The sequence below is a fragment of the Streptomyces sp. NPDC020807 genome (genome assembly GCF_040641575.1).
In the GTDB taxonomy this organism is placed as follows: domain Bacteria; phylum Actinomycetota; class Actinomycetes; order Streptomycetales; family Streptomycetaceae; genus Streptomyces.
On the sequence record NZ_JBFADU010000020.1, the window covers coordinates 65,821 to 123,491 of the forward strand.

Here is a 57,671-nt window from a genome sequence, read left to right on the forward strand (position 1 = left end):
GATGGCGGCCTCGCGCAGCGCTTCCGCGTGGGCCTCGCCGTCGGCCTTGACCTGCTCGGCCTCGGTACGGAGACGCTGGGCGTCCCGGGTGGCGGTGTCCAGGACCTCGGCGGCCTCGGCGCCGATCCGCTCGGCCTCGGCGCGTGCCTCGCCCACGAGGGTGTCGGCCTGCTCGGCGGCGTCGGCGCGGCGCTTGTCGGCGGCCCGGCGGGCCTCGTCGAGGACCTGCTCGGCCTCCGCGGCGATCCGCTCGGCCTCCGCGCGCGCCTCGCCGACCGTCGTCTCGGCGCGCTCGGCGGCCTCCGAACGGATGCGGTTCGCGTCCTCGCGGGCGTCCGCCCGCGTGCGGGCCGCGTCCTGTTCCGCCGAGGCCAGCGAGTCCGTCACCTCGGTGCGTACCCGCTGGGCGTACTCGGCGGTGTCGGAGCGCAGCTTCTCCGACTCGGCGATCGCGTCCGCGACCGTCCGCTCGGCCAGTGCCTTCGCGGCCTCGGACTCCTCCTCGGCGCGCGCCCGGACCCGGGCGGCGTCCTCGGAGGCCCGCTCCCGCTCCTCGTACGCGTCGGTGCGGACCCGGTCCGCCTCCTCCTGTGCCTCGGTACGGGTCCGCTCCGCCGCGTGCTCGGCGGCGCTGCGGAGCCCGGCGATCTCCTCGTCGGCCTGCTCGCGCAGACCGGCGACCGAGTCCCGTACCTCCTGGGCGGCTCGCGAGGCGGTGGCGACCATCTCGGTCGCGCGCGTGTCGGCCTCCTCGACGAGGCGCTGGGCCTCGGCCTGCGCCTCCTCGACCCGCTTGCGGGCGGCGGCGAGGAGCTCCTCGGACTGCTCGCGGGCGAGCTCGCGCTCCCGGCCGGCCTCGGAACGCGCCGATTCGAGGGTCGACTCGGCCTCGCGACGGCGCCGGTTCGCCTCCTCCTGCGCGGCGGCGAGCGCCTCCGCGGCCTCGGCGGCCACGCGCTCGGCCGCGGCGGCGGCCTCCGCGCGCACCCGGTCGGCGGTCTCCTGCGCCTCCGTCCTGAGGCGCTCGGCCTCCTCGGAGGCCTCGGTGCGGAGGCGTACGGACGCGGTCTCGGCCTCGGTACGGGTCGTCGACGCGTCGGCGGCGGCCTCGGCGCGCAGCCGCTCGGCCTCCTGCTCGGCCTGCTCGCCGAGGTTGCGGATGCGCTCGGCGGCCTCGGTCCGCAGCCGGTCCGTCTCGTCGGCGGCCTCCCGCCGCATCAGCTCGCTCTCGGCGCGGGCGTCGGTCAGCTCCTCGCCGGCCGCCGCGACCTTCGCCTCGGCCTCGGCGTGCAGGCGGGCCAGCTCCTCGGCGGCCTCCGCCCTGCGGGCCTCGGCGGCGCGCTCGGCGTCGGCGCGCAGCCCGGCGGCGGCCTGCTCGGCCGCCTCCTTGACGGCCTCGGCCTGCTCCTCGGCCTCGGCGCGCAGCCGCTCGGCCTCGGCCCGGGTCCGCTCCAGGGTCTCCTCGGCCTGGGCGCGGAGCGTCTGGGCGCGCTCCACGGCCTCCGACTTGACCCGCTCGCTCTCCGCGCCGGCCTTGGTCCGCAGCTCGTCGGCGTCCGTCCGGGCCTTGGTGAGGAGCTCCTCGGCGGTCTTCGCCGCCTCCTCGATCTGCTGGAGGGCCTCGCGGCGGGCCTCGCCCCGGATCCGCTCGCCCTCGGCGACGGCCTCGGCGCGCAGCTGCTCGGCCTCGCCGCGCAGGCGGCGGGCCTCCTCCTGGAGCTCGACCGTCTTGGCCCGGTACTCCTTGGTGTCGTCCTTCGCCGAACCGAGCAGCTCGTCGGCCTGCTCCTCGGCGCGCGTCCGCAGCCGGTCCATCTCGGTCTCGGCCTCGCGGCGGATCCGCTCGGCCTCCTCGGAGGCCTTGCGGGTGGTCTCGCGGGCGTCCTCGGACGCCTTGGTGAGGATCTCCTCGGCGCTGCGGGCGGCCTTGGCGAGCGCGGCGGCGGAATCCTCGGCGACGGCCGTACGGGCCTTCTCGGAGGCCTCCGTGACCAGCTTCTCGGCCTCGGCGGTCGCCTCGCGGAGCTTCTCCTCGGCCTCGGCCTTGAGCGCCTCGGCCTCCTTGGTGGCCTCGCCGACGAGCCGGGCGATCTCGGTCTTGGCCGTACGGGTGCGCTGCTCGTTGACGGACTCGGCGGAGGAGATCTGCTTGGCGGCGGCCTCCTTCGCCTCCGACAGGGTCTTCTCGGCCTCGGCGCGGGCGACGCGGAGCTTCTCCTCGGCCTCCTGGACGCGCTGCTCGGCGGCGCGGGAGAGCTCGGTGGCCTGGCGGCGGGCCTGGTCGGTCTCGGCGGTGGTGGTCGAGCGGAGCTGCTCGGCGTGGGTGGTGGCCTCCTGCGCCTGGCTCGACGCGGCGCTCAGGAGCCGCTCGGCGTCCTTGCGGGCGCGCTGGAGGATCGCCTCGGCCTCGGCGCGGGCGGACTCGGCCTCGGTGCCGACGCGGCGGCTGGTCTCCTCGGCGAGCCGGGTGGCCTCGGCGCGGGCCGCGGCGAGCGCCTGCTCGGCCTCGGCGCGGGACTCCTCCATGAGGCGGCGGGCCTGGGACTCCGTACGGGCGCGGAGCTGCTCGGCCCAGGCCACGTTCTCGTTGACGTGGGCCTCGACGGTCTGGCGGCGCTCGTTGAGCTCCTGGTCCAGCTGCTGACGGCGCTGGACGGCCTCGGTGTGGAGCTCGGCCTGGAGGCGGGCCTGGTGCTCGGCGTGCTCCTGGAGGATGCGCTGCGTCTGGGCGCGCGCGTCGCGCAGCTCACGCTCGGCGTCCTGGCGGAGCTGCTCGGCCTGCGCCTGCGCGTTCCGCAGCATCTGCTCGGCCTGGTAGCCGATGTCCGCGCTGTCGTACGCGGGCCTGGACGCGATCGTGCGGCGCGCCTCGTGGAGTTTGGCGCGCAAGACCTCGACCTGGTAACCGAGGTCCTCGGCGTGCTGGACGGCCTTCTCGCGTTCGGTCTTCAGCCGGTCCATCTCGGCTTCGAACCGGGCGAGATGGTCGTCTTCAGCTCGGTGGCTCTCCTGGCGTTCGTAGCCCCGCACTGCGCGGTCCATCCTTCCCCAAGCTCTACGAGCAGGGGGTACCCCGTCCCTGTTCGCAACAACGAGCACCGCCCTCACGGACGAGGACGGACCCCCGGGGAATCGTGGCAGATCGGACGACCCCGACATCCCGACTTCGATGCCGCACGAGCGGCCCCGACCGGCCCCGGCCCGGAGCCGCCCACTCTACCGGGCCGGGAATAGGGAGGTCAGTGCTCGGCTGAGGAGTGGTCAGCGGAGGCGGGCGCCGAGGTGACCAGTTCCGTGAGGACGCCGTGGCAGTCCTTGGGGTGCAGGAAGGTGATGCGGGAGCCCATGGAGCCGATGCGCGGCTCGTCGTAGAGGACCCGGACGCCCTTGCCGCGGATGGCCTCGGCGTCCCCGTCGACGTCCTCCGTGCCGAAGGCGATGTGGTGGACGCCCTCGCCGTTCTTCGCCAGCCACTTGCCGACCGCGGAGTCCTCGCGGGTCGGCTCCAGGAGCTGGAGGTAGGAGGCGCCGCCGTCGGAGGTCCCGTTGATCCTGAGCATGGCCTCGCGGACGCCCTGCTCCTCGTTGACCTCGGAGTGGTAGACCTCGAACCCGTACGTCGCCCGGTAGAACTCGACAGTCTTGTCGAGGTCGTGACAGGCGATTCCGATGTGATCGATACGCGTCAGCATGGCCCTAGTGCAGCGTGCGGGGAGGCGGTTACGCAACGTGTGTGCGATCACACCGGCAGGCCGGTGACCACGTGGCGCGCCCCTCAGTACATTGGCGGTAAACCCTCGTTCACCTCTCATCCCAAGGGGCCGTGCCTCATGTCTGGAACGACCGGTACCACCTCAGTGATCGTCGCGGGCGCCCGCACGCCCATGGGTCGCCTTCTCGGCTCGCTCAAGTCCTTCTCCGGCGCCGACCTGGGCGGATTCGCCATCAAGGCCGCGCTCGACCGGGCCGGCATCGGCGGCGACCAGGTCCAGTACGTGATCATGGGCCAGGTGCTCCAGGCGGGTGCCGGGCAGATCCCCGCCCGCCAGGCCGCCGTCAAGGCCGGCATCCCGATGAACGTCCCGGCGCTCACCGTCAACAAGGTGTGCCTCTCCGGTCTCGACGCCATCGCGCTCGCCGACCAGCTGATCCGCGCCGGCGAGTTCGACATCGTCGTGGCCGGTGGCCAGGAGTCCATGACCAACGCCCCGCACCTGCTGCCGAAGTCCCGCGAGGGCTTCAAGTACGGCGCGATCGAGATGCTCGACCACATGGCGTACGACGGCCTCACCGACGCCTTCGAGTCCATCGCGATGGGCGAGTCCACCGAGAAGCACAACACCCGCCTGGGCATCCAGCGCCCGGAGCAGGACGAGATCGCCGCGCTGTCGCACCAGCGCGCCGCCGCCGCGCAGAAGAACGGCATCTTCGAGGCCGAGATCACCCCGGTCGAGATCCCGCAGCGCAAGGGCGAGCCGGTGATCTTCGCCAAGGACGAGGGCATCCGCGCCGAGACGACGGTCGAGTCCCTCGGCAAGCTCCGCCCGGCCTTCGCCAAGGACGGCACCATCACCGCCGGCACCTCCTCGCAGATCTCCGACGGCGCCGCCGCCGTCGTCGTGATGAGCAAGGCCAAGGCGCAGGAGCTCGGCCTGGAGTGGATCGCCGAGATCGGCGCCCACGGCAACGTGGCGGGCCCGGACAACTCGCTCCAGTCGCAGCCGTCCAACGCGATCCTGCACGCCCTCAAGAAGGACGGCCTGACCGTCGAGGACCTCGACCTCATCGAGATCAACGAGGCCTTCGCCGCCGTCTCCGTGCAGTCAATGAAGGACCTCGGCGTGACCCCCGAGAAGGTGAACGTCAACGGCGGCGCCATCGCCCTCGGCCACCCGATCGGCATGTCCGGCGCCCGCGTCGTCCTCCACCTCGCCCTGGAGCTCAAGCGCCGCGGTGGCGGCGTCGGCGCGGCGGCCCTCTGCGGCGGCGGCGGCCAGGGCGACGCGCTGATCGTGCGCGTGCCCGGCAACGGCACCTCCGGCAAGTAAGCACGGCAGCACCCGAGTACCGACCCAAGGAGCAGCGAAAGATGGTGGACGTCCCCGCACTCGTCGCCCAGGCGCGCGAGGGCAGGCCGAGGGCCGTGGCCCGGCTGATCTCGCTCGTGGAGGGGGCGTCCCCGCAGCTGCGCGAGGTGATGGCGGCGCTCGCGCCGCTGACCGGCAACGCCTACGTGGTGGGCCTGACCGGCTCGCCGGGCGTCGGCAAGTCCACGTCGACCTCCGCGCTCGTGACCGCCTACCGGCGGGCGGGCAAGCGGGTCGGCGTGCTCGCCGTCGACCCGTCCTCGCCGTTCAGCGGCGGCGCGCTGCTCGGTGACCGGGTCCGGATGTCGGAGCACGCCTCCGACCCGGGCGTCTACATCCGGTCCATGGCCACCCGCGGCCACCTGGGCGGCCTCGCCTGGTCCGCCCCGCAGGCCATCCGCGTCCTCGACGCGGCCGGCTGCGAGGTGATCCTCGTGGAGACCGTCGGTGTCGGGCAGTCCGAGGTGGAGATCGCCTCCCAGGCCGACACCTCGGTCGTCCTGCTCGCGCCGGGCATGGGCGACGGCATCCAGGCCGCGAAGGCGGGCATCCTGGAGATCGGCGACCTGTACGTGGTGAACAAGGCCGACCGGGACGGCGCGGACGCCACCGCCCGCGAGCTCAACCACATGCTGGGCCTCGGCGAGGCGCGCTCCGCGGGCGACTGGCGGCCGCCGATCGTCAAGACGGTCGCGGCGCGCGGCGAGGGCGTCGACGAGGTCGTGGAGGCCCTGGAGAAGCACCGGGCCTGGATGGAGGAGCACGGGGTCCTGGCGGAGCGCCGCCGGTCCCGTGCCGCCCGCGAGGTCGAGACGATCACGATCACGGCCCTGCGCGAGCGGATCGGCGTCCTCCACGGCGACCGGCGGCTCGACGCGCTGGCCGAGCGGATCGTGGCCGGTGCGCTCGACCCGTACGCCGCCTCGGACGAACTCATCGCGAGCCTGACGGGCAACTGAGGGCCGAGGGCCCGGAGACGTACGAGAAGGGCCTCCCCGGTCGTCCGGGGAGGCCCTTCCTCGTGTCTGCCGTGCGCGGGCGCGACGGGGGCTACGGCTTGCCGCGCAGGCCGCGCAGCTGCTCCGCGACCGGCTTGAGCGACTGGTGGAGGCCGTCGAGGGCCTCGCCGCTCAGCTGGTCGATGAAGTGCCGGCGGACCGACTCGACGTGGTGCGGGGCGACCTTGCGCATGGTCTCCATGCCCGCGTCGGTGAGGACGGTGTAGAGCCCGCGCCGGTCGGACTCGCAGTTCTCGCGCCGGACCAGTCCGGCGTTCTCCATGCGGGTGATCTGGTGGGAGAGCCGGCTCTTCGACTGGAGGGTGGCCGTCGCGAGGTCGCTCATCCGCAGCCGGCGGTCCGGCGCCTCCGAGAGGTTCACGAGGATCTCGTAGTCGTTCATCGTCAGGCCGAAGGGCTGGAGGTCCCGTTCCATCTGGTACGTCAGCATGCGCTGCACGTCCAGGAACGTGCGCCAGGCGCACTGCTCGCCGTCGCTGAGCCACGGGGTGGCCGTCTCGGCCTTCTCGGTCTCCATGAGTCGATTCTACCTAAGAAGTTGAATAGTGGACGAAGTCTGGGAGCGCGCGTTCGAGGACGTCACCCTCCGCAGACTACCGCTCACAAACCGAAGCGACGCTGGAGGTCGCCCAGCTGGCCGGGAAGGCGCGGTACCGACCCCTGGACCGCCTGGCCGGAACCGTGCGGTGCGTGCTGACCCGGCACGCCCGCCTGCGCCGGAGGCCCGCCGACCGACCGCTCCGGCATCAGCAGCTCCGTCGACTGGAGCAGGACCGTGCCGGCGCCGACGAACTCGAACTGGTGCTCCTCGCCGGAGGTGCCGCCGATCCCCGTCAGGGCCCGGACGCCACCCATGACACCCGTCATGTACCCGTGGTCGTAATGGTGACAGGGGGAGGGGCAGTCCGCCCAGCCGACCAGCGCCTGCGGGTCCACCCGCAGCGGCGGCTCCATGAAGACCACGGGACCGTTCGAGGCGGCCACGAACTTGCCCGTGCCGATCAGCGTCACGAACCCCGGCACGATCGACTGCTTCAGCGCCAGCGTCGGCTGGTACGCGAGCAGGTTGCCCGAGCGGATCGTCAGGTTGCCCTCGTCCAGGTCGTACGAGTTCACGTCGAAGGCCCGGTCGGCGAGCAGCATCTTCCCGCTGCCCTCCGCGACCACCCAGTCGCTCGCGTGCAGCGGCGAGTGGAAGGCCGTCCTGACCAGCCGGTCGAGCCGCCCGTGCCCGATGCCGTTGAACTCGATCCGCCCGTAGTAGGCGATCATCTTCCCCTTCTGCAGGAACCACTGGGAGCCCTTGAGCTCCACGCAGAAGGTGTACGGGTTCACGTTGTCGTCCGACGGAAGCGTCGTCGGGTCGTGGATCACCGGGGTGCTCACAGCTTCTCCTCCGAGGCCTGGACGTACACCGTGCCGCTGCCGCTCAGCTCCAGCTGGAAGGCCTCGCCGGAGCCGCGCCCCACCATGTCGCGCCAGCCGAGCGCGGTGGACAGCTTGTTCCGCACGTCGCCGTGGTGGGCCACGTACGCCTGCGGATCGACGTGGACCGGGCGGCCGGGGCTGATCGGCAGCTCGACGACCCCGCCGTGCGCCATGACCGCGACGGAGCCGTGGCCCTTGAGGGTCGTGGTGAAGAGGCCCTGCCCGGTCACCTGGCCGCGGACCATGCCCATGACCCCGCCCTGCGAGCCCATGAACATCGTCCCCTGCTCCAGGGTGCCGTCGAAGGCGAGGAGCCGGTCGGCCTCCACGTACAGGGTGTCGCCGGTCAGGGCGATCACCTGGATGTGGTGGCCGCCGTGCCCGAACATCACCGTGCCGTTGCCCTCGACCGTCATCAGCGGCGTCGCCTCGCCGGCCACGCGGCGGCCGATCATCGACATCAGGCCGCCCTGGCCGCCCGTCATGTTCGGCGTGAAAGTGACGTCACCGCGGTACGCGAGCATCGCGCCCCGCTGGCTGAACATCCGCTGCCCGGGGATGACGGTCGCCTCGACCATCTTCGAGTTGATCTCGCGGAACGGCATCAGACGTCACCCCCGACCGTGTTCCGCTCGCTCGGCTGGACGTACACGAGGCCGTCCCCCTCGAAGCGGATCTGGAACGCCTCGCCGCCGCCCTCGCCCATGAGCGTGCGGAAGGTCACACCCGACTGGAAGTGCTGCTGGAGGTTGCCCTGGTGCGCGATGTACGCCCCCGGGTCGACCTGGAGCGGGTACTGCGGGGTCACCCGCAGCACCACCGCCGGGCCGTCGGACATGATCGCCGCCTGGCCCGTGCCCTCGACCGTCGTCGTGAAGAGGCCGTTGCCGGTGGCGCCGCCGCGCATCCCCGTGAAGGTGGTGCCGGTGCGCAGCCCGGCGTCGGTGCAGAGCAGGTTGCTCGCCTCGACCCAGAGCTTGTCGCCGTGCAGGGAGACGAGGTTGATCTCGGAGGCGCGGTCGGCGAACCAGCAGGTTCCCTGCCCCCGGACCTCCATCACCTCCATCTGCTCGCCGGTGAGCCTGCGGGTCACCATGCCCCGCAGGCCCTCACCGCCCCCGCTCATCTTCTTGAACGCCATCTGGCCGTCGTAGGCGACCATCGAGCCGTTCTTCGCCTTGACGGCGTCGCCGGACATGGAGACGGCGAGCACTTTGCTTCCTTGGAGTCGGAACGTAGCCACCCCAGGAAGGTACTGGCCCCCCGCCTAAAGAGACAGCAAAGTCGGCGTGCACAATGGACGGGCCCCTCCTTGTGCATCCGTTCACAAGATCGAACGAAGGTGAACCCCTCCGTGGACCTCAAGACCGCTTCCTCGCTCCACCGGCTCCGGCTCGTCTCGGCCCCGGAGGCCGTCTCCTTCCTGCTGCTGCTCGTCTGCTCCGTGCTCAAGCGCACGACGGACTTCAACGCGGTCCCGGTCATGGGCGCGGTCCACGGCATCCTCTTCGTCCTGTACGTGCTCTTCTGGCTGGACGCCTGGAACCGCACCAAGTGGAGCTTCGGCACCGCCGCCCTCTACTTCGTCCTCTCGGTGCTGCCCTTCGGCGGCTTCTACGCCGAGCGGAAGCTGAAGGCCGAGGCCGCGGCGGCCGTCGCCGCCTCGCGCGACGCCGCGAAGGACTCCGTCAGGATCTGAGGGAACCCCCGAACCCCCGGTTCCGCGGATGTCGCGGGCCGGGGGTTTCTTGATCGCCGATGGTTGAGCGACTGCTCAAAATCGGCTAACTTCGCTTCCGGGCGCCGTTGAGCGATCGCTCAACATGCCCGGTCCGACCTGGTCGCCGCCGGTCCCGGTGTCTCCGCGGGGGAGCGCCACCGCGCCGGCGGCGGCCGGTCGTCAGTCGCGCGGGGGCGTGAGGGGGTACGGGCATGCGCGAGGAGCTGACGGGTCGTAAGTCCGCTGCGCAGGAAGCCCGCAGTCAGGAGACCCGCGACAAGTTGCTTGACGGGGCGCTGCGCACGCTCGTCGAGCAGGGCATCGGCAAGGCCTCCGCCCGGGCCATCGCGAGCGCCGCGGGCGTCAACCAGGCCCTGGTCTTCTACCACTTCGGCACCGTCGACGAGCTCCTCGTCGCCGCCTGCCGGCGCGGCGCCGAACTGCGCGTCGCCCGCCACCGCGAGCGGCTCGCCGGCGTCACCAGCTTCTCCGAGCTCCTCGCCTTCGGGCGCGCGCTGCACGAGGAGGAGCGGGAGGCCGGCCACGTCGACTTCCTCGGCCAGCTGCTCGCCGGCGCCCAGGCGCACCCCCGGCTCGCCCGGCCCACGGCCGTCGGTCTCGACCTCTGGATCGCCGAGATCGAGCAGGTGATCAGCCGGGTCCTCGACGGGACCCCGCTCGCCGAGTTCACCGACCCCGCCGGGCTCGCCCGCGCGGTCGCCGCCTCCTTCGTCGGGCTCGAACTGTACGAGGGCGTGGACCCCGGCGGGGCCGAGGCCGCCTTCGCCGCGCTCGAACAGCTCGGCGCCCTCATGGGCGCCGTCGAGGAGCTGAACCCGGTCGCCCGGAAGGCCGTCGTGTACACACTGCGTCGTCAGAGTGGTCGCGGTCGGTAAAAACGCTCGCTCGGACGACTCCAGTCGACACGCCGGTGTTTTGCCCTTTTTGTGGGGATATCGACCCGTTCGACGACAGCTGGAGGCACCGTGCGGCCGGGAGGCTACGACTACGACACCTACAGCCGACTCGCCGGTCCCCTCACGGAACCGGACCCGGCGGCCTACACGGTGCAGTACCGAAGTCTGCTCTCGAAGGAGCCGCACCGAATACGAGCGGTCCTCCTGATGAGCCTCGCGCCGGTGCTCTCCGCGCTGCTCCTCGCCTATCTCGTCTGGCCCAGCCACTGGACCGTCCGCGAGGGCGGCGACGCCTGGCTCGTCCACCTCGACACCGTCATGCTCGTGTCGATCGGCCTCATCTGCTTCTTCATGCTGGTGAACGTCGCGTCGATCGCCCACGCCACCATGGTCGCCCGCGACCCCGTACCGGTCCGCGCCGAACCGGGCACCCGCGTCGCGTTCCTCACGACGTACGTCCCCGGCAAGGAACCGCTCTCCATGGTCCGCGGCACCCTCGAAGGCGCCGTGCGGATCCGCCACGACGGGCCGCTCGACGTCTGGCTCCTCGACGAGGGCGACGCCCCCGAGGCGAAGGCCCTCTGCGCCGAACTCGGCGTGCGCCACTTCACCCGCGCCGGCGTCCCCGAGTGGAACCGGAAGAAGGGCGCCCACAAGGCGAAGACGAAGCACGGCAACTACAACGCCTGGCTCGCGATGCACGGAGACGCGTACGACTACTTCGCCTCCGTCGACACCGACCACGTTCCGCTCCCCAACTTCCTGGAGCGGATGCTCGGTTACTTCCGCGACCCGGACATCGCCTTCGTCGTCGGCCCCCAGGTGTACGGCAACTACACCAACATCGTCACCAAGGCCGCCGAGTCGCAGCAGTTCCTCTTCCACGCCCTCATCCAGCGGGCCGGGAACCGCTACCGCGCCCCCATGTTCGTCGGCACGAACAACGTCGTCCGCATCTCCGCCCTGAAGCAGATCGGCGGCCTGTGCGACTCCATCACCGAGGACATGGCCACCGGTTTCGAGCTGCACCGCAGGAAGAACCCGCTCACGGGCCACTTCTGGCGCTCGGTCTACACCCCCGACGTCCTCGCCGTCGGCGAGGGCCCGGCCTCCTGGACCGACTTCTTCACCCAGCAGCTCCGCTGGTCCCGGGGCACGTACGAGACCATCCTCAAGCAGTTCTGGAAGGCGCCCTTCCGCACCCCTCCGGGCCGCTTCCTCAACTACTCGCTGATGCTCGTCTACTACCCCATGACGGCCGTCAACTGGCTGCTCGGCGTGCTGAGCTGCGTCCTCTACCTGTGGCTCGGCGCCTCCGGCACCCAGGTCTCCACCCAGGTCTGGCTCATGATCTACAGCGACGCCGTCGCCCTCCAGATCGGGCTCTACCTCTGGAACCGGCGCCACAACGTCTCGCCCCACGAACCCGAGGGCTCCGGCGGCCTCGCCGGCATGGCGATGTCCGCGCTCTCCGCGCCCATCTACCTCAAGTCCCTCGGCTCGGCGTTCCTCCGCACCCGCGGCCGGTTCGTCGTCACCCCCAAGGGCGGCCAGGCCAGCCCCGACCGGGTCCTCACCTTCCGCATCCACCTCTTCTGGGCGGTGGTCCTCGTCGCCTCGCTCGCGGCCTCCGTCCACTACGGCCACACCCACGCGGCCATGCGCACCTGGGCGTCCCTCGCCCTGGTCGTCACCCTGGCCCCGGTGACCCTCTGGGCCTTCACGGCCGTACGGGACCGCCGTCGTGCGGCGGCCGCCGGGACCGCGCCCCAGTCCACCCCCGTCACGGCGATCACCCCCGTCACGCCGATCACGCCCATCGCGCCGGCCACCCCCGCCCCCACGACGACCGGAGGGAACTGAACCATGGCCTACCGGCCGTCCAAGAAGTTCAAGAAGACCCTGCTCGGCAGCGGGGCGGTCGTCGTCCTCGCGGCGCTCAACGCCCCCGCCGCCGTCTCCTTCGCCGAGGAGAAGTACCACGCCTACAAGATCGCCCAGCCCGAGTACAAGCGGCAGTACGGCTCCTGGGAGGAGGTGAACGTCCCGGAGGAGTACCGGATCAACGCGATCCACGCGGCCCTCCTGCACACCGGAAAGGTGCTGCTCATCGCTGGCTCCGGCAACGACCAGAAGAACTTCGACGCCGGCACCTTCGAGTCCATCCTGTGGGACCCGGTGAAGAACACCTTCAAGAAGATCCCCACCCCCGAGGACTTCTTCTGCTCCGGGCACACCCAACTCCCCGACGGGCGGCTGCTCGTGGCGGGCGGGACCGCGCGGTACGAGGTCCTCGGCGACGAGGTGGACAAGGCCGGCGGCGGCATGCGGGTCAAGAACGAGAGCCCCGACCGGGCCGTCACCCTCAAGAAGGGCACCGTCTTCCGCTCGCCGTCCGGGGTCGAGTACGTCTCCAAGTTCGACGTGACCGTCCCCAAGGCGAAGCGCGAGTTCGAGATCTCGTACTTCAGGAGCGGCCAGATGAAGCCGTGGAAGACGAAGGTCACCGCCGCCGAGTCCCGCGTCTTCGTCGAGGCGCGGAAGGCGGGCCCGCAGGCCCTCACCACCGAGGCCGCGCAGTACGAGGTGGTGGGGCTCAAGGGCGACGACGCCGACAACGTCTACGGCCTCGCGCAGAAGCTCACCACCGAGAAGCAGGACTTCCAGGGCATCAAGGGGGCCTACGAGTTCGACCCCCGCGCCGAGAAGTACGTGCCCGTCGCCCCCATGCGGGACGCCCGCTGGTACCCCACCCTCGTCACCCTCCAGGACGGCAAGGTCCTCGCCGTCTCCGGACTCAACGACGTCGGCGACGTCGTCCCCGGCGACAACGAGTACTACGACCCCGAGACGAAGAAGTGGACCAAGGGGCCCTTCCGCTACTTCCCCACCTACCCCTCACTCTTCCTCACCCAGGGCGGCAAGCTCCTCTACACCGGCTCCAACGCGGGCTACGGCCCCGCCGAGAAGGGCCGCGAACCCGGCCTGTGGGACCTGAAGAAGAACACCTTCACCAAGCTGGGCGGGCTCACCGCCCCCGACCAGCTGGAGACCTCCTCCTCCGTCATGCTGCCGCCCGTCCAGAGCCAGAAGGTGATGGTCCTCGGCGGCGGCGGGGTCGGCGAGTCCCCGAAGTCCACCGCCCGTACGTCGATCGTCGACGTCTCCCAGGACAGCCCCGTCTTCAAGGACGGCCCGGCGCTCCCGCAGGGCACCCGCTACCTCAGCAGCGTCCTGCTGCCCGACGACACCGTCTTCACCAGCGGGGGATCGGAGCAGTACCGGGGCCGCAGCGGCAGCGACATCCTCAAGGCGCAGTTCTACGACCCGAAGACCAACGCCTTCACCGAGGCCGCCGAACCCACCGTCGGCCGCAACTACCACTCCGAGGCACTGCTGCTGCCCGACGGGCGGGTGGCCACCTTCGGCTCCGACCCGCTCTTCGGCGACAAGGACAACACCAAACTCGGCGACTTCGAGCAGCGCGTCGAGGTCTTCACCCCGCCCTACCTCCACAGGGCGGGCGCGGACCGGCCCGCCCTCGGCGAGGGCTCGCCCGAACTCGACCAGAACGGCCGCGCCACCTTCAAGACGAAGGACGCCGGGCGGATCGCGGAGGCCCGGCTCATGCGGCCCAGCGCGGTCACGCACACGACGGACGTCGAACAGCGCTCCGTGAAGCTGGACCTGACGAAGAGCCAGGACGGGATGACGGTCACCGTCGACGTGCCGGAGGACCGGACGCTCGTGCCGCCGGGCTGGTACATGCTCTTCGTGACGGACGCCGACGGCATCCCGTCGGAGGCCAAGTGGATCCAGGTGAAGTGAAGTCCCTCTTCCCGGCTAGGACTTCGCCCGGCGGGCCAGCCCCAGGGCGTAGTCCGGCCACCAGGTCCCGGCCGCCGGGCCGCCCCGGCACTGGCCGTCCGAGTCGCCCGGCCGCTTGATCCACAGATAGGCGTCGACCAGCTCGTCCCCGGTCCGGTCCGTCGGCGGTACGCCGAGGGCCCGGCCCGGCGGATTGCACCAGGCCTCCGCCCGGTCACCCGGGAGGGGGCCGTCGCCGTTCCGGCTGGTGTCCACGGTGAAGTGGGTGCCGCCCAGGAGGCCCGAGAGCGTCGAGCCGAAGCCCCGGACGGCTTCGTTCGTCTGGAAGTTGGAGACGTTCAGCGAGAAGCCGTCCGCGCGGGCGATCCCCGCCCGGCGCAGCGGCTCCACGAGCTTGCCCGGGTCGTTGATCCACGCCGGGTTGCCGGCGTCGAGGTAGACCCGGGTGCGGGGCTGGCGCTTGAGCCGCTCGACCGCCTCGGTCAGCAGCTGGTAGCGCTCGTCGTGGTACTGGGCGGGGGTGCAGCCGTCCACGATGTGCGGCACCGCGTCCGGTTCGAGGACGACGATCGCGGAGGCCTCGCCGATCGCCGAGGCGAAGGCGTCGACCCAGGCACGGTAGGCCTGGCCGTCGTGCGAGCCGCCCGCCGAGTACATCCCGCAGTCGCGGTGCGGGATGTTGTACGCGACGAAGACCGCCGTCCTGCCCTCGGCGGCGGCGCCGCTCACCGCGCGCGTCACCTCCGGGACCGGATCGTCCCCGGCCGGCCAGTCCGCGACCGGCTGCTCGGCGATGCGCCTCAGGATCCGGGCGTCCTCGGTCCGGCCCTGGGCCTCGTACTGGCGGACCTGCTTCGCCGCGTCGCTCTCCGGGTCGACCCAGAAGGGCGAGCCCGCGGAGGGCGCCGGGGCCTCGCCCGAGGAGTGGGGCGGGCCGACCGGGGTCCGCGCGGCGGGCTCGTCGTCGCCGCCGCACCCGCTCAGGAGCAGCGCGGAGACGAGGACGGAGGCGAGCGTGGTGGCGGTGCGGCGGGTACGGCGGGACATCCGGCCCCCATGCGGTTCGCGAGTCGGGTACGGGACGGTAGGCGGCGGCGACATCGTGACATAACGGTCACATCGCGTCCGGCTGCGACACCGCGATGCCCAGCGGAGTCCGCTCGTACAGCACCTGATGGCCGTAGCGCCGGGACGTCAGGAGCCCCGCGTCGCGCAGGACGGAGAGGTGCGCGGAGACGGAGGAGGGAGCCCTGCCGAGGCGGTGCGCGAGCGCGGTCGTCCCCGTCGGCTCCTCCAGCGCGCACAGCACGTCGGCCCGCACGGGCCCGAGCAGCCGCGCCAGGACCTCCGGGGTGCGACCCCCCGCCTCCGACCACAGGCCGCCGATCCCGCGCGCGGGGTAGACGACCGTGGGCTGCCACGGCGGGTCGAAGCCGCTCACGACGTCCGGCCAGGTGAACACCGAGGGCATGAGGACGAGCCCCTGCCCGTCGAGGGGCCGGATGTGGTCCCCGTTGTAGTCGACGGTGAGCGTCGCCGTCCCGGCGTCCCAGGCGAACGACGGGTGCACCTCGCCCAGGAGTCGTTCCAGCCCGCCCTCCGCGAGCCGCCGCGCGTGGTGGGCCACGTCCGCCTCCAGGAGGGCGCGGAGCCGGGGCCAGTCGGGCGCGACGAGCGCCTCCCAGGCGAGCGCGAGCAGGTCGGCGAGCCGCCCCACGGCCCCGGCGGGATCCGCGAGCAGCCGCCGCCCCTCCGGGCTCTCGGCCGCGCCCGGGGTGTCGGCGAGCGCCCGCCGGAAGTCGTCGAGGACGAGGGCCGGGTCCGTCTCCCGTACGGCCTCGATCTCGTCCTCGAAGGACGCGGCGGGCCCGAGGGGCGGCGGATAGAGGAAGTCCGGGCTGTGCCCGCTCCGCGGCATCAGCAGGTGCAGCGGCCGGAGATCGAGCTCCCGGGCGGCGCCCGCGATCCGCCGCATCCACGGCAGGTGGTACGCCTGCTGGCGGGGCCGCGCGAGCACGCGGACGGCGGAGTGGGTCTCCCAGAGCGGCGAGATCGCGAACCGGATCCGCAGCGGATCGGCCTCGCCGAAGTGCAGGTGGTACGGCACGGGACCCCTCAATGACGGCTCTGAAGATTCGGCTGGGGCCGAAAGTCTAGGGCGGCCCCAGCCCCTTCGGCACCCTGCTCGCATGCCCACGAACGACACCGGCACGCCCCCGGCGGCGCCCGCACCCGTCCCCGCCCACGAGCCGACGCCACCGCCCGCCCCCGGATACCGCGCCGTCTTCGCCGTGCGGGAGTTCCGGGTGGTGTTCGTGGCGCACCTGTTCTCGCTGCTCGGGGTGGTCGTCAGCGAGCTCGCGCTCACCGTGCTCGTCTACGAGCTCACCCGCTCGCCGCTGCTCTCCTCGCTCACCTTCGCCCTCGGCTTCCTGCCCTACCTGGTCGGCGGGACCCTGCTCGCGGGAGTCACCGACCGGCTTCCGCCCCGGCGGATCCTCGTCGTCTGCGACCTCTTCTGCGCCGCCTGCGTCGCCGTCATGGTCGCGCCCGTCACGCCCGTCGCCCTGCTCCTCGTCCTGCGGTGCGCCGTCGCCGTCGTCTCGCCCGTCTTCAACGGAACCCGGATGGCGACCCTCGCCGACATCCTGGGGGAGGGGGACCTCTTCGTCCTGGGGCGGTCGCTGCTGCGGATCGTGTCGCAGAGCGCGCTGCTCACCGGGTTCGCCGTCGGCGGCGTGCTCCTCACCGTCGTCCCGCCGCGCGGGGCCCTCGCCGTCACCGCCGTCACGTTCCTCGCCTCCGCACTGCTGCTGCGGTTCGGGACCGTCCGGCGGCCCGCGCGGGCCGCCGGGGAGCGGCAGGGGCTCGCCGGGACCTGGGCCGTGCTGAGGGACCGCCGCGTCCGCGCGCTCATGGTGATGTTCTGGGTGCCGCCGCTCTTCGCCGTCGTCCCCGAGGCCCTCGCCGCCCCGTACGCCGACGAGATCGGCGTCTCCACCGCCGCCCTCGGCCTCCTCATGTGCGCGCTGCCCGTCGGGACCATCGCGGGGGAGCTGTTCGCCGGGTCGTTCCTGTCCGCCGCCACCCGCTCCCGGATCGTCCTGCCGCTCGCCGTCGCCGGCGTCCTCCCGTACCTGCTCTACGCCCCCGCCCCCGGCGTCCCGCTCGCGGCCCTCGCGCTCTTCCTGGCCGGGGCCACCGGCGCGTACACCCTCGGCCTCGACGCCTGGTTCGTCGAGGCCGTCCCCGAGGAGCAGCGGGGGAGGGCCATGACGCTCATGTCGGCGGGGATGATGACCGTCCAGGGCGTCGGCATGGCCGGCGCGGGACTCGCCGCCGAGTTCGCCCCCGCGCACGCCGTCGTCGCGGGGACGGGAGTCGTCGGCACCCTGTGTCTGCTCGCCGCCGCGGCCGGGCTGCGCGCGACCGAAAGGCGAGACAAGGCTGACCGGCATGTGACCTGTCGGTAAGGTCGACGCGTGCCGAAGCCGCTCAGTCTCCCCTTCGACCCCATCGCACGCGCCGACGAACTCTGGCAGAAGCGCTGGGGCCCGGTCCCCTCCATGGCCGCGATCACCTCGATCATGCGCGCCCACCAGATCCTCCTCGCGGAGGTCGACGCGGTCGTCAAGCCGTACGGGCTGACCTTCGCGCGGTACGAGGCGCTGGTGCTGCTGACCTTCTCCAAGGCCGGCGAGCTGCCCATGTCCAAGATCGGCGAGCGGCTCATGGTCCACCCGACCTCCGTGACCAACACGGTCGACCGGCTCGTGAAGTCGGGTCTCGTCGACAAGCGGCCCAACCCCAACGACGGCCGCGGCACCCTCGCCTCCATCACCGAGAAGGGGCGCGAGGTCGTCGAGTCCGCGACCCGCGACCTGATGGAGATGGAGTTCGGGCTCGGGGTGTACGACGCCGAGGAGTGCGCGGAGATCTTCGCCATGCTGCGCCCGCTGCGGGTGGCGGCGGCCGACTTCGACGAGAGCTGACCCCCGCGAAGATCGCCCGGAACGTTCCCTTACGCTCGATGGCATGAAAGAGACTGTGCTGACCCGTTACCGCGTCATGGCCTACGTCACCGCGATCTGGCTCCTCGTCTTCACGGGCGCGATCGTCGCCAAGTACGTGTTCGAGGTCGGCGACACCATGCTGATCTCCCAGATCCACGGTGTGCTCTTCATCGTCTACGTGCTGTTCGCCTTCGACCTGGGCTCCAAGGCGAAGTGGCCCTTCGGCCGGCTGCTGTGGGTGCTGGCCGCCGGCTGCATCCCCTTCGCCTCGTTCTTCGTCGAGCCGAAGGTCACCCGTGAGGCGCGCGCGCTGATCGCGGGCACGGCGGCCCCCGAGCCCGTCAAGGCCTGAGCGGGCCGGTCAAGGCCTGAGCGAACCCCACCCCCGCACGCATGTGCGGGGGTTTGCCATCGACATTTACTAGGACGTCCTAGTAAATTCGAAGCATGGACGCTGACGCCATCGAGGAAGGCCGCCGTCGCTGGCAGGCCCGTTACGACAAGGCCCGCAAGCGGGACGCGGACTTCACCACGCTCTCCGGGGATCCGGTCGAGCCGGTCTACGGGCCCCGGCCCGGCGACACCTACGAGGGGTTCGAGCGCATCGGCTGGCCGGGCGAGTACCCCTTCACCCGAGGGCTCCACCCGACCGGCTACCGCGGCCGGACCTGGACCATCCGCCAGTTCGCCGGCTTCGGCAACGCCGAGCAGACCAACGAGCGCTACAAGATGATCCTGGCCGCCGGCGGCGGCGGCCTCTCCGTCGCCTTCGACATGCCCACCCTCATGGGCCGCGACTCCGACGACCCCCGCGCCCTCGGCGAGGTCGGCCACTGCGGCGTCGCCATCGACTCCGCCGCCGACATGGAGGTCCTCTTCAAGGACATCCCCCTCGGCGACGTGACCACGTCCATGACGATCTCCGGGCCCGCCGTCCCCGTCTTCTGCATGTACCTGGTCGCCGCCGAGCGCCAGGGCGTCGACCCGGGCATCCTCAACGGCACGCTCCAGACGGACATCTTCAAGGAGTACATCGCGCAGAAGGAGTGGCTCTTCGAGCCCGAGCCCCACCTGCGCCTCATCGGCGACCTCATGGAGCACTGCGCGGCGAGCATCCCCGCGTACAAGCCGCTCTCCGTCTCCGGCTACCACATCCGCGAGGCCGGGGCGACGGCCGCGCAGGAGCTCGCGTACACCCTCGCCGACGGCTTCGGCTACGTCGAGCTCGGCCTCAGCCGCGGCCTCGACGTGGACGTCTTCGCCCCCGGCCTCTCCTTCTTCTTCGACGCCCACCTCGACTTCTTCGAGGAGATCGCGAAGTTCCGCGCCGCCCGCCGCATCTGGGCCCGCTGGATGAAGGAGGTCTACGGCGCCAAGACCGACAAGGCGCAGTGGCTCCGCTTCCACACCCAGACCGCCGGTGTCTCCCTCACCGCCCAGCAGCCGTACAACAACGTCGTGCGCACCGCGGTCGAGGCGCTCTCCGCCGTCCTCGGCGGCACCAACTCCCTCCACACCAACGCCCTCGACGAGACCCTCGCGCTCCCCAGCGAGCAGGCCGCCGAGATCGCGCTCCGCACCCAGCAGGTGCTCATGGAGGAGACCGGCGTCGCCAACGTCGCCGACCCGCTGGGCGGCTCCTGGTACGTCGAGCAGCTCACCGACCGCATCGAGGCCGACGCCGAGAAGATCTTCGACCAGATCAAGGAGCGCGGCCGCCGCGCCCACCCGGACGGCCTGCACCCCATCGGGCCGATCACCTCGGGCATCCTGCGCGGCATCGAGGACGGCTGGTTCACCGGCGAGATCGCCGAGTCCGCCTTCGTGTACCAGCGGTCCCTGGAGAAGGGCGACAAGCGGGTCGTCGGCGTCAACGTCCACCACGGCTCCGTCACCGGCGACCTGGAGATCCTCCGCGTCAGCCACGAGGTCGAGTGGGAGCAGGTCCGCGTCCTCGGCGAGCGCAAGGAGCGCCGCGACGACGCCAAGGTCAAGGCGGCCCTCGACGCGATGCTGGCGGCGGCCCGCGACGGCTCGAACATGATCGCGCCGATGCTCGACGCCGTCCGCGCGGAGGCCACGCTCGGCGAGATCTGCGGCGTCCTCCGCGACGAGTGGGGCGTGTACGTGGAGCCCCCGGGCTTCTGATCCCCTCGTGCGACAAGGGGCGGTACGGGAATCCCGTACCGCCCCTTCGCGCTTGCCGCGTCCGCTACTTCGCCGCCGTGCCGACGACCCTCGCCGGGGTGATCCGGACCACGACCCGCACGTCCTCCGGCGGCAGCTCCAGGTACTCCCGGCCGGCGCCCTCGCCCTCGTACTTCTCCGCCAGCGCCACGGCCAGCGCCCGGCCGGTGTCCTCGGTGACCGTCGCCGTGCCGCGTATCTCCGCGTAACGGAACTCGGCGCTCCCGTCGTGGACGGTGAGGCTGACACGGGCGTCGGCCCGGATGTTCTTGATCTTGCGGCGGCCGTCCTGGCTGGAGATCAGGACGTCGTCGCCGTCACGGCCGACCCACACCACCGAGCTCTGCGGGGAGCCGTCGGGCTGGATCGTGGCGAGGACGGCCGGGTTGGGGGCGTCGAGCAGGGCGCGGACCGGGTCAGGGAGAGAAATCGTCACGGTCGCCACCGTAGAGGTCGGCACCCCGTGACCACCTCCGACTTTCGGCCCCGGTCCTCCGCCCCCGGTCCTCAGCCACCGGTCCTCAGCCCTCGGTCCTCCGCCCCCGGGCCCTCGGCCCCCGGCCCTCAGCCCAGCGACGCCACCGCGCCGAGGCCGCCCACCAGCAGGGCCGAGAGCCGGGCCACCCACGCCGCGTCGACCGGCTCCGCGCTCACCAGGGCGCGGTGGACGACCGCGCCCGCGATCACGTCGAAGATCAGGTCGTCCGTGGCGTCCACCGCCAACGGGTCGCGGTCCGACGGCAGCTCGCCGCGCTGCTGCGCCCGGCGGCGGCCGGCGAGGACGAGCCGCTTCTGCCGGTCGACGATCGAGGCGCGTATCCGCTCGCGGAGCGGCTCGTCGCGGGTCGACTCGGCGACCACCGCCATCAGCGCCGTCTTGGTCTCCGGGCGCTGGAGGAGCGCAGCGAACTGGAGGACGACGTGCTCGATGTCGGCCTGGAGGGAACCCAGGTCGGGCAGTTCGAGTTCGTCGAAGAGGACGGCGACGGCGTCCACCACGAGCTCGTTCTTGTTGGCCCAACGGCGGTAGAGGGTCGTCTTCGCCACCCCGGCGCGGGCGGCGACGTCCCCCATCGTGAGCTTGGACCAGCCGAGGTCCACCAGGGCGGCGCGGGTCGCCTCCAGGATGGCGGTGTCGGCCTCGGTGGAGCGTGGCCGTCCGGTGCGGCTGGTGCGGGGGGTGCTGCTACACATGGACGTCGACCATACCCGTCGGTAGGTAGGGCGCCAGAGGTGCGCGATGTGAGGCAGTTCACCGTACGGATCGGGGCCCGGCCCCTCCCGCCCGCTCCCCCCGGAGAGTTACGCTACGACCTGTAGCGAAAGGCAATGAGCGGCCTGAGCGACAACCAATTGAGCCGGGTGGGGACCCGGCGGGCCATCGGGTGGGGATCCGATGACCGCATGCACGACGAAGACGAGGAACCGTGTCGTCCGCGCGTCTCGCAATCACCGGCGGGAGGCGCGCGGACGGCGCGGTTCAGCCATGACGTACGCGGTTCGGCCACCGCGTGACGGTGACGCGCGCGGAAGGGGGAGGATGTAGGCATGCAGCCCCGAAACATGTCCATGAGCGGCGTCGTCGACCTCGCCGCGGTGAAGGCGGCCGGAGAGGCCAAGGCCAAGGCGGAGCAGGCCCGTGCCGAGGCCGCCCGGAAGGGTGGCCCCGCCGCCGTGTCCCCGTCCGCCCTGGTGATCGACGTCGACGAGGCCGGCTTCGAGCGCGATGTCATCCAGCGCTCCGCCGAGGTCCCGGTCGTCCTCGACTTCTGGGCCGAGTGGTGCGAGCCGTGCAAGCAGCTCGGCCCCCTCCTGGAGCGGCTCGCCGTCGAGTACAACGGCCGCGTCCTCCTCGCGAAGATCGACGTCGACGCCAACCAGATGCTGATGCAGCAGTTCGGCATCCAGGGAATTCCGGCCGTTTTCGCGGTGGTCGCCGGTCAGGCGCTGCCGCTCTTCCAGGGCGCGGTCCCCGAGGCCCAGATCCGGGAGACCCTCGACCAGCTGATCCAGATCGGCGAGGAGCGCTTCGGCCTCACGGGCATCCGGGTGGACGCGGACGCCGAGGGCGCCGCCCCGGCCGCGAACCCCGCCGGCCCGTACGACGCGCTGCTCGAAGCGGCCATGGTCGCGCTCGACGCCGGGGACCTCGGCGGCGCCGTCCAGGCGTACAAGAACGTGCTCGCCGACGACCCCGGCCACCCCGAGGCCAAGCTCGGCCTCGCGCAGGCCGAGCTGCTCCAGCGGGTCCAGGGCCTCGACCCGGGTGTCGTCCGCAAGAACGCGGCCGACAACCCTGCCGACGTCCCGGCGCAGATCGCCGCCGCCGATCTCGACCTCGTCGGCGGTCACGTCCAGGACGCCTTCGGCCGGCTCGTCGAGACCGTGCGCCGCACGTTCGGCGAGGACCGGGACGCGGCGCGGCTGCGGCTCCTGGAACTCTTCGAGGTGATCGGCGCCGACGACCCGCGCGTGACGGCGGCCCGGCAGGCCCTCGCCCGGGTGCTCTTCTGATCTGCTCCTGACAGTTCTCAGATGGGCCGAATCGCCTGACGATTTGGCGACACAGCGATACACAGCGGCCGCGCTTTACCAAAACTTGGTAATCGCGGCCGCTGTTACTTGCAGTAAATGAGTGGGCGCCTTTTGCCCGTGTTTTTCACTCCTTCGGCCGACATTCCGGCTCACTTCCCTCCACCCTGTGTGGCCGTCCGGGACCACCCCGCCACGAGCTCGTCACCGACCCGTTACTAGCGAGTAATGAACCCCTTGTGCGAGGGCCCGGAATGGACCACGATCGGCGACGCTCGGTCCGAACCGCACCACCCCGGCAACCAACCGGGTCGCGGCGAGGGTCCCCACCGGGCGTGGCCGGTGCCCCTGGCGCCGGCCGTGGACAGGGGGGTTCCCGATCTCACCGAACGGGGCCTGTCCAATCCGGTCACGCGCAAAGCGTGGCTCATGGTTGTCGCTCGGGAGTGATCGCCGGTGATTCGGACGCGCATGACGCCGCCTGACGCCCCGGCGGTGCCCTTCCCGAGGACGTAGCTCTTCTCCCATCCCGAACGGGCCCAGGCCCGCGCGGATGTGTACGTCCGAGAAGGAGGAATTCTCATGAAGTCCCAGGTTCGTGGCGGGACCAGGTGGAAGCGTTTCGCGGTCGTCATGGTGCCGAGCCTGACCGCGACCGCAGCGGTCGGTGTCGGCCTCGCGCAGGGCGCGCTGGCGGCCTCTTTCGCCATCTCCGGCCAGGAGTTCAAGGTCACCACCGACAAGCTCGTCGGTACCCAGTTCGTCCAGTACGGCAGTGTCGACAGCGGCACCAAGCTGGACGAGAAGACGCCGTTCCACGAGCCGGTCGCGGTCTCCGGTTTCGACACGGCACGCATCACCAACATGTGCCAGTCCGTCGTGACGCCGGTTCCGGGTCTCGGCCCCATCACCCTCCGCCTGGAGGCGGGTGGCAGCGACGCGGCCAAGTCCGGCAACACCGACAAGCAGGTCTACGCGAAGGACCTGTACCTCGACGTCTCGTACCTCGAGGCCGACGCCGAGTTCAAGCAGATCGACATCGGCGTCGCGGCCGGCAGCCTCCCGAAGAAGGAGGGTGGCCAGGGCATCCAGCCCAACACCAAGGCCAACACCGCCGGCTTCGCCCAGCGTGCCGACAACGTCACGCTGACCAAGGTCAAGCAGAAGGCGTGGGCCACCACGGCCGCCACCTTCAAGCTCCCCGACCTGAAGCTGGCCCTGCACCGGGGCACCGACAAGGAGTGCTTCCAGGGCTGATCCGCCCTCGCACTCAGGATGCGGGTCGCTCCGGCGGCCCGCGTCCGCTCCGGGGCCCGTCCCCGCTTCTCTCTTCTCAGCAACACCGCTTCCAGGGAGCTGTTTCCATGAGCGCCGAGATCTCCGCCTCCCACGGAGTCCCCAAGCAGGACAACCGGTTCAAGGTCTGGCGGCAGACCCGACCCTTCTGGGCCGGCCTGCTCACCATCCTCGGTGGTGTGCCGATCGCCTACCTCCCGTACGGAGACCTGCGGCTCGGCAACGTCAGCCTCGCGATGAAGACGACCGCCGGGGCCGGCGCGCTCATCATCGGCGTCCTGCTCATCACGCTCGGCCTGACGATGTGGTACCAGCCCATCGTCCGGGTCTTCGCGGGTGTCGCCACGATCGTGCTCGGTCTGGTGTCCATCCCCGTCTCCAACTTCGGCGGTCTCCTCATCGGCTTCCTGCTCGCGCTCGTCGGCGGCGGCATGTCCATCGCCTGGGCGCCCGCTCCGCCGGTGGATGAGGCGCTCGACGACTCCGGGGCCCGCGACGCCGCCGCCGACGACGACGCGCTCGACGGCATCCCCGAGCAGCCCGAGGCGGAGCACCACGCGACCGAATCGACGATCGACGCCAATGGCGGGAGGAACAGTGCGGGGTGACGAGACGCAGTCTGCGCTCGGGAGGACGGGCCCGCGGCACGCGGCCCCGCGCAAGTCGCTGCTGAACATGATCCAGGGCCCCGCCGGCAAGGCCATGGCGCTCGCCGCCATGCCGACCGCCGTGTTCGTGGGCATGGGCCTCACGCCCAAGGTCGCCCTCGCCGACGAGAAGGACATCCCCTTCGCGCCCGGCCCGTGCGTGACCCGCTCCGACGAGCCGACGCCCGAGGCGACGACGCCGGAGCAGACGGCGAAGCCGACGGAGAGCGCCAAGCCGACGGAGTCCGCCAAGCCGGGCGAGAGCGCGAAGCCGGGCGGGACCGCCCAGCCGACCGCGAGCCCGTCCGCCACCGCGACGGGTGCGCCGACGGCCACCGCCTCCGCGACGGCGAGCCCCGACGCCACCAGCACGACGACGGCCACCCCGACGGCCACCGCCACCGGTGAGGCCACCGCGCAGCGTGCCGGCGGCGCCCAGGAGGCCGCCGAGGAGCCCGCGCCGACGGCGACGCCGACGAGCACCCCTTCGCCGACGAAGTCGACCAACCCGCTCGACCCGCTGGGGGTCGGCGACGCGCTCCGGGACCTCTTCGACGGCCCGGACCCGGAGCCGACGGCCACCACGGCGCCCACGGCCGCGCCGACCACCCAGGCCCCGGCCGACCGCGTCGAGGCGGCGGCGGACGACGAGACGGCCGCGCCCGCCACGGCGGCGCCCAAGCCCACCGCGACGGGCTCCGCGCCCGCCACGACCGCGCCGAAGCCGACCACCGCCCCCTCCACCGACCCCACCGAGTCGGCCACCAAGGACGCCACCGAGTCCGCCACCGAGTCCGCCACCAAGGACGCCATCAAGAAGGCGGCCGCCGAGGCCGGTGCGAAGGTCGAGGAGCTCCCCGAGAGCGCCCAGGGCCTCGACGCCAGGCCGGACGAGTCCATACCCGAGGGCGCCAAGCCGCACTTCCCGTGCCCCGAGCCCGACCCCGAGGCGCTCGCGGCGGCCGAACTGGAGCCCGGCATCCCGCTGCTCCCGGACGACCCGTGGCGCCTGGAGAGCACGCTGCTCACGCTGAACGGCCTCAAGTACCACGGCATCGTCGAGGTGAAGACCGGCAGCGGCAAGATCAAGAAGGTCCTGAAGTTCACCGCGAGCTCGGTCGACATCAAGGACCTGCACCAGATGGTGGTCTACCCCGAGGGCTACACGGGGCACGTCCGCTCCACCAAGGGCTCGACGTCGACCATCCGCGACAACACGGTGACCATGTACACGGAGGAGCTGAAGGGCAACCTCTTCGGCATCATCCCGATCACCTTCGGCCCGGAGTCCCCGCCGCCGCTGGACGTCCCCTTCGCGTTCTTCAGCAACGTGAAGCTCAAGCAGGCCGGTCAGTTCGGCGGCACCCTCAAGGTGCCGGGCCTCCGCCAGACCATCGAGCGCAGCTGACGTCCCCGTACGGCGTCGGAGCCAACGAGGAAGCCCCCGTCCGCACCGGACGGGGGCTTCCTCGTGTGTCACTCACGCGCGCGACGGGGTCAGTCGCGCTCGCCGCCGAGGTGGTGGACGCGGACCATGTTCGTCGTGCCGGGGACGCCGGGGGGCGAGCCGGCCGTGATGACCATGATGTCGCCGGCGTTGAAGCGCTGGAGCTTGAGGAGCTCGGCGTCGACGAGGTCGACCATCGCGTCGGTGTTGTCCACGTGCGGGACGACGAAGGACTCGACGCCCCAGCTCAGGGTGAGCTGGTTGCGGGTGTTCTCGTCCGTCGTGAAGGCGAGGATCGGCTGCTGCACCCGGTAGCGGGACAGGCGGCGGGCCGTGTCGCCGGACTGGGTGAAGGCGACGAGCGCCGTGCCGCCCAGGAAGTCGGCGATCTCGCAGGCCGCGCGGGCGACCGAACCGCCCTGCGTGCGCGGCTTCTTGCCCTGTACGAGGGGCTGGAGGCCCTTGGAGAGGAGCTCCTCCTCGGCCGCGGCGACGATCTTCGACATCGTCTTGACGGTCTCGATCGGGTAGGCGCCGACCGAGGACTCGGCCGAGAGCATGACCGCGTCCGCGCCGTCCAGGATCGCGTTGGCGACGTCGCTCGCCTCGGCGCGGGTCGGACGGGAGTTGGTGATCATCGACTCCATCATCTGGGTGGCGACGATGACCGGCTTCGCGTTGCGGCGGCAGAGCTCCACGAGGCGCTTCTGCACCATCGGGACCTTCTCCAGCGGGTACTCCACGGCGAGGTCGCCGCGGGCCACCATGACGGCGTCGAAGGCGTCGACGACGGCGGCCATGTTCTCGACGGCCTGCGGCTTCTCGACCTTGGCGATGACGGGGACCCGGCGGCCCTCCTCGTCCATCACCTTGTGGACGTCCTTGACGTCGTTGGCGTCGCGGACGAACGACAGGGCGACCATGTCGCAGCCCATGCGGAGCGCGAAGCGGAGGTCGTCGACGTCCTTCTCCGACAGGGCGGGGACGTTGACGGCCGCGCCGGGCAGGTTGATGCCCTTGTGGTCGGAGACGACGCCGCCCTCGACGACGATCGTCTTGACCCGGGGGCCGTCGACCTCGACGACGCGGAGCTCGACGTTGCCGTCGTTGATGAGGACCTGGTCGCCCTTGGAGACGTCGCCGGGCAGACCCTTGTAGGTCGTGCCGCAGATCGACTTGTCGCCGGGGACGTCCTCGGTGGTGATGGTGAACTCGTCACCGCGCACCAGCTCGACGGGACCCTCGGCGAAGGTCTCCAGGCGGATCTTCGGGCCCTGGAGGTCGGCGAGGACGCCGACGGCGTGCCCGGTGTCCGCGGAGACCTGCCGGACGCGGTCGTACCGCTCCTGGTGTTCTGCCTGGGAGCCGTGGCTGAAGTTGAATCGGGCCACGTTCATACCGGCCTCGATGAGAGCCTTCAGCTGCTCATACGAGTCGACGGCGGGGCCCAGCGTGCAGACGATTTTGGAACGGCGCATGAGGCGGATCCTATCGGTTTGTTTCTCTGCGGAATATTCCGACTGGCGGAAAGTACAAATGGGCGTGGGGGTGCTCAATCGTTCACTCGTTCGAGCTCAACCGGCGCGAAATGAGCGCCCCCCGTGGGGTCCTAGTGCGGACCCTGGACCAGCGCGAAGCTCTGCCGCGCGATCTCCAGTTCCTCGTCCGTCGGCACCACGGCCACCGCCACCCGCGCGTAGTTCGGCGAGATGATCCGGGCCTCGTCGGAACGGACCGCGTTGAGGTCCGCGTCGACGGCGAGCCCCAGCTCCTCCAGGCCCGCGATGGCGGCCTCCCGCACCGGGGCCGCGTTCTCGCCGACGCCCGCCGTGAACGCCACCGCGTCCACCCGGCCGAGCACCGCGTAGTACGCGCCGATGTACTTCTTCAGGCGGTGCACGTAGATCTCGAAGGCGAGCGTGGCCGCCGGGTCGCCCTCGTCGACGCGACGGCGGATCTCCCGCATGTCGTTGTCGCCGCACAGCCCGACCAGACCGGACTTCTTGTTCAGGAGGGTGTCGATCTCGTCCGCCGACATCCCCGCCACCCGCTTCAGGTGGAAGGTCACCGCCGGGTCGATGTCGCCCGAGCGGGTGCCCATGACCAGACCCTCCAGCGGGGTCAGGCCCATCGACGTGTCCACGCACCGGCCGCCCGCCACCGCCGAGGCGGAGGCCCCGTTGCCCAGGTGCAGCACGATCACGTTCACCTCCTCCGGCGCCTTGCCGAGCAGCTTCGCCGTCTCGCGCGAGACGTACGCGTGCGAGGTGCCGTGGAAGCCGTACCGGCGGATGCGGTGCTCGTCCGCCGTCGCCACGTCGATCGCGTACCGCGCCGCCGACTCCGGCATCGTCGTGTGGAAGGCCGTGTCGAAGACCGCGACCTGCGGGAGGTCCGGGCGCAGCGCCATCGCCGTGCGGATGCCGGTGAGGTTCGCCGGGTTGTGCAGCGGCGCCACCGGCACGAGCCGCTCGATCTCCGCGAGCACCTCGTCGTCGACGACCGTCGGCGCGGTGAACCGCAGCCCGCCGTGGACGACCCGGTGGCCGATCACGGCCAGCTCGGGGGAGTCCAGGCCGAGGCCGTCCGCCGCCAGTTCCTCCGCGACCGCCTTGAGCGCCGCCGCGTGGTCGGGGATCGGACCGTTCGTCTCGCGCTTCGCGCCGCCACCGCCCTGGAGCGGGGTGTGCACGAGCCGGGAGGTCTCCTCGCCGATCCGCTCGACGAGGCCCTGGGCCAGACGGCTGTCGTCCGCCATGTCGATCAGCTGGTACTTCACCGACGAGGAGCCGGAGTTGAGGACCAGTGCGCGGGTGGGGGTGCTCATGCCGGGATCTCCTGGGCCTGGGACTGGATCGCCGTGATGGCGACCGTGTTGACGATGTCGCTGACGAGGGCACCGCGCGAGAGGTCGTTGACCGGCTTGCGCAGGCCCTGGAGCACCGGCCCGACGGCCACGGCGCCGGCCGAGCGCTGCACGGCCTTGTAGGTGTTGTTGCCGGTGTTGAGGTCGGGGAAGATCAGGACGCTCGCCTGGCCCGCCACCTCGGAGTCCGGCAGCTTCGTCGCCGCGACGGAGGGCTCGACGGCGGCGTCGTACTGGATCGGGCCCTCGATCCGCAGCTCGGGGTGGGCCTCGCGGACCAGCTTCGTCGCCTCGCGGACCTTGTCGACGTCCGCGCCGGAGCCCGAGGTGCCCGTCGAGTACGAGAGCATCGCGATCCGCGGCTCGACGCCGAACTGCGCGGCGGTGGCCGCCGACTGGGCGGCGATGTCCGCGAGCTGCTCCGCGTTCGGGTCCGGGTTGACCGCGCAGTCGCCGTAGACGAGGACCTTGTCGGCGAGGCACATGAAGAAGACCGAGGAGACGATCGAGGCGTCCGGCTTCGTCTTGATGATCTCGAAGGCGGGCCGGATCGTGGCGGCCGTGGAGTGCACGGAGCCCGAGACCATGCCGTCGGCCAGGCCCTCCTGGACCATCAGGGTGCCGAAGTAGTTCACGTCGGAGACCACGTCGTACGCGAGCTCGACGGTCACGCCCTTGTGGGCGCGCAGCTTCGCGTACTTCTCCGCGAACGCGTCGCGCAGCTCCGAGGTCTGCGGGTCGATCAGCTGCGTGTCGGCGAGGTCGACGCTCAGGTCCGCGGCCTTCTTGCGGATCGTCTCGACGTCGCCGAGGAGCGTCAGGTCGCAGACGTCACGGCGGATCAGGACGTCGGCGGCGCGCAGCACGCGGTCCTCGGTGCCCTCGGGGAGCACCACGCGGCGGCGGTCGGCGCGCGCCTGTTCGAGCAGCTCGTGCTCGAACATCATCGGCGTGACCCGGCCGCTGCGGGCGACCGAGACCCGCTTGAGGAGGTCGTTGGTGTCGACGTGCCGCTCGAAGAGCCCGAGCGCCGTCTCCGCCTTGCGGGGCGTGGCCGCGTTGAGCTTCCCTTCGAGGGCGAAGAGCTCGGACGCGGTGGTGAAGCTGTTGTCCGAGACGGAGATGACCGGGGTGCCGGGCGCGAGCCGGGCCGCGAGGGTCAGGATCTCGTTGCTGGGCCGCTCGTTCAGCGTCAGGAGCACGCCGGCGATCGGCGGGGTGCCGGCCGAGTGCGCGGCGAGCGCGCCGACGACCAGGTCCGCGCGGTCCCCGGGGGTGACGACGAGGCAGCCCGGCGTCAGGGCGTTGAGGAAGTTTGGCAGCATCGCGCCGCCGAAGACGAAGTCGAGGGCGTCGCGCGCGAGCCCCGCGTCGTCGCCGAGGACGACCTGCGCGCCGAGCGCGTGGGTGATCTGGGCGACCGTCGGCGCGGCGAGCGCCGGCTCGTCCGGCAGGACGTAACAGGGCACGGGCAGCCGGGCGGAGAGCCGCTCGGCGATGATCTCCCGGTCCTCGGGGGCGGCCCGGTTGACGATCAGCGCGAGGACGTCGCAGCCGAGACCGTCGTACGCCCGGAACGCGTTGCGCGCCTCGGCCCGTACGGACTCCGAGGGCTGGCCCTTGCCGCCGACCACGGGGATGACGGAGGCGCCGAACTCGTTCGCCAGGCGGGCGTTGAGGGCGAGCTCGTCGGGGAGCTGGGTGGCGGCGAAGTCGGTGCCGAGGACGAGGACGACCTCGTACTCGCGGGCGACCGTGTGGAAGCGCTCGACGATCTCGGAGACGAGGGCGTCGGTGCCTCTCTCGGCCTGGAGGTCCGAGGCCTCGTGGTAGTCCATGCCGTAGACCGTCGAGGGGTCCTGCGTGAGCCGGTAGCGGGACCGCAGGAGGTCGAACAGGCGGTCGGGTCCGTCGTGGACCAGCGGGCGGAACACCCCCACGCGGTCCACCTGGCGGGTGAGGAGCTCCATGACTCCCAGCTCGACGACCTGGCGGCCGTCACCGCGGTCGATCCCGGTCACGTACACGCTGCGCGTCACGCCGTGGTCTCCTGTCCAGTCCTGCGGAAACGGGGGTGGTCCTCGCCGTCAACCGAGGGCATCCGAATAGCCCCGACAGGACGGCATTACCCCCTTGACAGTACCCCCGGCGAGGGGTAAATCGCCCGCCGGACGAAGGCCCCGGAGCGGCGGGACCAAAGACCCCCGGAATGTCGCGCAGAGTGACGCGCGGCGGGGCGACGAGCGGCTCCGCCCGGCGGAGCGTGTGAGAATTGCCGTGGCTCATAACGGACCGCGACCGAGCAGGAGTACAGCACGATGCGCATCGGAGTTCTCACGGCAGGCGGCGACTGCCCCGGCCTGAACGCAGTCATCCGGTCGGTCGTGCACCGGGCGCTGACCGGCCACGACGACGAGGTCATCGGCTTCGAGGACGGCTTCAAGGGCCTCCTCGACGGCCACTACCGGCCCCTCGACCTCAACGCCGTCAGCGGCATCCTCGCCCGCGGCGGCACGATCCTCGGCTCGGCCCGCCTGGAGCGCAACCGACTGCGGGAGGCCGCCGAATCGGCCCCCGACCTGGCGAAGAAGTACGGCATCGACGTCCTCATCCCGATCGGCGGCGAGGGGACCCTGACCGCCGCCCGGATGCTCTCCGACGCGGGCATGCCCGTCGTCGGCGTCCCGAAGACGATCGACAACGACATCTCCTCCACGGACCGCACCTTCGGCTTCGACACCGCCGTCGGCGTCGCCACCGAGGCCATGGACCGCCTCAAGACCACCGCCGAGTCCCACCAGCGCGTGATGGTGGTCGAGGTGATGGGCCGCCACGCCGGCTGGATCGCCCTGGAGTCCGGCATGGCCGGCGGCGCGCACGGCATCTGCCTCCCCGAGCGGCCCTTCCAGGTCGACGACCTCGTCAAGATGGTCGAGGAGCGCTTCGCGCGCGGCAAGAAGTTCGCGGTCATCTGCGTCGCCGAGGGCGCGCACCCGGCCGAGGGCTCGATGGAGTACAAGAAGGGCGAGATCGACCAGTTCGGTCACGAGCGCTTCCAGGGCATCGGCAACCAGCTCGCCGTCGAGCTGGAGCGACGCCTCGGCAAGGAGGCCCGCCCGGTCATCCTCGGTCACGTCCAGCGCGGCGGCACGCCGACGGCGTACGACCGTGTGCTCGCGACCCGCTTCGGCTGGCACGCGGTCGAGGCCGCGCACCGGGGTCAGTTCGGACGGATGACGGCGCTGCGGGGCACGGCCGTCGAGATGGTGCCGCTGGCCGATGCCGTGACGCGGCTGAAGACGGTCCCGGAGGACCGCATGCGCGAGGCCGAGTCGGTCTTCTGACCGGACCGACCGACCCGCAGGAAGGGACTTAGGTCCCCACCCGTCCCGGATCCGATCCGGGACCCGGACCCGCCCGAGTGGCCCCGACCTTCCCCCCGTGGAGGGTCGGGGCCACTTCGCGTGTCCGGCGTCACGCCCGGCGCCACGCCCACGCCCGGCGTCACGCCCGGCGTCCCGCCCGGCCGAAATCCACTCTTGAGCGAACGAGCGAGATCAACAAGGCTTGAGGCTTGTCCCGGACATGTCCCACAACGGTCCGGCGGAGGGGAGACGGGCAGATGACGCCGGGGGACCGGGCACCCGACCCGCGCGAGGCGCGGACCGCGGCGGAGTTCCTCGCCTGCCTCCAGGCCCTCAAGGACTGGTCGGGCCTGACCTACCGCGAGCTCGCGAACAGGGCGGAGGCGCACGGGGACGTCCTCCCGCGCTCCACGGTGGCGAACATGCTGGCCCGCACGACGGTCCCGCGCGAGGAACTGCTCGCGTCGTACGTCCGCGCGTGCGGGGCGGACCCGGGGCGGCTGGAGGACTGGCTGACGACCCGGAAGCGCCTGGCGGCACGGGGCGACGACCCGGCGGGCCAGGCCGGCCCGGCTGGCCCGGTCGGCCCGGCGGCCCCGGCGGCCCCGGCGGCCCCAGCGGCCCCGGTCGGTCCGGTCGGCCCGGTGGGCCCGGGACGGGGTGCCCCGTCCGGCGAGGCCGCGGGTCCGGACCTCCGCACGCCGGAGGTCCCGCCCGGCGTCCCGCCGGAGGGTGCCGGGACCTCCGCAGTCCGGCCGGAGGAGGCGCGAGCCCCCGGCGGGGCGTCCGCGGACCCGGAGCCCGCGGGACGGGCCCGGGCCGCCGCGCGGGCGCGGATGCGGCGGGGAGTCGTCGCCGGCGTGGCCCTCGCCGGGCTCGGCTTCGCCGGGGTCAGCTTCGTCGCCGCCCTGCGCGACGGGCACGGTGGCCACCCGCCGCGGGTGCTCACGGCGCCCGCCGCCGGGGACGTCCGCATCCGGGTCGTCGGGCAGGACCTGTGCCTCGGCGAGCGGCGCGGGACGCGGAGCGGACAGATCCACCAACTGCCGTGCCCCGACGCCGGCGTGCCGCTGTACTCCCTGGAGGCGGCGGGCTCCGGTCGGTGGCGCATCGCCTCGGACCACCCCGACTACGGCCCCGGCTGCTCCGGCATCCCCTCCGGCGGCCGGATACCCGGCGCCGCGTACGAGGACTCCGAGTGCGGCGACCCCACCCGGGTCGAGACCTTCGCCCTGGAGCCGTACGGCACTCCCGTCGAGGGCTACCGGATCGTGCCCGCGGGCTCCGCCACGCCCGGCAGCTGCGTCACCGTCGTCGGCGACCGCACGGCGGTCTGGGCCCGCCTGGCCCAGGCGCCGTGCGCGCCCGACGCGGCCGGCCAGCTGTTCAGCTTCGACCGGCGCTGAAGCCGGTCCGAGGGCCGTCAGCCCGCCTCCACCAGGCGGGACCTCAGCGCCTCGACCACCGCCGGGTCCAGGCCCACGTGGCCGGTGACGTACCCGTACACCGATCCGTACCGGTCCCGCAGATCCGCGAGGAACAGCCGCATGATCTCGGCCGGGGCCCGGCCGTAGCCCGGCCAGCGGAGCTCGCGGCCCGGGTGGGAGGCCTTCCAGTCGGCGATCAGCCGCTCCGTCGCCAGCTCCGTCAGGGCGAAGTCGGCGAGGATCTCCTCGTCGGGGACGCCGAGGAGCGCGAGGACGACCGCCGCGAGCAGTCCCGTGCGGTCCTTGCCGGACGCGCAGTGGAAGACGAGCGGCCCGTCGGCCGCCGCGACGACCTCCAGGGCCGTACGGAGTTCCTCCGCGCCGTCCTCCGCGACCTCGGCGAAGCGGTCGGCGAGGTAGCGCCACGGGTCGAGCTCGGGGTCGATCTCCGCCTGGTCGTACGGCCGGTGCTCGATGGACAGGTTGTGCCAGGCGGCCGGTTCGCTCTCCGGCAGACGCCCCTTCGCGGCGATCTCCCACGGGTAGCGCAGGTCGATCACGGTGGTGACGCCGAGCGCGCGGAAGCGGTCGAGGTCCTCGGGTCCGGACGTCGCGAGCTTGGCGAGCGAGTCGGAGCGGTAGAGGGTCTCCCACCGCACGGTCCCGCCGTCGGCGGTCCGATATCCGCCCAGGTCACGGAAGTTGTGGAGTCGTTCGAACGGTATGTGTCGTCTCACGCGGCCAATCTAGGGGGCGGGGAGCGCTACTCGCCCACCGCCGCCCAGAAGTGCCCCGTGATCTCCTCCAGATACGCCCGGCCCTCGTCGCCCGTCGCCCCCGACGCGCCCCAACTGCTCGTCGCCGCCATGCGCGCGTGGTAGTCCGTGTGCAGGCGCTGGAGCGCGGGCTCGACGGTCCGCTTCGGCAGCGGTACGAGCTTGAGCGCGGGCTTCACGTACGCCTGCCATCGCGTCGTCGCCGCGTCGCGCAGCAGCGTCGCGAGGGCCTCGTCGCCGCCGGTCGCCGTGATCAGTTCGCGCGGGCCGAGACCGAGGATCTCGGCGAGCGCGGCGGTCTGGCGCTCGGTGCCGCGCCAGCGGCCCTCGTCCTCCATCCGCCCGTACGCGTGCGCCGCCATGCCCAGGAGCCGCGCCAGGTCCTCCGCGGAGAGCCCGCGGGCCATCCGGTGCTCGCGCAGCGTCGACGCGACGGCGATCAGCTCGGCCGGGGCGCACCACAGGACGCCCGCGAGCGCGCTCAGTTCCTGCGCCGTGGGCAGGGCCCGGCCGCGTTCCCAGGCGACGACCGTCTCGGGCGGGACGAGCATGCCGTACTGGGCGCGCAGACCGTACGCGACATGGTCGGGGGCCATGCCGAGGCCCTCGCGCAGGCGGCGGGCGGCGGGGCCGTCGAAGGGGGGAGAGGGTTGGTGCACGCGGCCACGGTAGGGGCGGCGGGCGACGCCTGGCTACGGTGCCTTCGCCCAACGTGCGAGGTCGTAGGAACGTGCGAACCCCCCGGTAACGACGCGATCGGCGCGATCGGCGCGTTCCTCTCAACGCCCTCCCGGGCGCCCGTCGAGCCAGCGGTACTGGAGCTCGGGCCGCCCCACCTGCCCGTACTGCGGAGCCCGTACCGTCCGGCCCTCGGTCACCAGGTGCTCCAGGTAGCGGCGGGCCGTGATCCGCGAGATCCCGACCACCGCCCCCGCCTCGGCGGCGGTCAGGCCGGCCGGGGTCTCGCGGAGCGCGCGGGTCACCGCCTCCAGGGTCGGGGCGCTGAGCCCCTTCGGGAGGCTGCTCGGGTGCGGGGCCCGCAGGGTGGCGAGGGCCCGGTCCACCTCGTCCTGCCCGGAGGCCTCCCCGGCGGACGCCCGGAACTCCGCGTACCGCACGAGCCGGTCCCGCAGGGTCGCGAAGGCGAAGGGCTTCAGGACGTACTGGACGACCCCGAGCGACACGCCCTCGCGGACGACCGACAGGTCCCGCGCCGAGGTCACGGCGATGACGTCGGCGCCGTGCCCGGCGGCGCGCAGGGCGCGGAGGAGGTGGAGACCGTGGCCGTCGGGCAGGTACAGGTCGAGCAGGATCAGATCGACGGGCGTCCGGTCGAGCACCCGCACGGCGGCGGCCCGCGAGTGGGCGACCCCGACGACGGAGAACCCGTCGACCCGACCGACGTAGAGCGCGTGCGCGTCGGCGGCGACGGGATCGTCCTCGACGACGAGCACGCGCACGCCCCCGCCCCCGCTCACGAGCCCCCCTCGGCGATACGCGCTCCCGCCCCGCGAACCCGCCCCAGGGCGCCCACGCCCGGAGCGGCAACGCCCGGCGCCGACCCTCCCGGCTCCGCCAGGTCCGGCTCCGCCGTGTGCGGCCCGGCCACTCCCGGCACGGCAACGCCCGGGCCGGCCACGCCCGGCGCCGACCCGCCCGGCTCCGCCAGGTCCGGCTCCGCCGTGTGCGGCCCGGCGACTCCCGGCACGGCAACGCCCGGGCCGGCCACGCCCGGCACCGACCCGCCCGGCTCCGCCAGGTCCGGCTCCGCCGTGCGCGGCCCGGCCACTCCCGGCACGGCAACGCCCGGCCCGGCCACTCCCGGCACGGCAACGCCCGGGCCGGCCACTCCTGGCACGGCAACCCCCGGGCCGGCAGTGCCCGGCGCAGCGACGTCCGGGCCGGCAGTGCCCGGCGCCGACGCGCTCGGGTCCGCCGCCTCCGACCCCGCCGCGCCCCATCCCGTCTCCTTCTCCGTCCTGCCCGCCCTCGGCAGCCGCGCCGTGAACTCCGCTCCGCCGTTCTCCGCCTCCGTCACCGTCAGCGTGCCGCCCGCCCGCGTGACCGCCTGGCCGACCAGGGCCAGGCCCAGGCCGCGGCCCGGGCCGCGCGTGGTCCAGCCGCGGCCGAGGACCGCGTCGCGGTCGGCCGGGCGGACGCCGGGGCCGTTGTCGCTCACGCGCAGGAGCAGCGGGTCGCCGCCCGCGATCGTGACCGTCACGCGCGCGTGCGGGGTGCCGCTCACCGCCTCGACGGCGTTGTCGACGAGGTTGCCGAGGACGGTGACCAGGTCACGGGAGGGAAGCGACGCCGGCACCCCGCCGTCGTCGACGCGACTGTCGTCGGTCAGGACGAGCTCCACGCCCCGCTCGTTCGCCTGGGCGGCCTTCCCGAGCAGCAGCGCCGCGAGGACCGGCTCGCCGACCGCGTCGACGACCCGGTCCGTGAGCGCCTGCGCGAGTTCGAGCTCCGCCGTCGCGAACTCCACCGCCTCGGTCACCTTGCCGAGTTCGACGAGCGAGACGACCGTGTGCAGCCGGTTCGCCGCCTCGTGCGCCTGTGAGCGCAGCGCCTCCGTGAATCCGCGCTCGGAGTCCAACTCGCCGGACAATGACTGGAGTTCCGTGCGGTCCCGGAGCGTCACGACCGTGCCGCGGCGTTCCCCGCCCACCACCGGGCGGGTGTTGACGACGAGCACCCGGTCGGCCGTCAGGTGGGTCTCGTCGACGCGCGGCTCCGAGGAGAGCAGCGCGCCGGTCAGCGGGGCGGGGAGGCCGAGCTCGGCGGCCGGTCGGCCGACGACGGCCTCGCCGAGGCCGAGCAGCTCGCGCGCCCCGTCGTTGATGAGGGCGACCCGGCGCTGTCCGTCGAGCATGACGAGCCCCTCGCGCACCGCGTGCAGCGCGGCCTCGTGGTAGTCGTGCAGGCGGCTCAGCTCCGCCGCGTTCATGCCGTGCGTGTGGCGGCGCAGCCGGGCGTTCACGACGTACGTCCCCGCTCCGCCGAGCGCGAGCGCCGCGCCCGCCATGCCGAGGAGCGCGGCCACCTGTCCCCGTACCTGCTCGCTGATCTTCTCGATGGTGATGCCGGCGCTGACGAGCGCGACCACCCGCCCGTCCGCGTCCCGGACGGGCGTCACCGTGCGGACGGAGGGGCCGAGCGTCCCCCGGTACGTCTCCGAGAGCGTCCGGCCCGCCGCCGCCTCCTCGATGTGGCCGAGGTACGTCCGGCCGATCTGTGCCGGATCGGGGTGGGTCCAGCGCGTCCCGTCCGGCGCCATGATCACCACGAAGGCGACGCCCGCGTGCCCGCGCAGCGCCTCCGCGTACGGCTGGAGCGCGCCCGTCGGGTCCGCCGAGGCCGCCGCGGTGACCACGGAGGGGGAGTCGGCGACGGCCGCGGCGGTCGCGGTGGCCTGCCGCCGCGCGTTCTCCTCCGCCTGCGCCCGGTCCGTGACGTACGCGAAGACCGCGCAGCCGGCCACGACGACGGCCACGAGCACGACCTGCATCGCGAAGAGCTGGCCGGCCAGGCTGCGGGGGCGGGGGAGGGCGAGACGCATGCGGGCAAGTCTGCACGGAGTCGGCGCCCCGGAGTTTGCTCGGGGGCGTTGCGTTCCCGAATCGTTCTCTTCCCGCACGGGCCGCCCGTGAACGAAACGCACGCAACCGTGACCCCGGTCACGGGCTGGTGGATAGTCGCGGAGTCCGTGAGGACCGGATGCACCCATCAGCTCGAGGAGGAGCCCGTGGCCGCAGCACGACGGGACCGTACGCACTACCTGTACCTGGCCGTCATCGGCGCCGTACTGCTCGGCATCGCCGTGGGATTCCTGGCGCCGGGCGTCGCCGTCGAGCTGAAGCCGCTGGGTACCGGCTTCGTCAACCTGATCAAGATGATGATCTCGCCGATCATCTTCTGCACGATCGTCCTCGGCGTCGGATCGGTCCGCAAGGCCGCCAAGGTCGGCGCCGTCGGCGGCCTCGCCCTCGGCTACTTCCTCGTGATGTCGACCGTCGCACTCGCGATCGGTCTGCTCGTCGGCAACCTCCTGGAGCCGGGTTCCGGCCTCCACCTCACCAAGGAGATCGCCGAGGCCGGGGCCAAGCAGGCGGCGGGCGGCGGCGAGTCGACCCCGGACTTCCTGCTCGGCATCATCCCGACCACGTTCGTCTCCGCCTTCACCGAGGGCGAGGTCCTGCAGACCCTCCTCGTCGCGCTGCTCTCGGGCTTCGCGCTCCAGGCGATGGGCGCGGCCGGCGAGCCGGTCCTGCGCGGCATCGGCCACGTCCAGCGGCTCGTCTTCCGCATCCTCGGCATGATCATGTGGGCCGCCCCGGTCGGCGCGTTCGGTGCCATCGCCGCCGTCGTCGGCGCGACCGGAGCCGCCGCGCTGAAGTCCCTCGCGGTCATCATGATCGGCTTCTACCTGACCTGCGGACTCTTCGTCTTCGTCGTGCTCGGCACGATCCTGCGCCTGGTCGCCGGGGTCAACATCTGGAGCCTGCTGAAGTACCTCGGGCGCGAGTTCCTGCTGATCCTCTCCACCTCCTCGTCGGAGTCCGCGCTGCCGCGGCTCATCGCGAAGATGGAGCACCTGGGCGTCAGCAAGCCCGTCGTCGGCATCACCGTGCCGACCGGCTACTCCTTCAACCTCGACGGCACCGCGATCTACCTGACGATGGCCTCGCTCTTCGTCGCCGAGGCGATGGGCGACCCGCTCTCCGTCGGCGAGCAGATCTCCCTCCTCGTCTTCATGGTCATCGCCTCGAAGGGGGCGGCGGGCGTCACCGGCGCGGGGCTCGCGACGCTCGCGGGCGGCCTCCAGTCCCACCGTCCCGAACTCGTCGACGGAGTCGGCCTGATCGTCGGCATCGACCGCTTCATGAGCGAGGCCCGCGCCCTGACGAACTTCGCGGGCAACGCGGTCGCCACGGTGCTCGTCGGCACCTGGACGAAGGAGATCGACCGAGCACGTGTCGCGGAGGTCCTCGCCGGGCACGTCCCCTTCGACGAGACGACCCTCGTCGACGACCACGCCCCCGCGGCGGTCCCGGACCCGCGGGCCGACGAGGGCGAGGAGAAGGCGCGCGCCGGCGTCTGACGCACTCCGGGCCCCGGGCCTTGAGCCGGATCCGGGACCCGGTACGGAAGGGCGGTCCCCCGCAGGACCGCCCCGATGTGGAAGGGCGGTCCCCGCAGGGCCGCCCTTCTGTACGTCGCACGGCCGCCCTTCCGTACGTCGCACGGCCGCCCTTCCGTACGTCCCTCCTCGCGCCCGGCGGTACGCGCTCACGCGGACGCGCCGGCCCGCTCCAGCTCCGCCAGCTCGTCCGCCGCGAGCACCAGTTCCGCCGCGCCCGCCGAGTCCCGCGCGCTCTCCGGCCGGCTCGCGCCCGGGATCGGGAGGACGGTCTCCGAGCGGGCGAGCAGCCACGCGAGCGCCACGCGCTGCGGACTGACCCCGTGCGTCCGCGCCACCCGGTGGAAGGCGCCGAACTCCGGGTCCGCCTCCAGGGCCGACGCCCCGTCGAGCGAGCTGCGCGAGATGCCGCCGAGCGGGCTCCAGGGCAGGAACGCCAGCCCCAGTTCGGCGCAGAGCCGCAGCTCGGCCTCGCTGTCCCGGACGGCGGGGGAGTACCGGTTCTGCACCGAGACGAGCCGGTCGCCCAGGACGGTGCGGGCGAGCCGGATCTGCTCCCGGTCCACGTTCGAGACGCCGGCCAGCCTGACCGTGCCGGCGTCCAGCAACTCCCGCACGGCCCCGAGGGATTCGGCGTAGGGCACGCGGGGGTCGGGCTTGTGCAGCTGGTAGAGGCCGATGGCGTCGACGCCGAGCCGCCGGGCGGACGCCTCCGCCGCCCGCCGCAGGTGAGCCGGCCGTCCGTCGACGCTCCAGCCGCCGTCGGCCGTGCGCCCCCGCCCGCCCTTCGTCGCGACGAGCACCCCGTCCGTACCGCCGCCGTACGAGGCGAGGGCGCGCGCCACGAGCAGTTCGCCCTCGCCGGGGCGGCCGCCCGGCGGATGGTAGGAGTCGGCCGTGTCGAGGAGCGTCACGCCGGCGTCGAGGGCCGCGTGGACGGTGGCCACCGCACGGGCCTCGTCGGGATGCCCCTCGACGGAGAGCGGCATCGTGCCGAGCCCCACCGCCCCGACCCGCACGTCCCCGAGCGTCCGGTACCGCATCAGCGCGCCTCCGCGTTCCGCGCGCCCACGGTCTCGGCGACGGCCCGCGCGAGCCACTCGCCCGTGTGGCCGAACGCGTAACCCAGCCGCTCCGCGCGTCCGTTGTCCATCCCGTACGACCGCGCGAAGGAGAACGGCGACACCTCGCCGACCTCCACCTCCCGGAAGGCCACCCGGCCGCCGCCCACCTGCCGCCCGATCTCCGCGCACAGGTCGGCCGTGGTGAGCGGGCCGTGGGAGTTCGCGTTCACCGGGCCGGTGAAGTCGGCCGTCGCGGCCCAGGCCAGGAACGCGGCGATCTCCTCCACGTACACGTAGGTCGCGGGGTGGTTGACCGCCGGCACGGCGATCGGCTCGCCCGCCCCGATCCGGCGCACGTAGTGGTCGAGGCGGCCGGTGAAGTCGTCGGCGCCGCCCAGGACATGGGCGACCCGCACCGACGTCCAGGCGAACGGCGACCCGTCCGCCGCGAACACCGCCTCGGCCTGCCGCTTGCCCTCGCCGTAGTGGGCGTCGCGGAACTCCGGCTCGTCCCAAGGGAGTTCGGTGTCGACGGCGACCGACGCCAGGTCCACGGCGTCCTCCGTCACCGGGGTCGCCGAGTCCTCGTACCCGTACACCTCCACGGTCGACGTCATCACGTACCGGCGGGTCCGTCCCGCGAAGACCCGTCGGGCGACGACCGCCTGGCGCGGGGTGTAGCAGACCTGGTCGACGACGACGTCGAAGGAACGGCCCGCGAGGACGGACTCCAGGGCGCTCTCGTCGTCGCGGTCGGCCGTCAGCCGCTCGATTCCCGCGTCCCCGGGGAAGGCGGCGGGGGAGGAGCCCCGGTTGAGCACGGTGACCCGGTGCCCGGAATCCCGCAGGTTCGCGATCAGCCGCTTTCCGAAATAGCGGTTCCCGCCGATGACCAGAATGTCCATGAATCCCCACTCCCTTTCTTCCGATTCCCAGTGTTACGTTGTCCGTTCGCGTTCTGAAGGGGGAAACATGGGAGTCCGCGCCGTCGAACCGAAGGAACCACGGCATGTGCGCACGGCCGCCGACGAAACCTCGGCGGCCGCTTTCGACCCCATCGACCGGCAGATCCTGGACCTCCTCCAGAGCGACGGCCGCATCAAGCTCAGCGAGCTCGGGCGCCGCGTCCGGCTCAGCCCCGCCGCCGTCACCGAGCGGGTCCGCCGCCTGGAGGCGAGCGGCGCGATCACCGGGTACGGCGCCCACGTCTCTCCGGCGCGCCTCGGCTACGGCATCCAGGCGTTCATCCGCGTGGACCCGCACGGCGGCTACACGCTCAGGCACCCCCGCACCCTCGAACTGACCGCGCGCCCCGAGGTCCTGGAGGTCCACCACGTGGTGGGCGAGGACTGCTGGATCCTCAAGGTCGCCGTCACGGACACCGTCCACCTGGAGGACGTCCTGGAGCAGACCTCGGCGCTCGGCCGGACGACGACCTCGATCGTGCTGTCCTCGCCCGTCGAGCGGAAGCCCCTGCTGCCCTTGCCCTTGCCCTGACGTCGACGTCAACGCGGCCGTTCGTGGAGTGCCTGCGCGCCGGTCACCCGGCGGGGGACTCGTGCCCCGCGTCGATCGCCGTCTACCGCCGCAAGCTCGCGGAGCTCGACGGCCTGATCGACCAGCTCCAGGCGGTACGCGCCCAGGTCGGCGCCCAGCTGCTGCGCGCCGAGGCGGAGCTCCCGCACGGCCCGGAGCCCCGGTGCGAAACCGACGGGAGAGGGGAGTGGGGAACGCGATGACGACCTGTGCGGAGCACGTGGGCGAGGTCACGGACGGGAACTTCGCGGCGGAGGTGCTCGGCGCGGGACCGCCGGTCCTGGTGAAGTTCACGGCCGAGTGGTGCGGACCGTGCCGGCAGCTGAAGCCGGTGCCCGGGGCCGTCGCGGCGGAGGAGGCCGGCCGGCTGCGGATCGTCGAGATCGACGTCGACCGCAACCCGGAGACGACCCTGCGGTACGGGATCCTCGGCCCCCCGACCCTGATGGTCTTCCGGGACGTGCTCTGACAGGAATGCCCCGACTGCAATTGACAGTCGGGGCATTGCGGCGCGTATATTAGAAAATCCATGCCCGTAATGAGGAATGGACATGGATAAGTTCAATAAACGCACTGTATCGCGCCGGGAGTCGAATTGTCAACCGAGGAAATTCGGAACGAACAGCAATTCATCACCGATCTCTACGCCCGCCTCGACGACCTGAGGGACCGTGCCGAGGCCGCCGTCGCCGAAGCCCTGCGCACCCCCGGCGTCGGCAGCAACCAGGGCCGTCTCGAACGGGACGTCGTCGTGGCCGAGCAGTCGGGGCTGCTCGCCGCCTTCGACGCGGGGGAGAGCGGGCTGTGTTTCGGACGGCTCGTCTTCCGCGACGGCCGCGACCACCACATCGGCCGCCTCGGCATCCGCCGGGACGACCCGAACCGTACGCCCCTGGTCGTCGACTGGCGGGCCGAGATCGCCCGCCCCTTCTACCTCGCCACCGGCTACGAGCCCCTGGGCCTCTCCCGGCGGCGGCACATCACCACCCGCGGCCGCGAGGTCACGGCCCTCCACGACGAGGTCCTCGACCTCGCCGACGCCACCCGCACGGGCCACGAGAGCCGCGACGCCGACGAGGTGCTGCTCGCCGCGCTCGACGCCGCCCGCACCGGCCGCATGCACGACATCGTGCAGACCATCCAGGCCGAGCAGGACGCCATCATCCGCTCCCCGCACCAGGGCGTCCTGGTCGTCGAGGGCGGCCCCGGGACCGGGAAGACCGCCGTGGCCCTGCACCGGGCCGCGTACCTCCTCTACGCCCACCGCGAGCAGCTCGCCCGCCGCGCCGTCCTCATCGTCGGCCCCAACCCGGCCTTCCTCGGCTACATCGGCAACGTCCTGCCCTCCCTCGGCGAGACCGGCGTCCTCCTCGCCACCCCCGCCGAGCTCTTCCCCGGCGTCCGCGCCACCGGGACCGACACCCCGCGCGCCGCCGCCGTGAAGGGCGCCGCCACGATGGCCGAGGCCCTCGCCGCCGCCGTACGGGACCGCCAGCGGGTCCCCGAGCGCGGCGAGCCGCTGATCGTCCCGCACGACGACGGCGACCTGGTCATCGACTGGGACATGGCACTCGAAGCCCGCCACAAGGCGCGCGAGACCCGCCTCCCGCACAACCTCGCCCGCCCCTACTTCGTCTTCCGCGTCCTCGACGCGCTCGCCGAGCAGCTCGCCGACCGCATCGGCGCCGACCCCTACGGCGGCCCGAACTTCCTCGGCCCCGACGACATCGCCCTCCTCGCCAAGGGCATCGCCGCCAACCCCGACGTCCACGCGGCGATCGACACCCTCTGGCCTCCCCTGACACCCCAGGAGTTCCTGACCGACTACCTGACCGATCCCACCCACCTGGCCGACGAGGCGGACGCGGCGGCCATCCGGCGCGACGGCGGTGCCTGGACGCCGTCGGACATTCCCCTCCTCGACGAGGCCGCCGAACTCCTCGGCGAGGACGACTCGGCCGCCCGCGCCGCCCAGGAGGCCGAGCGGCAGAAGCAGATCCAGTACGCGCAGGGCGTCCTCGACGTCTCCTTCGCCTCCCGCACCTACGAGTTCGAGGACAAGGAGGAGCTCGACAAGGACGCCTCCGAGGTCCTCTCCGCCCACGACATCATCGACGCCGAGCGGTTCGCCGAACGCCAGGAGGAGGCCGACCACCGCACGGCCGCCGAACGGGCCGCCGCCGACCGCACCTGGGCCTTCGGCCACATCATCGTCGACGAGGCCCAGGAGCTCTCCGCGATGGCCTGGCGGCTCCTCATGCGCCGCAGCCCCACCCGCTCCATGACCCTCGTCGGCGACCCGGCACAGACCGGCGACCCGGCCGGCGTCGGCGCCTGGGAGGCGATCCTCTCCCCGTACGTCGAGGACCGCTGGCAGCACGTCCGCCTCGGCGTCAACTACCGCACGCCCGCCGAGATCATGGCGGTCGCCGCCGAGGCCCGGCGCGCCACCGAACCGGACTTCGAGCCGCCGAGCTCCGTCCGCTCCACGGGCGTGGAGCCCTGGGACCGCACGGTCGAAGACCCGGTGAAGGAGGCCGCCGACGCGGTCGCCGACGCCCTCGCCGGCGAGCTGGGCTCCGGCGGCCGGCTCGCGGTCGTCGCGCCCGGGGCGCTCCTCCCCGCCCTGGTCGCGGCCCTGCCGGACGCGGCCCACGGCCCCGCCCCCGACCTCACCCGGCCGGTGGTCGTCCTCGACCCGCGGCAGGCGAAGGGCCTGGAGTTCGACACCGTCCTCGTCGTCGACCCCGACGGCATCCGGGCCGGCGCCCCGCACGGCGTGAACGACCTGTACGTGGCGCTGACCCGGGCGACTCAGCGGCTCGGGATCGTCAGGCCGGCCTGAGCCACACCGTCGCGAGCGGCGGCAGCGTCATCCGCACGCTCGCGGAGCGCCCGTGCCACGGCACCGACTCGGTCTTCACCGGGTCGGCGCCGACCACGTGCCCGCCGCCGTACCGGGCGTCGTCCGTGTTCAGGACCTCCGCCCAGGCGGCGAAGGTGTCCGGCACGCCGAGCCGGTAGTCGTGCCGGACGACCGGCGAGAAGTTCGAGACGGCGAGCAGCGGGGAGCCGAAGCCGTCGAACCGCAGGAACGCGAAGACGTTGTCCTCGGCGGCGTCCCCGACGACCCACTGGAAGCCGTCCGGGGCGGTGTCCCGCTCCCACAGGGACGGCGTCGCCGCGTAGACCGTGTTCAGGTCCCGTACGAGGTCCTGTACGCCCCGGTGGTCGGCCTCGGCCCCGTACGCCGGGTCGAGCAGCCACCAGTCCGGCCCGTGCTCGGCCGACCACTCCCCGCCCTGGGCGAACTCCTGCCCCATGAAGAGGAGTTGCTTGCCCGGGTGGGCCCACATGAAGCCGAGGTAGGCCCGGTGGTTGGCCCGCTGCTGCCACCAGTCGCCGGGCATCTTCGACACCAGCGACCGCTTGCCGTGGACGACCTCGTCGTGGGAGATCGGCAGGATGTAGTTCTCGCTGTACGCGTAGACCATCGAGAAGGTCATCTCGTGGTGGTGGTACTTGCGGTGCACCGACTCCTTGCCGACGTAGCCGAGGGAGTCGTGCATCCACCCCATGTTCCACTTCATGCCGAACCCGAGCCCGCCGAAGCCGCCCGGGCCGACCTGGTCGGTCGCGCGGGTCACCCCGTCCCAGGCCGTCGACTCCTCGGCGAAGGTCACGATCCCCGGGCAGCGCCGGTACACGGTCGCGTTCATCTCCTGGAGGAAGGCGACCGCGTCCAGGTTCTCCCGGCCGCCGAACTCGTTGGGCAGCCACTCGCCGTGCTCGCGCGAGTAGTCGAGGTAGAGCATCGAGGCGACGGCGTCGACACGGAGGCCGTCGAGGTGGAACTCCTGGCACCAGTAGACCGCGTTGGCGACGAGGAAGTTCCGCACCTCCTTGCGCCCGTAGTCGAACTCCAGGGTCCCCCAGTCCGGGTGGTGCGAGCGGCGCGGGTCCTCGTGCTCGTACAGCGGGCGCCCGTCGAACTCGGCGAGCGCCCAGTCGTCCTTCGGGAAGTGCGCCGGCACCCAGTCCATGAGGACGCCGATCCCCGCCCGGTGCAGGGCGTCGACGAGGTACCGGAAGTCGTCGGGGGTGCCGAGGCGGGCGGTCGGCGCGTAGAAGCCGGTGACCTGGTAGCCCCAGGAGCCGCTGAAGGGGTGCTCGGCGACGGCCATGAACTCGACGTGGGTGAAGCCGAGGTCACGGACGTAGGCCGGCAGCTCCTCGGCCAGCTCGCGGTAGCTCAGCCCCGGCCGCCAGGAGGGGAGGTGCAGCTCGTACACCGACAGCGGCGCCTCGTGGTGCGGGCGCCTGCCCCGCCGCTCCATCCACTCGGCGTCGTCCCACGTGTAGTGCGAGGCGGTGACGACGGAGGCGGTGTTCGGCGGGCACTCGGTGCGGCGGGCCATCGGGTCGGCGCGGACGGTGTGCGAGCCGTCGGGACGCGTGATGTCGAACTTGTAGACGGCGCCCTCGCCGATCCCCGGCACGAACAGCTCCCACACGCCGGTCGAGCCGAGGGAGCGCATCGGCAGCCCCGTGCCGTCCCAGTGCGTGAAGTCGCCGGTGACGCGCACGCCCCGGGCGTTCGGCGCCCACACGGTGAACCGCGTCCCGTCGACGCCGTCGTGGGTCATGGTCCGGGACCCCAGCGCGGTCCAGAGCTCCTCGTGCCGCCCCTCGCCGATCAGGTGCAGGTCGAGCTCCCCGAGGGAGGGCAGGAAGCGGTAAGGGTCCTGGACGGCGAGTCCGTCACCGCCGCCGTCCTCGCCGCCGCCGTAGCCGACGCGGAGCTCGTACGCGGGAACCTTGCGGAGCAGCGGGAGCAGCCCGGAGAAGAGACCGTCCCCGTCGTCGAAGAGCGGGATCCGCCGCCCCTTCGTGACGACGGCGACCTCCCGCGCCCAGGGGCGCAGCACCCGGACGACGACGCCGCCCCGTACAGGGTGGGCGCCGAGCACGGCGTGCGGGTCGTGGTGCTCACCGGCGAGCAGCCGGGCCCGCTCGCCCGGATCGAGCGGTGGCGCCGTCCTCACGAGGGGCCGTTCCGATGCGGGCGCCTTCTTACTGCGGGACGTCTTGCCTGCGCTTCGGGCGGTCACCGGGGTCCTCCTTGAGGGGGTACGGGTGTACTTGCGGTGAAAACGGCGGTACGGGCCGACGGGACACTCCGCCGAACGGGGCGCCCGCCTCCCGCCGCAGGCGGCACCCCCTCCCGCGCGGCCCCCGACTGGGCCGAACGGGTTGCGCGGCGCCCCGCCGCACCGCCCCGGCGGAACGGACGCCGGCGGCGGAACGGCGGGGCGGGCGGGGTCACGACGTCAGGGTGGCGAGGCGTTGGATGGCGGAGAGGGGGACCGGGAGCCAGTCCGGGCGGTGGCGGGCCTCGTAGACGACCTCGTACACCGCCTTGTCCGTCTCGTAGGCGCGCAGCAGCGCCGGGTCCGTGCGCGGGTCGGCGCCCGCCACCTCCGCGTACCCCGTGCAGTACGCCGCCCTGCACCGCCCCGCCCACTCCGCGTTCCACGGCCGGTGCGTCCGTGCCGCGTAGTCGAAGGAGCGGAGCATCCCCGCGACGTCGCGGACCGTCGGCTGCGGGCTGCGCCGCTCGTCCAGCGGCTTCGCCGGTTCGCCCTCGAAGTCGATGACGGCCCAGGCGCCGTCGGACCCGCGCAGGGTCTGGCCGAGGTGCAGGTCGCCGTGGATGCGCTGGAGGACCCCCGCCCCCGGCGCGTCGCCCGCCGCCGCGAAGACGGCCCGGAGGCCGGGGACGTACGGCAGGAGGGCGGGTACGGCCTGCGCCGCCGCGTGCAGCCGGCGGTCCATCGCGGCGGCGAGGTGCTCGGTCTCGGAGCGCCGCAGCGTCCGCGTCGGGAGCGCGTCGGCGAGGGCGAGGTGCACTTCGGCGGTGGCCCGCCCGAGGGCCCGCGCCTCGGTGGTGAACTCCCGCCCGTCGGCGAGGGCGTCGAGGGCGAGCCGCCAGCCGTCGCGCGAGTCCCGCAGGTAGGGCTGGAGGACGCCGAGGGTCGCCGCCCCCGATTCGAACCAGGCGACGGGGGCGGGGACGCGCCCGCACCCGGCCCCGGCGAGGGCGAGGGGGAGTTCGAGGTCGGGGTTGGCGCCGGGGCTGACCCGGCGGAAGATCTTCAGGATGTACGAATCGCCGTACACCAGAGAGGAGTTGGACTGTTCGGCGTCGAGCACGCGCGGGGGAAGCCCCGGCGGCAGCGGAGCCGTCGCGTGGAAGCGCAGCGGCCCGGTCCGGCCGGGGGTGCGCAGCCGCTCGTAGAGGAGTCCGGCGAGTCGTGGGTCGCGCAGGCCCTCGTACACCGCGCGTCCGGCGAGCGGGCCCTGCCGGATCCGTCCGATCAGGGCGGGGCCGAGCCGGGGCGGGAGCTGGGTCCGTACGCCAAGGAGGATCTGGTAGCAGTCGGAGGGTGTCCCGGCGGGCCGGCCGGGTTGCTCGACCCGCACGAGCAGGTGGAGGAGGCCGGGTCCCGTGCCGTCCAGGGGGAGCAGCTCGGTGGCCGCGTCCAGGGTGAATCCGGTGACCCGGCGGCCCTTGCCCGCGAACCAGCGCTGCCGGGGCAGCCATTCGTGGAGCAGGGGGGCGAGGGACGGAAGGAGGGCGTCCGGGGCCCGGGTGGTGGATGCGGTCTCCGGCATGGCATCGCGTCCTTTCCCCGGGGTGCGCGACTGACTGTCGTATGCGTTCAAATGCGCAGAGTGTCCCGGATGGCGGCTGTGACTGTCCGGATGTGCGGGACGTGTCGGAAAGGGTGATCCGTACGGGTCCGTCAAGTGGGCCCGGATGGACCAGAATCGTGACGTGGATCGTGTGTGGTTCACAGTGCCCAGGGCGGGACGGGGGAAACCGCCCCGCACCGGGTGTGCGCGAACTGGCTTTCGGCTACGCCTTCTTGAGACGGAACCAGTAGAAGCCGTGGCCCGCAAGGGTCAGGAGGTAGGGCAGCTCGCCGATGGCCGGGAACCGCACCCCGCCGATCAGCTCCACGGGCCGCCTCCCGGCGAAGCGCCGCAGGTCGAGTTCGGTCGGCTGCGCGAACCGCGAGAAGTTGTTCACGCAGAGGACGAGGTCGTCGCCATCCTCCCGGAGGAAGGCGAGCACCGCCGGGTTGGAGGCCGGGAGTTCCGTGTACGTCCCCGTCCCGAACGCGCGGTTCTGCTTGCGGACCTCGATCATCCGCTTCGTCCAGTGGAGGAGCGAGGAGGGGGATGCCATGCCCGCCTCGACGTTCGTCACCTGGTAGCCGTGGACCGGGTCCATGATCGTCGGCAGGTAGAGCCGGCCGGGGTCGCAGGAGGAGAAGCCCGCGTTCCGGTCGGGCGTCCACTGCATCGGGGTCCGTACGCCGTCCCGGTCGCCGAGCCAGATGTTGTCGCCCATGCCGATCTCGTCGCCGTAGTAGAGCACCGGCGAGCCCGGCAGCGAGAAGAGGAGCGCGGTGAAGAGCTCCATCTGCTTCCGGTCGTTGTCGAGGAGCGGGGCGAGGCGGCGCCGGATGCCGATGTTGGCCCGCATGCGCGGGTCCTTGGCGTACTCGGCGTACATGTAGTCGCGCTCTTCGTCCGTGACCATCTCGAGCGTGAGCTCGTCGTGGTTGCGCAGGAAGATGCCCCACTGGCAGCCGGAGGGGATCTGCGGCGTCTTGGCGAGGATCTCGGAGACCGGGTGGCGCGACTCGCGCCGCACGGCCATGAAGATGCGCGGCATGACCGGGAAGTGGAAGGCCATGTGGCACTCGTCGCCGCCGGAGCGGAAGTCGCCGAAGTAGTCGACGACGTCCTCCGGCCACTGGTTGGCCTCGGCGAGCAGCACCGTGTCCGGGTAGTGGTCGTCGATCTCCTTGCGGACCCGCTTGAGGAAGTCGTGGGTCGCCGGGAGGTTCTCGCAGTTGGTGCCCTCCTGCTGGTAGAGGTAGGGCACCGCGTCGAGCCGGAAGCCGTCGATCCCGAGGTCGAGCCAGAACTTCAGCGCGGAGAGGATCTCCTCCTGCACCTTCGGGTTCTCGTAGTTGAGGTCCGGCTGGTGCGAGAAGAACCGGTGCCAGTAGTACTGCTTGCGCACCGGGTCGAAGGTCCAGTTGGACGTCTCCGTGTCGACGAAGATGATCCGGGCGTCGGCGTACTGCTTGTCGTCGTCGGCCCAGACGTAGTAGTCGCCGTACGGCCCGTCCGGGTCCTTCCGGGACTCCTGGAACCACGGGTGCTGGTCGCTGGTGTGGTTCATGACGAAGTCGATGACCACGCGCATCCCGCGCTGGTGGGCCGAGTCGACGAACTCGACGAAGTCGGCCAGGTCGCCGAACTCCGGCAGGACCGACGTGTAGTCGGCGACGTCGTACCCGCCGTCCCTCAGCGGGGACTTGAAGAACGGCGGCAGCCAGAGGCAGTCGACGCCCAGCCACTGGAGGTAGTCCAGCTTGGACGTGATGCCCTTCAGGTCGCCGACGCCGTCGCCGTTGCTGTCCTGGAAGGAGCGGACGAGGACCTCGTAGAACACGGCCCGCTTGAACCAGTCGGGATCGCGGTCCTTGGCGGGGGTGTCCTCGAAGGTGTCGGGGACGGGCTCGTTGACAGTCGTCATGAGGTGGGTGACCCTCCGGTCTGCGGGGACGGTCGCAGGACGAGGACGTGTGCGGGTGTGACACCCGGTTCCAGGCACACGTAGCTGGCCCTGCCCCAGTGATAGGTGTCGCCGGTGAGTTCGTCGCGCACCGGCACGGTCTCGTGCCAGTCGAGGCCGAGTTCCGGCATGTTCAACGAGACCGTCGCCTCCTGGGTGTGGTGCGGGTCGAGGTTGACGACCACCAGAACGGTGTTCGAACCCGAGCGCTTGCTGTACGCGATCACCTGCGGGTTGTCCGTGTCGTGGAACGACAGGTTCCGCAGCCTGCGGAGCGCCGGGTGGCGGCGCCTGATCCTGTTCAGGGTGGTGATGAGCGGGGTGATCGTCGCCCCCGACCGCTCCGCCGACTCCCAGTCACGGGGCCGGAGTTCGTACTTCTCCGAGTCCAGGTACTCCTCGCTGCCGTCCCGCAGCGGGGTGTTCTCGCACAGCTCGTACCCGGCGTACATGCCCCAGGACGGCGAGAGCGTCGCGGCGAGCACCGCCCGCACCTCGAAGGCGGGCCGGCCGCCCTCCTGGAGGTAGGCGGGCAGGATGTCGGGGGTGTTCACGAAGAAGTTCGGCCGCATCACCGCGGCCGTCTCCCCGGACAGCTCCGTCAGGTACTCCGTGAGCTCCTCCTTGGTGTTGCGCCAGGTGAAGTACGTGTACGACTGCTGGAAACCGATCATGCCGAGCGTCCGCATCATCGCCGGCCGCGTGAACGCCTCCGCCAGGAAGACGACGTCCGGATCGGCGCGGTTGATCTGCCCGATGACCCGCTCCCAGAAGACCACCGGCTTCGTGTGCGGGTTGTCGACGCGGAAGATCCGGATGCCGTGGTCCATCCAGAACCGCAGCACGCGCACGGTCTCGGCGACGATCCCGTCCATGTTGTCGGCGGCACCGTCGAAATCGATCGGGTAGATGTCCTGGTACTTCTTCGGCGGGTTCTCCGCGTACGCGATCGAGCCGTCCGGGCGGTGGCGGAACCACTCCGGGTGCTTCTCCACCCACGGGTGGTCCGGCGAGCACTGGAGCGCGAAGTCGAGCGCGATCTCCAGGCGCAGCTCCCGCGCCCGCGCCACGAACGCGTCGAAGTCCTCGAAGGTGCCGAGGTCCGGGTGGAGCGCGTCGTGCCCGCCCTCCGGCGAGCCGATCGCCCACGGCACCCCCACGTCGTTCGGCGAGGCCGACAGGGAGTTGTTCGGGCCCTTGCGGTGGGTCTCGCCGATCGGGTGAACCGGCGGCAGGTAGACCACGTCGAAGCCCATGGCCGCGACCGCCGGAAGCCGCTCGGCGGCGGTGCGGAAGTTCCCCGGGACCGTACGGCCGTCGACCTTCCGGACGCCCTCCGAGCGCGGGAAGAACTCGTACCAGGAGCCGAACAGGGCCCGCTCGCGCTCCACCTGGAGCGGCAACTCGGCAGAGGTGGAGAGGAGTTCGCGCAGCGGGTACCGGTCGAGGGACTCGACCACCCGGGGCGCGAGCGCCGCCGCGAGCCGCACGGCCGCGGGGCGCGAGACGTCCCGCAGCGCGTCCGCCGCCGCGAGCACCGCCTCCCGGCCGCCGCCCTTCTTCGGGACGCCCTTCGCCGCCCGCTCGTGCAGCTCGGCGCCCTCCGCGAGCACCAGTTCGGAGTCGATCCCGGCCGGGATCTTGATCCTCGCCGTGTGGCGCCAGGTTGCGACCGGGTCGCTCCAGGCCTCGACGGCGTACGTCCAGAGGCCCTCGACGTCCGGGGTGACCTCGGCCCCCCACCGGTCGGTGCCCGGGGCCAGTTCGCGCATCGGGGTCCACGGGCCCGGCCGCCCGGACGGGCCGCGCAGCACGACGTTGGCGGCGACGGCGTCGTGCCCCTCGCGGAAGACGGTCGCCGTCACCTCGAAGGTCTCGCCGGCCACCGCCTTCGCGGGGCGCCGGCCGCAGTCGACCGACGGGCGGACGTCCAGGACGGGAATCCGTCCCGTGAGCGGATGGACGGCGGGACCGGCGGCGGGGCCGACGGCGGAAACGGCGGCGGGAACGGCAGCGGGGTCGACAACGGGATCAACAGGCGGGTGTACAGCCGGATTCACAGCATCACCTGACGGGTCACGGGGGTGCGGGTGGTGGTGCGCTCTTTCTAGCTCCGTCGAGGGCCGGCGGGTTGCGGGCATGACGGCTCCTGTCCGCGTTCACTCGGATGGCGGGTCCACAGGGAGTACGGGGGTCGAGAGCGGTGGATTCGGGGGCGTACCGGAGGAGCCTTCCCACGGTTCTCGGGTGGGCAATCCGGCGCCTTGTTAACTACTCGGACGTAGCCGTACCGGCAAGGTCCCCTGTCATGAACAGCCCTCCACCGCCTACCGTACGAGCGACACCCGGACACACAGCGTGGTGTGTCCGCTCCGCTCCGTACGCGCCTGCGAAGGTGGACACGTGAAGGCAATCCGTCGATTCACCGTGCGTCCTGTCCTCCCCGACACCCTTCGACCCCTCGCCGACCTCGCGCACAACCTGCGCTGGTCCTGGCACGAACCCACCCGCGCGCTCTTCGACTCGCTCGCCGCCGGCGGCCGCACCGGGACCGATCCCGTCCGGATCCTCGGCTCCCTCGAAGCGCCCCGGCTCGCCGAGCTCGCCGCCGACCGGGCCTTCCTCGACCGGCTCGCCGTCGCCGCCGAGGACCTCGACACCTACCTGAACGCCCCCCGCTGGTACCAGAAGGCCGACGGCCTCGCCGCCGAACCCCCGGCCGCCATCGCCTACTTCTCGCCCGAGTTCGGCGTCGCCGCCGCCCTGCCCCAGTACTCCGGCGGCCTCGGCATCCTCGCCGGCGACCACCTCAAGTCCGCCAGTGACCTCGGCGTCCCGCTGATCGGTGTCGGTCTGCTCTACCGGCACGGCTACTTCCGGCAGTCCCTCGGCCGCGACGGCTGGCAGCAGGAGCAGTACCCCGTCCTCGACCCCGGCGAGCTCCCCGTCGACCTCCTCCGCGAGGCCGACGGCACCCCCGCCCGGATCACCCTCGCCCTCCCCGAGGGCCGCAGCCTCCACGCCCACATCTGGATCGCCCGCGTCGGCCGCGTCCCGCTGCTCATGCTCGACTCCGACGTCGAGGAGAACGCCCCCGGCGAACGCGGCGTCACCGACCGGCTGTACGGCGGCGGCAGCGAGCACCGGCTGCTCCAGGAGATGCTCCTCGGCATCGGCGGCGTCCGCGCCCTCCGTACCTACACCCGGCTCACCGGCACCCCCGACCCCGAGGTCTTCCACACCAACGAGGGCCACGCCGGACTCCTCGGACTCGAACGCGTCCGCGAACTCCAGGGGCGGGGAATCGACTTCGACAGCGCCCTGGAGACCGTCCGCGCCGGGACCGTCTTCACCACCCACACCCCCGTCCCCGCCGGCATCGACCGCTTCGACCGCGCCCTCGTCGCCCGCCACCTCGGCCAGGACGGCGCGCTCCCCGGCGTCGACACCGGACGGATCCTCGCCCTCGGCGACGAGACCCCGCTCGGCGGCGACCCCGGCGTCTTCAACATGGCCGCCATGGGACTGCGCCTCGCCCAGCGCGCCAACGGCGTCTCCACCCTCCACGGCGCCGTCAGCCGCGCCATGTTCGCCGGACTCTGGCCGGGGTCCGACCCCGACGAGGTGCCGATCACCTCGATCACCAACGGCGTCCACGCCCCCACCTGGGTCGCCCCCGAGGTCGGCCGCCTCGCCCCCGACGCGGGCGACCGCGAGCTGTGGGAGCTGCGCCGCACCCTCCGCGAGCGGCTCGTCGCGGACGTCCGGGTACGGCTCCGGGCCTCCTGGCGGCAGCGCGGCGCGGCCGACGCCGAGCTCGGCTGGACCGACACCGTCCTCGACCCCGAGGTCCTCACCATCGGCTTCGCCCGCCGCGTCCCCTCGTACAAGCGGCTCACGCTCATGCTCCGCGACAAGGAACGGCTGCGGGCGCTGCTGCTCCACCCCGAGCGGCCCGTGCAGCTCGTCGTGGCGGGCAAGGCGCACCCCGCCGACGACGGCGGGAAGATGCTCGTGCAGGAACTCGTCCGCTTCGCCGACGACCCCCGGGTGCGGCACCGGATCGTCTTCCTGCCCGACTACGGCATGGAGATGGCCCGCGACCTCTACCCCGGCTGCGACGTCTGGCTCAACAACCCCCTCCGCCCCCTGGAGGCCTGCGGGACCAGCGGCATGAAGGCCGCGCTCAACGGCTGTCTCAACCTCTCCGTCCTCGACGGCTGGTGGGACGAGTGGTTCGAGCCCGAGTTCGGCTGGGCCATCCCCACCGCGGACGGCGCGGCCGCCGCCGACGAGGAGCGCCGCGACGACCTGGAGGCCGCCGCCCTCTACGAGCTGATCGAGCGCCGGGTCGCGCCCCGCTTCTACGACCGGGGCCCCGACGGCGTACCGGCGGGCTGGACCGCCATGGTCCGGCGCACCCTCGCCGACCTCGGCCCGAAGGTGCTCGCCGACCGGATGGTCCGCGAGTACGTCGAGCGCCTGTACGTCCCCGCCGCCGGCGCCCGCCGGGCGCTCACCCCGGACCGGGCGCGGGAGCTCGCGGCCTGGAAGGCGCGGGTCAGGGAGGCGTGGCCGGCGGTCTCCGTCGACCACGTGGAGATCGGCGACGACCTCGCCGAGACGGACGCGGAGCTCGGCGCGACCCCGGTCGTCCGGGTCCGGGTGACCCTCGGCGGGCTCGACCCCGACGACGTCGAGGTCCAGGCGGTGACCGGCCGCGTCGACACCGACGACACGCTCACCGACACCCGCACCGCCACGCTGAAGCCGGACGGCGGCCCGGACCTGGAGGGCCGCAGGCCCTACGCGGGGACCCTGGAGCTCGACCGCACCGGTCCCTTCGGCTGCACGGTCCGCGTCCTGCCCGCCCACCCGCTCCTCGCCCACCCGGCCGAACTGGGCCTGGTGGCGCTGCCGGAGGAGACGCCGGCGGAGGGCGCGGGCGTCCTGCTCCGCTGAGGTGACCGTCAGGGCACCTCGGCCTTGTCGGCGAGGTGCCCGGCGGCGAAGCAGAGCCGGTAGACCGGGATCGCGGCCAGCAGGGTGGACCGGTAGTACCGGCACTCGTCCATGCCGGACGGCTCGGGCGGCGCGGAGTGCGGCGGCCCGTCCAGGGGACGGTCGGGGAGGTCGTCGGAGAGCTCCGCGAGCGACTGCCCGATCCGCGCCCGGTCGTAGTCCTCGGGCTCCAAGTACGACCGGGCCTGGGTCCACAGCGCGACTCCGGTCATGAGGACCCCGAGCGCGGCGAGCAGCGCGAGCGGGATCCAGATCGCCCGCGCGAGCCCCCGCCGCACCTCGCGCCGTGCCCGGTCCAGCTCCCGCGCCGAGGTCGGCGCGGCGGGCGGGGCGGCGGACGGGTTCCGCGGCAGGACGGCGTCGAGCACGAAGCCGCCGTCCCCGGTGGCCCGGTGGGCGAGGCGGCCCCCGGCGAGCCGCACCCGCTCGTCGAGGCCGACGAGGCCGGTGCCCGCGGGTGAGTCGGGGCGCGCTTCGGTGCCGGGCCCGTTGACGACCCGTACCCGGACCTCCTTCCCGTCCCCCTGCTCGCTCCCGTCCTCCTTCCGTTCCTTCCCGTCCGCCTCCTCCACGGTGACCGTGACCTCCGCGCCCGGCGCGTGCTTCGCGGCGTTCGTCAGGCCCTCCCGCACCACGCGGTGGAGGGCGAGGCCGGGCATGCCCGTCAGGACGGGGGCCGGGCTCGTCGTGAGGGTGACGGTGAGGCCCGAGGCGCGGGCGCGGTCGACCAGTTCCTCCACCGACTCGTCGGGCGGGGCCGTGGGGGCGGGGGCGCCGTCCTCGCGGAGGACGCCGATGACGTCCCGGAGGCGGGCCGTCGCGTCGGCCGCCGCGCGGCGCAGCTCACCGGCGGCGTGCTGCTGGTCGGGGCCGAGGGCCGGGTCGACTTCGAGGGCGGCCGCGCGGATCGCGATGAGGGCCAGGTCGTGGCCGAGGGAGTCGTGCATGTCGCCGGCGATGCGGGACCGCTCGCGCAGCCGCTCCCGGTCCGCGACGGCGGCCTGTTCCCGTTCCATCCGGTCGGCCAGTTCCCAGCCGCTGTGCACGAGCCGGTCGTACTGGCGGACGTAGCGGCCGATCAGCCAGGGGGCCACGACCGCGAGGGCCAGGGTGAGGAGCAGCGTGAACCACTGGCCGAGGGAGGTGTGCGTGACCGCGGTGAGGAGCAGCCCGGCCGCCGCGACCGCGCCGAAGAGCCAGAGGGAGGCGCGGGTGTGCTCCTGACGGCGCCCGGCGAGGTAGCCGAAGGCGACGAGGGCGAGGCTGTACGAGGCGGTGAACAGCTCCAGGGTGGAGGTGAGGCTCACCGCGGTCAGGACCGCGATCGGCACCGGGGGCCACCGCCGGCTGACGGCGACGCAGCCGCCGAGGAGCGCCACGCCGACGGCGACCTCGGTCCAGCTGCCGCCGTCGTCGGGGCCGGACCCGAGGAGGACGGGGACGCAGAGGAGGAGCCAGAGCCCGAGGTCGAAGAGGCGTTCACGCATCGGCGACGAGCCCCGCCTCGTACGCGAGGACGGCGAGCTGGACGCGGTTGCGCAGGCCGAGCCGGCCGAGGACGGCGCTGACGTGGGCCTTGACGGTGCCCTCGACCACGTACATGCGTTCGGCGATCTCCTGGTTGGAGAGTCCGGCGCCGAGGAGGGCGACGACCTCGCGTTCGCGCCCGGTGAGGGGTTCGAGGCGGGCGCGCGC

At 72.5% G+C, this 57,671-nt stretch carries 45 protein-coding genes and 2 pseudogenes (1 of these 47 running past the window's edge); 22 read left to right on the forward strand and 25 right to left on the reverse strand.

Annotated elements, in window-relative coordinates; genetic code table 11:
• Positions 1 to 3,030: polarized growth protein Scy (gene scy, locus AB0G79_RS25255; RefSeq protein WP_360810226.1), on the reverse strand; the 3,030-nt coding region annotated here is incomplete at its 3' end.
• A gap of 209 nt (positions 3,031 to 3,239) precedes the next feature.
• Positions 3,240 to 3,692, reverse strand: coding sequence for a methylmalonyl-CoA epimerase (mce, locus tag AB0G79_RS25260; protein WP_360810132.1), 453 nt, complete (start codon positions 3,690 to 3,692; stop codon positions 3,240 to 3,242).
• A gap of 138 nt (positions 3,693 to 3,830) precedes the next feature.
• On the opposite strand from mce, the gene AB0G79_RS25265 reads away from it, so the two are divergent.
• Together AB0G79_RS25265 and meaB are read left to right on the forward strand one after the other, a co-directional pair.
• Positions 3,831 to 5,048: an acetyl-CoA C-acetyltransferase gene (locus tag AB0G79_RS25265; RefSeq protein WP_360810134.1), complete on the forward strand. Its 1,218-nt coding sequence runs from the start codon at positions 3,831 to 3,833 to the stop codon at positions 5,046 to 5,048.
• 41 nt (positions 5,049 to 5,089) lie between these two features.
• On the forward strand, positions 5,090 to 6,046 hold the full coding sequence (gene meaB, locus AB0G79_RS25270) for a methylmalonyl Co-A mutase-associated GTPase MeaB (protein ID WP_360810136.1): 957 nt from the start codon (positions 5,090 to 5,092) through the stop codon (positions 6,044 to 6,046).
• Between the two features lie 91 nt (positions 6,047 to 6,137).
• On the opposite strand, the gene AB0G79_RS25275 is transcribed toward meaB, so the two are convergent.
• The 4 genes from AB0G79_RS25275 to AB0G79_RS25290 form a co-directional block, all read right to left on the reverse strand.
• Positions 6,138 to 6,623, reverse strand: a complete 486-nt coding sequence (locus tag AB0G79_RS25275) for a MarR family transcriptional regulator (RefSeq protein ID WP_360810138.1) — start codon at positions 6,621 to 6,623, stop codon at positions 6,138 to 6,140.
• Positions 6,624 to 6,706: 83 nt separating this feature from the next.
• On the reverse strand, positions 6,707 to 7,492 hold the full coding sequence (locus AB0G79_RS25280) for an AIM24 family protein (RefSeq protein WP_360810140.1): 786 nt from the start codon (positions 7,490 to 7,492) through the stop codon (positions 6,707 to 6,709).
• Complete coding sequence (locus AB0G79_RS25285) at positions 7,489 to 8,139, reverse strand: AIM24 family protein (RefSeq protein ID WP_360810142.1); 651 nt, start codon at positions 8,137 to 8,139, stop codon at positions 7,489 to 7,491. Before AB0G79_RS25285 ends, AB0G79_RS25280 begins: the two co-directional genes overlap by 4 nt.
• The gene (locus tag AB0G79_RS25290; protein ID WP_360810144.1) at positions 8,139 to 8,777 is read right to left on the reverse strand and encodes an AIM24 family protein; all 639 of its coding nucleotides are present in this window, start codon (positions 8,775 to 8,777) and stop codon (positions 8,139 to 8,141) included. The genes AB0G79_RS25285 and AB0G79_RS25290 overlap by 1 nt, the downstream gene beginning before the upstream one ends.
• A 111-nt stretch (positions 8,778 to 8,888) precedes the next feature.
• Here AB0G79_RS25290 and AB0G79_RS25295 point away from each other — a divergent pair, with 111 nt between their 5' ends.
• The 4 genes from AB0G79_RS25295 (at position 8,889) to AB0G79_RS25310 (ending at position 13,999) form a co-directional block, all read left to right on the forward strand.
• Positions 8,889 to 9,233 (forward strand): DUF3817 domain-containing protein, encoded by a 345-nt coding sequence (locus tag AB0G79_RS25295; RefSeq protein WP_360810146.1) that lies wholly within the window; start codon positions 8,889 to 8,891, stop codon positions 9,231 to 9,233.
• Between the two features lie 233 nt (positions 9,234 to 9,466).
• Positions 9,467 to 10,150, forward strand: a complete 684-nt coding sequence (locus tag AB0G79_RS25300; RefSeq protein ID WP_360810148.1) for a TetR/AcrR family transcriptional regulator — start codon at positions 9,467 to 9,469, stop codon at positions 10,148 to 10,150.
• A gap of 90 nt (positions 10,151 to 10,240) precedes the next feature.
• Positions 10,241 to 12,034, forward strand: a complete 1,794-nt coding sequence (locus AB0G79_RS25305; RefSeq protein WP_360810150.1) for a cellulose synthase catalytic subunit — start codon at positions 10,241 to 10,243, stop codon at positions 12,032 to 12,034.
• Between the two features lie 3 nt (positions 12,035 to 12,037).
• Positions 12,038 to 13,999: a kelch motif-containing protein gene (locus tag AB0G79_RS25310; protein WP_360810152.1), complete on the forward strand. Its 1,962-nt coding sequence runs from the start codon at positions 12,038 to 12,040 to the stop codon at positions 13,997 to 13,999.
• 15 nt (positions 14,000 to 14,014) lie between these two features.
• Here AB0G79_RS25310 and AB0G79_RS25315 read toward each other — a convergent pair whose 3' ends face one another.
• Positions 14,015 to 15,046 (reverse strand): glycoside hydrolase family 6 protein, encoded by a 1,032-nt coding sequence (locus AB0G79_RS25315; protein WP_360810154.1) that lies wholly within the window; start codon positions 15,044 to 15,046, stop codon positions 14,015 to 14,017.
• Between the two features lie 67 nt (positions 15,047 to 15,113).
• Positions 15,114 to 16,106 carry a DUF5937 family protein gene (locus tag AB0G79_RS25320; RefSeq protein WP_360810156.1) on the reverse strand — a complete coding sequence of 331 codons (993 nt, stop codon included), beginning with the start codon at positions 16,104 to 16,106 and terminating at the stop codon, positions 15,114 to 15,116.
• Between the two features lie 82 nt (positions 16,107 to 16,188).
• Here AB0G79_RS25320 and AB0G79_RS25325 point away from each other — a divergent pair, with 82 nt between their 5' ends.
• The 4 genes from AB0G79_RS25325 to AB0G79_RS25340 all read left to right on the forward strand — a co-directional run bounded on the left by AB0G79_RS25325 (position 16,189) and on the right by AB0G79_RS25340 (position 20,160).
• On the forward strand, positions 16,189 to 17,472 hold the full coding sequence (locus AB0G79_RS25325; RefSeq protein WP_360810158.1) for an MFS transporter: 1,284 nt from the start codon (positions 16,189 to 16,191) through the stop codon (positions 17,470 to 17,472).
• Positions 17,473 to 17,481: 9 nt separating this feature from the next.
• Complete coding sequence (locus AB0G79_RS25330) at positions 17,482 to 17,991, forward strand: MarR family transcriptional regulator (RefSeq protein WP_360810160.1); 510 nt, start codon at positions 17,482 to 17,484, stop codon at positions 17,989 to 17,991.
• 43 nt (positions 17,992 to 18,034) lie between these two features.
• Positions 18,035 to 18,364, forward strand: a complete 330-nt coding sequence (locus tag AB0G79_RS25335) for a DUF3817 domain-containing protein (protein ID WP_360810162.1) — start codon at positions 18,035 to 18,037, stop codon at positions 18,362 to 18,364.
• Between the two features lie 95 nt (positions 18,365 to 18,459).
• Positions 18,460 to 20,160, forward strand: a complete 1,701-nt coding sequence (locus AB0G79_RS25340) for a methylmalonyl-CoA mutase family protein (protein ID WP_360810164.1) — start codon at positions 18,460 to 18,462, stop codon at positions 20,158 to 20,160.
• 64 nt (positions 20,161 to 20,224) lie between these two features.
• Here AB0G79_RS25340 and AB0G79_RS25345 read toward each other — a convergent pair whose 3' ends face one another.
• Both AB0G79_RS25345 and AB0G79_RS25350 read right to left on the reverse strand, forming a co-directional pair.
• The gene (locus AB0G79_RS25345; protein ID WP_360810228.1) at positions 20,225 to 20,644 is read right to left on the reverse strand and encodes a PPOX class F420-dependent oxidoreductase; all 420 of its coding nucleotides are present in this window, start codon (positions 20,642 to 20,644) and stop codon (positions 20,225 to 20,227) included.
• Positions 20,645 to 20,763: 119 nt separating this feature from the next.
• Positions 20,764 to 21,393, reverse strand: coding sequence for a TetR/AcrR family transcriptional regulator (locus AB0G79_RS25350; RefSeq protein WP_360810167.1), 630 nt, complete (start codon positions 21,391 to 21,393; stop codon positions 20,764 to 20,766).
• Positions 21,394 to 21,747: 354 nt separating this feature from the next.
• Between AB0G79_RS25350 and AB0G79_RS25355 the strand changes: the two genes are divergently transcribed.
• The 4 genes from AB0G79_RS25355 (at position 21,748) to AB0G79_RS25370 (ending at position 26,082) form a co-directional block, all read left to right on the forward strand.
• Positions 21,748 to 22,713: a tetratricopeptide repeat protein gene (locus AB0G79_RS25355; protein WP_360810169.1), complete on the forward strand. Its 966-nt coding sequence runs from the start codon at positions 21,748 to 21,750 to the stop codon at positions 22,711 to 22,713.
• Between the two features lie 600 nt (positions 22,714 to 23,313).
• On the forward strand, positions 23,314 to 23,988 hold the full coding sequence (locus AB0G79_RS25360) for a DUF6230 family protein (protein WP_360810171.1): 675 nt from the start codon (positions 23,314 to 23,316) through the stop codon (positions 23,986 to 23,988).
• Between the two features lie 107 nt (positions 23,989 to 24,095).
• The gene (locus AB0G79_RS25365) at positions 24,096 to 24,635 is read left to right on the forward strand and encodes a DUF6114 domain-containing protein (RefSeq protein WP_360810173.1); all 540 of its coding nucleotides are present in this window, start codon (positions 24,096 to 24,098) and stop codon (positions 24,633 to 24,635) included.
• Positions 24,610 to 26,082: a hypothetical protein gene (locus tag AB0G79_RS25370; protein WP_360810175.1), complete on the forward strand. Its 1,473-nt coding sequence runs from the start codon at positions 24,610 to 24,612 to the stop codon at positions 26,080 to 26,082. Before AB0G79_RS25365 ends, AB0G79_RS25370 begins: the two co-directional genes overlap by 26 nt.
• Before the next feature lie 89 nt (positions 26,083 to 26,171).
• On the opposite strand, the gene pyk is transcribed toward AB0G79_RS25370, so the two are convergent.
• The 3 genes from pyk to pta form a co-directional block, all read right to left on the reverse strand.
• Entirely contained in the window at positions 26,172 to 27,599 is a 1,428-nt protein-coding gene (gene pyk / locus AB0G79_RS25375; RefSeq protein ID WP_360810177.1) for a pyruvate kinase, read from the reverse strand.
• 131 nt (positions 27,600 to 27,730) lie between these two features.
• Positions 27,731 to 28,948, reverse strand: coding sequence for an acetate kinase (locus AB0G79_RS25380; RefSeq protein ID WP_360810179.1), 1,218 nt, complete (start codon positions 28,946 to 28,948; stop codon positions 27,731 to 27,733).
• Positions 28,945 to 31,026: a phosphate acetyltransferase gene (gene pta, locus AB0G79_RS25385; RefSeq protein ID WP_360810181.1), complete on the reverse strand. Its 2,082-nt coding sequence runs from the start codon at positions 31,024 to 31,026 to the stop codon at positions 28,945 to 28,947. Before pta ends, AB0G79_RS25380 begins: the two co-directional genes overlap by 4 nt.
• 279 nt (positions 31,027 to 31,305) lie before the next feature.
• On the opposite strand from pta, the gene AB0G79_RS25390 reads away from it, so the two are divergent.
• Both AB0G79_RS25390 and AB0G79_RS25395 read left to right on the forward strand, forming a co-directional pair.
• Positions 31,306 to 32,331 (forward strand): ATP-dependent 6-phosphofructokinase, encoded by a 1,026-nt coding sequence (locus AB0G79_RS25390; protein ID WP_360810183.1) that lies wholly within the window; start codon positions 31,306 to 31,308, stop codon positions 32,329 to 32,331.
• Positions 32,332 to 32,609: 278 nt separating this feature from the next.
• On the forward strand, positions 32,610 to 33,758 hold the full coding sequence (locus tag AB0G79_RS25395) for a helix-turn-helix transcriptional regulator (protein WP_360810185.1): 1,149 nt from the start codon (positions 32,610 to 32,612) through the stop codon (positions 33,756 to 33,758).
• Between the two features lie 17 nt (positions 33,759 to 33,775).
• Here the strand turns inward: AB0G79_RS25395 and AB0G79_RS25400 are convergent, their stop codons facing one another.
• The 4 genes from AB0G79_RS25400 to AB0G79_RS25415 form a co-directional block, all read right to left on the reverse strand.
• Positions 33,776 to 34,516 (reverse strand): tyrosine-protein phosphatase, encoded by a 741-nt coding sequence (locus AB0G79_RS25400; RefSeq protein WP_360810187.1) that lies wholly within the window; start codon positions 34,514 to 34,516, stop codon positions 33,776 to 33,778.
• A gap of 26 nt (positions 34,517 to 34,542) precedes the next feature.
• Positions 34,543 to 35,214: a helix-turn-helix transcriptional regulator gene (locus AB0G79_RS25405; RefSeq protein ID WP_360810189.1), complete on the reverse strand. Its 672-nt coding sequence runs from the start codon at positions 35,212 to 35,214 to the stop codon at positions 34,543 to 34,545.
• Positions 35,215 to 35,334: 120 nt separating this feature from the next.
• On the reverse strand, positions 35,335 to 36,033 hold the full coding sequence (locus AB0G79_RS25410) for a response regulator (protein WP_360810191.1): 699 nt from the start codon (positions 36,031 to 36,033) through the stop codon (positions 35,335 to 35,337).
• The gene (locus tag AB0G79_RS25415; RefSeq protein ID WP_360810193.1) at positions 36,030 to 38,117 is read right to left on the reverse strand and encodes an ATP-binding protein; all 2,088 of its coding nucleotides are present in this window, start codon (positions 38,115 to 38,117) and stop codon (positions 36,030 to 36,032) included. The genes AB0G79_RS25410 and AB0G79_RS25415 overlap by 4 nt, the downstream gene beginning before the upstream one ends.
• Positions 38,118 to 38,303: 186 nt before the next feature.
• On the opposite strand from AB0G79_RS25415, the gene AB0G79_RS25420 reads away from it, so the two are divergent.
• On the forward strand, positions 38,304 to 39,659 hold the full coding sequence (locus AB0G79_RS25420; RefSeq protein ID WP_360810195.1) for a cation:dicarboxylase symporter family transporter: 1,356 nt from the start codon (positions 38,304 to 38,306) through the stop codon (positions 39,657 to 39,659).
• A 188-nt stretch (positions 39,660 to 39,847) separates the two neighbouring features.
• On the opposite strand, the gene AB0G79_RS25425 is transcribed toward AB0G79_RS25420, so the two are convergent.
• Positions 39,848 to 40,741 carry an aldo/keto reductase gene (locus AB0G79_RS25425; protein ID WP_360810197.1) on the reverse strand — a complete coding sequence of 298 codons (894 nt, stop codon included), beginning with the start codon at positions 40,739 to 40,741 and terminating at the stop codon, positions 39,848 to 39,850.
• Positions 40,741 to 41,667 (reverse strand): NAD-dependent epimerase/dehydratase family protein, encoded by a 927-nt coding sequence (locus AB0G79_RS25430; RefSeq protein WP_360810200.1) that lies wholly within the window; start codon positions 41,665 to 41,667, stop codon positions 40,741 to 40,743. Before AB0G79_RS25430 ends, AB0G79_RS25425 begins: the two co-directional genes overlap by 1 nt.
• 67 nt (positions 41,668 to 41,734) lie before the next feature.
• Here AB0G79_RS25430 and AB0G79_RS25435 point away from each other — a divergent pair, with 67 nt between their 5' ends.
• From AB0G79_RS25435 to AB0G79_RS25450, 4 genes and pseudogenes are all read left to right on the forward strand, one after another.
• Positions 41,735 to 42,259 (forward strand): Lrp/AsnC family transcriptional regulator, encoded by a 525-nt coding sequence (locus AB0G79_RS25435; protein WP_360810202.1) that lies wholly within the window; start codon positions 41,735 to 41,737, stop codon positions 42,257 to 42,259.
• An 11-nt stretch (positions 42,260 to 42,270) separates the two neighbouring features.
• Positions 42,271 to 42,501: pseudogene (locus AB0G79_RS25440) on the forward strand (MerR family transcriptional regulator); the annotation flags it as partial.
• A pseudogene (locus AB0G79_RS25445) lies at positions 42,498 to 42,758 on the forward strand (thioredoxin domain-containing protein); the annotation flags it as partial. The pseudogenes AB0G79_RS25440 and AB0G79_RS25445, both read left to right, overlap by 4 nt.
• Positions 42,759 to 42,893: 135 nt before the next feature.
• Positions 42,894 to 45,143: a UvrD-helicase domain-containing protein gene (locus AB0G79_RS25450; RefSeq protein WP_360810204.1), complete on the forward strand. Its 2,250-nt coding sequence runs from the start codon at positions 42,894 to 42,896 to the stop codon at positions 45,141 to 45,143.
• Here AB0G79_RS25450 and glgB read toward each other — a convergent pair.
• The 4 genes from glgB to AB0G79_RS25470 all read right to left on the reverse strand — a co-directional run bounded on the left by glgB (position 45,130) and on the right by AB0G79_RS25470 (position 52,897).
• A complete protein-coding gene (glgB, locus tag AB0G79_RS25455) occupies positions 45,130 to 47,343 on the reverse strand; it encodes a 1,4-alpha-glucan branching enzyme (protein WP_360810206.1) in 2,214 nt (737 codons plus the stop codon). The genes AB0G79_RS25450 and glgB overlap by 14 nt on opposite strands.
• Before the next feature lie 277 nt (positions 47,344 to 47,620).
• Positions 47,621 to 48,973 (reverse strand): maltokinase, encoded by a 1,353-nt coding sequence (locus tag AB0G79_RS25460; RefSeq protein WP_360810208.1) that lies wholly within the window; start codon positions 48,971 to 48,973, stop codon positions 47,621 to 47,623.
• 244 nt (positions 48,974 to 49,217) lie between these two features.
• Positions 49,218 to 50,915, reverse strand: a complete 1,698-nt coding sequence (gene treS, locus AB0G79_RS25465; RefSeq protein WP_360810210.1) for a maltose alpha-D-glucosyltransferase — start codon at positions 50,913 to 50,915, stop codon at positions 49,218 to 49,220.
• On the reverse strand, positions 50,912 to 52,897 hold the full coding sequence (locus AB0G79_RS25470; protein WP_360810230.1) for an alpha-1,4-glucan--maltose-1-phosphate maltosyltransferase: 1,986 nt from the start codon (positions 52,895 to 52,897) through the stop codon (positions 50,912 to 50,914). The genes treS and AB0G79_RS25470 overlap by 4 nt, the downstream gene beginning before the upstream one ends.
• A gap of 460 nt (positions 52,898 to 53,357) precedes the next feature.
• Here AB0G79_RS25470 and glgP point away from each other — a divergent pair, with 460 nt between their 5' ends.
• Positions 53,358 to 55,916 carry an alpha-glucan family phosphorylase gene (gene glgP / locus AB0G79_RS25475; RefSeq protein WP_360810212.1) on the forward strand — a complete coding sequence of 853 codons (2,559 nt, stop codon included), beginning with the start codon at positions 53,358 to 53,360 and terminating at the stop codon, positions 55,914 to 55,916.
• 8 nt (positions 55,917 to 55,924) lie between these two features.
• On the opposite strand, the gene AB0G79_RS25480 is transcribed toward glgP, so the two are convergent.
• Positions 55,925 to 57,463 (reverse strand): histidine kinase, encoded by a 1,539-nt coding sequence (locus tag AB0G79_RS25480; RefSeq protein ID WP_360810214.1) that lies wholly within the window; start codon positions 57,461 to 57,463, stop codon positions 55,925 to 55,927.
• Positions 57,456 to 57,671: the 3' portion of a response regulator transcription factor gene (locus tag AB0G79_RS25485; RefSeq protein WP_360810216.1), read on the reverse strand. The gene runs 408 nt beyond the window's last position; the window shows 216 of its 624 coding nt (coding positions 409-624); the start codon falls outside the window, past its right edge; its stop codon occupies positions 57,456 to 57,458. The genes AB0G79_RS25480 and AB0G79_RS25485 overlap by 8 nt, the downstream gene beginning before the upstream one ends.

Coding starts and splice junctions, on each gene's coding strand:
- AB0G79_RS25360 (WP_360810171.1), top strand. CDS start 23,314: ATGAAGTCCCAGGTTCGTGGCGGGACCAGGTGGAAGCGTTTCGCGGTC.
- AB0G79_RS25355 (WP_360810169.1), top strand. CDS start 21,748: ATGCAGCCCCGAAACATGTCCATGAGCGGCGTCGTCGACCTCGCCGCG.
- AB0G79_RS25480 (WP_360810214.1), bottom strand. CDS start 57,463: ATGCGTGAACGCCTCTTCGACCTCGGGCTCTGGCTCCTCCTCTGCGTC.
- AB0G79_RS25275 (WP_360810138.1), bottom strand. CDS start 6,623: ATGGAGACCGAGAAGGCCGAGACGGCCACCCCGTGGCTCAGCGACGGC.
- treS (WP_360810210.1), bottom strand. CDS start 50,915: ATGACGACTGTCAACGAGCCCGTCCCCGACACCTTCGAGGACACCCCC.
- AB0G79_RS25265 (WP_360810134.1), top strand. CDS start 3,831: ATGTCTGGAACGACCGGTACCACCTCAGTGATCGTCGCGGGCGCCCGC.
- AB0G79_RS25300 (WP_360810148.1), top strand. CDS start 9,467: ATGCGCGAGGAGCTGACGGGTCGTAAGTCCGCTGCGCAGGAAGCCCGC.
- AB0G79_RS25380 (WP_360810179.1), bottom strand. CDS start 28,948: ATGAGCACCCCCACCCGCGCACTGGTCCTCAACTCCGGCTCCTCGTCG.
- AB0G79_RS25365 (WP_360810173.1), top strand. CDS start 24,096: ATGAGCGCCGAGATCTCCGCCTCCCACGGAGTCCCCAAGCAGGACAAC.
- AB0G79_RS25340 (WP_360810164.1), top strand. CDS start 18,460: ATGGACGCTGACGCCATCGAGGAAGGCCGCCGTCGCTGGCAGGCCCGT.
- meaB (WP_360810136.1), top strand. CDS start 5,090: ATGGTGGACGTCCCCGCACTCGTCGCCCAGGCGCGCGAGGGCAGGCCG.
- pyk (WP_360810177.1), bottom strand. CDS start 27,599: ATGCGCCGTTCCAAAATCGTCTGCACGCTGGGCCCCGCCGTCGACTCG.
- AB0G79_RS25325 (WP_360810158.1), top strand. CDS start 16,189: ATGCCCACGAACGACACCGGCACGCCCCCGGCGGCGCCCGCACCCGTC.
- AB0G79_RS25350 (WP_360810167.1), bottom strand. CDS start 21,393: ATGTGTAGCAGCACCCCCCGCACCAGCCGCACCGGACGGCCACGCTCC.
- AB0G79_RS25430 (WP_360810200.1), bottom strand. CDS start 41,667: ATGGACATTCTGGTCATCGGCGGGAACCGCTATTTCGGAAAGCGGCTG.
- AB0G79_RS25390 (WP_360810183.1), top strand. CDS start 31,306: ATGCGCATCGGAGTTCTCACGGCAGGCGGCGACTGCCCCGGCCTGAAC.
- AB0G79_RS25315 (WP_360810154.1), bottom strand. CDS start 15,046: ATGTCCCGCCGTACCCGCCGCACCGCCACCACGCTCGCCTCCGTCCTC.
- AB0G79_RS25310 (WP_360810152.1), top strand. CDS start 12,038: ATGGCCTACCGGCCGTCCAAGAAGTTCAAGAAGACCCTGCTCGGCAGC.
- AB0G79_RS25285 (WP_360810142.1), bottom strand. CDS start 8,139: ATGCCGTTCCGCGAGATCAACTCGAAGATGGTCGAGGCGACCGTCATC.
- AB0G79_RS25460 (WP_360810208.1), bottom strand. CDS start 48,973: ATGCCGGAGACCGCATCCACCACCCGGGCCCCGGACGCCCTCCTTCCG.
- mce (WP_360810132.1), bottom strand. CDS start 3,692: ATGCTGACGCGTATCGATCACATCGGAATCGCCTGTCACGACCTCGAC.
- AB0G79_RS25370 (WP_360810175.1), top strand. CDS start 24,610: ATGGCGGGAGGAACAGTGCGGGGTGACGAGACGCAGTCTGCGCTCGGG.
- AB0G79_RS25415 (WP_360810193.1), bottom strand. CDS start 38,117: ATGCGTCTCGCCCTCCCCCGCCCCCGCAGCCTGGCCGGCCAGCTCTTC.
- AB0G79_RS25425 (WP_360810197.1), bottom strand. CDS start 40,741: ATGCGGTACCGGACGCTCGGGGACGTGCGGGTCGGGGCGGTGGGGCTC.
- AB0G79_RS25335 (WP_360810162.1), top strand. CDS start 18,035: ATGAAAGAGACTGTGCTGACCCGTTACCGCGTCATGGCCTACGTCACC.
- AB0G79_RS25435 (WP_360810202.1), top strand. CDS start 41,735: ATGGGAGTCCGCGCCGTCGAACCGAAGGAACCACGGCATGTGCGCACG.
- AB0G79_RS25395 (WP_360810185.1), top strand. CDS start 32,610: ATGACGCCGGGGGACCGGGCACCCGACCCGCGCGAGGCGCGGACCGCG.